At 71.2% G+C, this 53,438-nt stretch carries 62 protein-coding genes, 4 tRNA genes and 1 pseudogene (2 of these 67 only partly in view); 31 read left to right on the forward strand and 36 right to left on the reverse strand.

The features are described from left to right. Positions 1-210, reverse strand: partial view of an excalibur calcium-binding domain-containing protein gene (locus KVF89_RS11260; RefSeq protein ID WP_257425656.1) — the 5' portion only. 66 nt of this gene lie to the left of the window's left edge; the window shows 210 of its 276 coding nt (coding positions 1-210); it begins with the start codon at positions 208-210; its stop codon lies beyond the left edge, outside the window. 97 nt (positions 211-307) lie between these two features. Here KVF89_RS11260 and KVF89_RS11265 point away from each other — a divergent pair, with 97 nt between their 5' ends. Then, on the forward strand, positions 308-934 hold the full coding sequence (locus KVF89_RS11265) for a class I SAM-dependent methyltransferase (protein WP_257425657.1): 627 nt from the start codon (positions 308-310) through the stop codon (positions 932-934). A 61-nt stretch (positions 935-995) separates the two neighbouring features. Here KVF89_RS11265 and KVF89_RS11270 read toward each other — a convergent pair. Continuing rightward, a tRNA-Val gene (locus KVF89_RS11270) sits at positions 996-1,067 on the reverse strand. A gap of 100 nt (positions 1,068-1,167) precedes the next feature. After that, positions 1,168-3,012 (reverse strand): flavin-containing monooxygenase, encoded by a 1,845-nt coding sequence (locus KVF89_RS11275; RefSeq protein WP_257425658.1) that lies wholly within the window; start codon positions 3,010-3,012, stop codon positions 1,168-1,170. A 93-nt stretch (positions 3,013-3,105) separates the two neighbouring features. Between KVF89_RS11275 and KVF89_RS11280 the strand changes: the two genes are divergently transcribed. Next, complete coding sequence (locus tag KVF89_RS11280; protein WP_257425659.1) at positions 3,106-4,284, forward strand: GAF domain-containing protein; 1,179 nt, start codon at positions 3,106-3,108, stop codon at positions 4,282-4,284. Continuing rightward, positions 4,281-4,766 carry an anthrone oxygenase family protein gene (locus tag KVF89_RS11285; RefSeq protein WP_257425660.1) on the forward strand — a complete coding sequence of 162 codons (486 nt, stop codon included), beginning with the start codon at positions 4,281-4,283 and terminating at the stop codon, positions 4,764-4,766. Before KVF89_RS11280 ends, KVF89_RS11285 begins: the two co-directional genes overlap by 4 nt. On the opposite strand, the gene KVF89_RS11290 is transcribed toward KVF89_RS11285, so the two are convergent. After that, on the reverse strand, positions 4,767-5,594 hold the full coding sequence (locus tag KVF89_RS11290; protein WP_257425661.1) for an aminotransferase class IV: 828 nt from the start codon (positions 5,592-5,594) through the stop codon (positions 4,767-4,769). Between the two features lie 124 nt (positions 5,595-5,718). Between KVF89_RS11290 and KVF89_RS11295 the strand changes: the two genes are divergently transcribed. The 10 genes from KVF89_RS11295 to KVF89_RS11340 all read left to right on the forward strand — a co-directional run bounded on the left by KVF89_RS11295 (position 5,719) and on the right by KVF89_RS11340 (position 9,817). Next, a tRNA-Gly gene (locus KVF89_RS11295) sits at positions 5,719-5,791 on the forward strand. 50 nt (positions 5,792-5,841) lie between these two features. Beyond that, positions 5,842-5,915: transfer RNA gene (locus KVF89_RS11300), tRNA-Cys, on the forward strand. A 14-nt stretch (positions 5,916-5,929) separates the two neighbouring features. Continuing rightward, positions 5,930-6,001: transfer RNA gene (locus KVF89_RS11305), tRNA-Val, on the forward strand. Positions 6,002-6,126: 125 nt separating this feature from the next. Beyond that, positions 6,127-6,426: a hypothetical protein gene (locus tag KVF89_RS11310; protein ID WP_257425662.1), complete on the forward strand. Its 300-nt coding sequence runs from the start codon at positions 6,127-6,129 to the stop codon at positions 6,424-6,426. Beyond that, positions 6,423-7,049 (forward strand): DUF6907 domain-containing protein, encoded by a 627-nt coding sequence (locus KVF89_RS11315; protein ID WP_257425663.1) that lies wholly within the window; start codon positions 6,423-6,425, stop codon positions 7,047-7,049. The genes KVF89_RS11310 and KVF89_RS11315 overlap by 4 nt, the downstream gene beginning before the upstream one ends. A gap of 75 nt (positions 7,050-7,124) precedes the next feature. Then, positions 7,125-7,319 carry a hypothetical protein gene (locus KVF89_RS11320; RefSeq protein ID WP_257425664.1) on the forward strand — a complete coding sequence of 65 codons (195 nt, stop codon included), beginning with the start codon at positions 7,125-7,127 and terminating at the stop codon, positions 7,317-7,319. Positions 7,320-7,937: 618 nt separating this feature from the next. After that, entirely contained in the window at positions 7,938-8,375 is a 438-nt protein-coding gene (locus tag KVF89_RS11325; RefSeq protein ID WP_257425665.1) for a hypothetical protein, read from the forward strand. Further along, positions 8,335-8,751 (forward strand): hypothetical protein, encoded by a 417-nt coding sequence (locus tag KVF89_RS11330; protein WP_257425666.1) that lies wholly within the window; start codon positions 8,335-8,337, stop codon positions 8,749-8,751. Before KVF89_RS11325 ends, KVF89_RS11330 begins: the two co-directional genes overlap by 41 nt. A gap of 104 nt (positions 8,752-8,855) precedes the next feature. Further along, positions 8,856-9,467 (forward strand): DUF433 domain-containing protein, encoded by a 612-nt coding sequence (locus tag KVF89_RS11335; RefSeq protein WP_257425667.1) that lies wholly within the window; start codon positions 8,856-8,858, stop codon positions 9,465-9,467. After that, complete coding sequence (locus tag KVF89_RS11340) at positions 9,464-9,817, forward strand: DUF5615 family PIN-like protein (RefSeq protein WP_257425668.1); 354 nt, start codon at positions 9,464-9,466, stop codon at positions 9,815-9,817. The genes KVF89_RS11335 and KVF89_RS11340 overlap by 4 nt, the downstream gene beginning before the upstream one ends. A 49-nt stretch (positions 9,818-9,866) precedes the next feature. Here KVF89_RS11340 and KVF89_RS11345 read toward each other — a convergent pair whose 3' ends face one another. The 9 genes from KVF89_RS11345 to KVF89_RS11385 all read right to left on the reverse strand — a co-directional run bounded on the left by KVF89_RS11345 (position 9,867) and on the right by KVF89_RS11385 (position 17,715). Next, positions 9,867-10,553: a DUF8453 domain-containing protein gene (locus KVF89_RS11345; protein ID WP_257425669.1), complete on the reverse strand. Its 687-nt coding sequence runs from the start codon at positions 10,551-10,553 to the stop codon at positions 9,867-9,869. Positions 10,554-10,603: 50 nt separating this feature from the next. After that, a complete protein-coding gene (locus KVF89_RS11350; protein ID WP_257425670.1) occupies positions 10,604-11,023 on the reverse strand; it encodes a hypothetical protein in 420 nt (139 codons plus the stop codon). Positions 11,024-12,074: 1,051 nt separating this feature from the next. Further along, positions 12,075-12,491: a YccF domain-containing protein gene (locus tag KVF89_RS11355; protein WP_257425671.1), complete on the reverse strand. Its 417-nt coding sequence runs from the start codon at positions 12,489-12,491 to the stop codon at positions 12,075-12,077. Positions 12,492-13,054: 563 nt separating this feature from the next. Beyond that, entirely contained in the window at positions 13,055-13,264 is a 210-nt protein-coding gene (locus KVF89_RS11360) for a hypothetical protein (RefSeq protein ID WP_257425672.1), read from the reverse strand. A 48-nt stretch (positions 13,265-13,312) separates the two neighbouring features. Further along, positions 13,313-13,786 (reverse strand): hypothetical protein, encoded by a 474-nt coding sequence (locus KVF89_RS11365; RefSeq protein WP_257425673.1) that lies wholly within the window; start codon positions 13,784-13,786, stop codon positions 13,313-13,315. A gap of 69 nt (positions 13,787-13,855) precedes the next feature. Next, a complete protein-coding gene (locus tag KVF89_RS11370) occupies positions 13,856-14,029 on the reverse strand; it encodes a hypothetical protein (RefSeq protein ID WP_257425674.1) in 174 nt (57 codons plus the stop codon). A gap of 136 nt (positions 14,030-14,165) precedes the next feature. Next, a complete protein-coding gene (locus KVF89_RS11375; protein WP_257425675.1) occupies positions 14,166-15,284 on the reverse strand; it encodes a potassium channel family protein in 1,119 nt (372 codons plus the stop codon). 10 nt (positions 15,285-15,294) lie between these two features. Then, the gene (locus KVF89_RS11380) at positions 15,295-16,245 is read right to left on the reverse strand and encodes a YihY/virulence factor BrkB family protein (protein WP_257425676.1); all 951 of its coding nucleotides are present in this window, start codon (positions 16,243-16,245) and stop codon (positions 15,295-15,297) included. A 90-nt stretch (positions 16,246-16,335) separates the two neighbouring features. After that, positions 16,336-17,715, reverse strand: coding sequence for a cation:dicarboxylate symporter family transporter (locus KVF89_RS11385; protein ID WP_257425677.1), 1,380 nt, complete (start codon positions 17,713-17,715; stop codon positions 16,336-16,338). Between the two features lie 139 nt (positions 17,716-17,854). On the opposite strand from KVF89_RS11385, the gene KVF89_RS11390 reads away from it, so the two are divergent. Both KVF89_RS11390 and KVF89_RS11395 read left to right on the forward strand, forming a co-directional pair. Next, on the forward strand, positions 17,855-19,453 hold the full coding sequence (locus tag KVF89_RS11390) for a sensor histidine kinase (protein WP_257425678.1): 1,599 nt from the start codon (positions 17,855-17,857) through the stop codon (positions 19,451-19,453). Continuing rightward, positions 19,450-20,142: a response regulator gene (locus KVF89_RS11395; RefSeq protein ID WP_257425679.1), complete on the forward strand. Its 693-nt coding sequence runs from the start codon at positions 19,450-19,452 to the stop codon at positions 20,140-20,142. Before KVF89_RS11390 ends, KVF89_RS11395 begins: the two co-directional genes overlap by 4 nt. 76 nt (positions 20,143-20,218) lie before the next feature. Here the strand turns inward: KVF89_RS11395 and KVF89_RS11400 are convergent, their stop codons facing one another. Continuing rightward, on the reverse strand, positions 20,219-21,670 hold the full coding sequence (locus KVF89_RS11400; RefSeq protein WP_257425680.1) for a glycine hydroxymethyltransferase: 1,452 nt from the start codon (positions 21,668-21,670) through the stop codon (positions 20,219-20,221). 384 nt (positions 21,671-22,054) lie between these two features. Between KVF89_RS11400 and KVF89_RS11405 the strand changes: the two genes are divergently transcribed. Genes KVF89_RS11405 through KVF89_RS11420 form a run of 4 tightly spaced genes read left to right on the forward strand, consistent with a single transcriptional unit; the run spans position 22,055 to position 25,500 of the window. Next, positions 22,055-23,773 carry a nitrite/sulfite reductase gene (locus KVF89_RS11405; RefSeq protein WP_257425681.1) on the forward strand — a complete coding sequence of 573 codons (1,719 nt, stop codon included), beginning with the start codon at positions 22,055-22,057 and terminating at the stop codon, positions 23,771-23,773. Beyond that, a complete protein-coding gene (locus tag KVF89_RS11410) occupies positions 23,773-23,967 on the forward strand; it encodes a hypothetical protein (RefSeq protein ID WP_257425682.1) in 195 nt (64 codons plus the stop codon). The genes KVF89_RS11405 and KVF89_RS11410 overlap by 1 nt, the downstream gene beginning before the upstream one ends. Beyond that, positions 23,964-24,710 (forward strand): phosphoadenylyl-sulfate reductase, encoded by a 747-nt coding sequence (locus KVF89_RS11415; protein WP_257425683.1) that lies wholly within the window; start codon positions 23,964-23,966, stop codon positions 24,708-24,710. Before KVF89_RS11410 ends, KVF89_RS11415 begins: the two co-directional genes overlap by 4 nt. 46 nt (positions 24,711-24,756) lie before the next feature. Beyond that, entirely contained in the window at positions 24,757-25,500 is a 744-nt protein-coding gene (locus KVF89_RS11420; RefSeq protein WP_257425684.1) for a sirohydrochlorin chelatase, read from the forward strand. 86 nt (positions 25,501-25,586) lie between these two features. On the opposite strand, the gene KVF89_RS11425 is transcribed toward KVF89_RS11420, so the two are convergent. The 4 genes from KVF89_RS11425 to KVF89_RS11440 form a co-directional block, all read right to left on the reverse strand. Continuing rightward, the gene (locus KVF89_RS11425) at positions 25,587-26,003 is read right to left on the reverse strand and encodes a DUF3037 domain-containing protein (RefSeq protein WP_257425685.1); all 417 of its coding nucleotides are present in this window, start codon (positions 26,001-26,003) and stop codon (positions 25,587-25,589) included. After that, the gene (locus KVF89_RS11430; RefSeq protein ID WP_257425686.1) at positions 26,000-26,782 is read right to left on the reverse strand and encodes a HipA family kinase; all 783 of its coding nucleotides are present in this window, start codon (positions 26,780-26,782) and stop codon (positions 26,000-26,002) included. Before KVF89_RS11430 ends, KVF89_RS11425 begins: the two co-directional genes overlap by 4 nt. A gap of 13 nt (positions 26,783-26,795) precedes the next feature. Next, positions 26,796-27,653: a PPK2 family polyphosphate kinase gene (locus tag KVF89_RS11435; RefSeq protein WP_257425687.1), complete on the reverse strand. Its 858-nt coding sequence runs from the start codon at positions 27,651-27,653 to the stop codon at positions 26,796-26,798. Positions 27,654-27,818: 165 nt separating this feature from the next. After that, on the reverse strand, positions 27,819-28,028 hold the full coding sequence (locus KVF89_RS11440) for a heavy-metal-associated domain-containing protein (protein ID WP_257425688.1): 210 nt from the start codon (positions 28,026-28,028) through the stop codon (positions 27,819-27,821). Positions 28,029-28,119: 91 nt separating this feature from the next. Here KVF89_RS11440 and KVF89_RS11445 point away from each other — a divergent pair, with 91 nt between their 5' ends. Continuing rightward, positions 28,120-28,359 carry a CDGSH iron-sulfur domain-containing protein gene (locus KVF89_RS11445; RefSeq protein ID WP_257425689.1) on the forward strand — a complete coding sequence of 80 codons (240 nt, stop codon included), beginning with the start codon at positions 28,120-28,122 and terminating at the stop codon, positions 28,357-28,359. Positions 28,360-28,421: 62 nt separating this feature from the next. Here the strand turns inward: KVF89_RS11445 and KVF89_RS11450 are convergent, their stop codons facing one another. From KVF89_RS11450 to hutH, 12 genes are all read right to left on the reverse strand, one after another. After that, the gene (locus tag KVF89_RS11450) at positions 28,422-28,913 is read right to left on the reverse strand and encodes a phosphoribosyltransferase (protein WP_257425690.1); all 492 of its coding nucleotides are present in this window, start codon (positions 28,911-28,913) and stop codon (positions 28,422-28,424) included. Continuing rightward, a complete protein-coding gene (locus KVF89_RS11455; protein WP_257425691.1) occupies positions 28,903-29,427 on the reverse strand; it encodes a regulatory protein RecX in 525 nt (174 codons plus the stop codon). Before KVF89_RS11455 ends, KVF89_RS11450 begins: the two co-directional genes overlap by 11 nt. A 2-nt stretch (positions 29,428-29,429) precedes the next feature. Next, positions 29,430-30,482, reverse strand: a complete 1,053-nt coding sequence (gene recA / locus KVF89_RS11460; RefSeq protein WP_257425692.1) for a recombinase RecA — start codon at positions 30,480-30,482, stop codon at positions 29,430-29,432. A 193-nt stretch (positions 30,483-30,675) separates the two neighbouring features. Further along, a complete protein-coding gene (locus KVF89_RS11465; protein ID WP_257425693.1) occupies positions 30,676-31,977 on the reverse strand; it encodes an MFS transporter in 1,302 nt (433 codons plus the stop codon). Further along, on the reverse strand, positions 31,974-32,168 hold the full coding sequence (locus KVF89_RS11470) for a DUF3046 domain-containing protein (RefSeq protein ID WP_257425694.1): 195 nt from the start codon (positions 32,166-32,168) through the stop codon (positions 31,974-31,976). The genes KVF89_RS11465 and KVF89_RS11470 overlap by 4 nt, the downstream gene beginning before the upstream one ends. Further along, a complete protein-coding gene (locus tag KVF89_RS11475) occupies positions 32,165-32,710 on the reverse strand; it encodes a DinB family protein (RefSeq protein ID WP_257425695.1) in 546 nt (181 codons plus the stop codon). Before KVF89_RS11475 ends, KVF89_RS11470 begins: the two co-directional genes overlap by 4 nt. A gap of 75 nt (positions 32,711-32,785) precedes the next feature. After that, on the reverse strand, positions 32,786-33,748 hold the full coding sequence (locus tag KVF89_RS11480; protein WP_257425696.1) for a DUF389 domain-containing protein: 963 nt from the start codon (positions 33,746-33,748) through the stop codon (positions 32,786-32,788). Between the two features lie 69 nt (positions 33,749-33,817). Beyond that, a complete protein-coding gene (gene hutI, locus KVF89_RS11485; RefSeq protein WP_257425697.1) occupies positions 33,818-34,975 on the reverse strand; it encodes an imidazolonepropionase in 1,158 nt (385 codons plus the stop codon). After that, positions 34,972-36,312, reverse strand: coding sequence for a formimidoylglutamate deiminase (locus KVF89_RS11490; protein WP_257425698.1), 1,341 nt, complete (start codon positions 36,310-36,312; stop codon positions 34,972-34,974). Before KVF89_RS11490 ends, hutI begins: the two co-directional genes overlap by 4 nt. Further along, positions 36,309-37,535, reverse strand: coding sequence for an allantoate amidohydrolase (locus tag KVF89_RS11495; protein WP_308212713.1), 1,227 nt, complete (start codon positions 37,533-37,535; stop codon positions 36,309-36,311). Before KVF89_RS11495 ends, KVF89_RS11490 begins: the two co-directional genes overlap by 4 nt. Before the next feature lie 6 nt (positions 37,536-37,541). Continuing rightward, positions 37,542-39,227: a urocanate hydratase gene (gene hutU, locus KVF89_RS11500; RefSeq protein ID WP_257425699.1), complete on the reverse strand. Its 1,686-nt coding sequence runs from the start codon at positions 39,225-39,227 to the stop codon at positions 37,542-37,544. Beyond that, complete coding sequence (gene hutH, locus KVF89_RS11505; protein ID WP_257425700.1) at positions 39,224-40,768, reverse strand: histidine ammonia-lyase; 1,545 nt, start codon at positions 40,766-40,768, stop codon at positions 39,224-39,226. Before hutH ends, hutU begins: the two co-directional genes overlap by 4 nt. Before the next feature lie 80 nt (positions 40,769-40,848). Between hutH and KVF89_RS11510 the strand changes: the two genes are divergently transcribed. Together KVF89_RS11510 and KVF89_RS11515 are read left to right on the forward strand one after the other, a co-directional pair. Next, the gene (locus KVF89_RS11510) at positions 40,849-41,607 is read left to right on the forward strand and encodes an IclR family transcriptional regulator (RefSeq protein ID WP_257425701.1); all 759 of its coding nucleotides are present in this window, start codon (positions 40,849-40,851) and stop codon (positions 41,605-41,607) included. Positions 41,608-41,743: 136 nt separating this feature from the next. Then, positions 41,744-42,550 (forward strand): hypothetical protein, encoded by an 807-nt coding sequence (locus tag KVF89_RS11515; protein WP_257425702.1) that lies wholly within the window; start codon positions 41,744-41,746, stop codon positions 42,548-42,550. Between the two features lie 20 nt (positions 42,551-42,570). Here the strand turns inward: KVF89_RS11515 and KVF89_RS11520 are convergent, their stop codons facing one another. Continuing rightward, positions 42,571-42,951 (reverse strand): VOC family protein, encoded by a 381-nt coding sequence (locus tag KVF89_RS11520; protein ID WP_257425703.1) that lies wholly within the window; start codon positions 42,949-42,951, stop codon positions 42,571-42,573. Further along, entirely contained in the window at positions 42,948-44,426 is a 1,479-nt protein-coding gene (locus tag KVF89_RS11525) for an N-6 DNA methylase (protein WP_257425704.1), read from the reverse strand. Before KVF89_RS11525 ends, KVF89_RS11520 begins: the two co-directional genes overlap by 4 nt. Positions 44,427-44,485: 59 nt before the next feature. On the opposite strand from KVF89_RS11525, the pseudogene KVF89_RS11530 reads away from it, so the two are divergent. The 3 genes and pseudogenes from KVF89_RS11530 to KVF89_RS11540 form a co-directional block, all read left to right on the forward strand. Continuing rightward, positions 44,486-45,814: pseudogene (locus tag KVF89_RS11530) on the forward strand (nicotinate phosphoribosyltransferase); the annotation flags it as partial. Further along, on the forward strand, positions 45,812-46,402 hold the full coding sequence (locus tag KVF89_RS30585; protein WP_257425948.1) for an isochorismatase family protein: 591 nt from the start codon (positions 45,812-45,814) through the stop codon (positions 46,400-46,402). The pseudogene KVF89_RS11530 and the gene KVF89_RS30585, both read left to right, overlap by 3 nt. Further along, positions 46,399-47,115 (forward strand): NUDIX hydrolase, encoded by a 717-nt coding sequence (locus KVF89_RS11540; protein WP_257425705.1) that lies wholly within the window; start codon positions 46,399-46,401, stop codon positions 47,113-47,115. Before KVF89_RS30585 ends, KVF89_RS11540 begins: the two co-directional genes overlap by 4 nt. A gap of 26 nt (positions 47,116-47,141) precedes the next feature. On the opposite strand, the gene KVF89_RS11545 is transcribed toward KVF89_RS11540, so the two are convergent. Together KVF89_RS11545 and KVF89_RS11550 are read right to left on the reverse strand one after the other, a co-directional pair. Further along, positions 47,142-47,435, reverse strand: coding sequence for a hypothetical protein (locus tag KVF89_RS11545; protein WP_257425706.1), 294 nt, complete (start codon positions 47,433-47,435; stop codon positions 47,142-47,144). A gap of 2 nt (positions 47,436-47,437) precedes the next feature. Then, positions 47,438-47,707: a BrnT family toxin gene (locus KVF89_RS11550; protein ID WP_257425707.1), complete on the reverse strand. Its 270-nt coding sequence runs from the start codon at positions 47,705-47,707 to the stop codon at positions 47,438-47,440. A 184-nt stretch (positions 47,708-47,891) separates the two neighbouring features. Between KVF89_RS11550 and KVF89_RS11555 the strand changes: the two genes are divergently transcribed. From KVF89_RS11555 to KVF89_RS11575, 5 genes are read left to right on the forward strand one after another with little or no spacing between them, the layout of a single operon-like run. Next, entirely contained in the window at positions 47,892-48,281 is a 390-nt protein-coding gene (locus KVF89_RS11555; RefSeq protein ID WP_257425708.1) for an ArsR/SmtB family transcription factor, read from the forward strand. Next, complete coding sequence (locus KVF89_RS11560; RefSeq protein WP_257425709.1) at positions 48,278-48,790, forward strand: SRPBCC family protein; 513 nt, start codon at positions 48,278-48,280, stop codon at positions 48,788-48,790. Before KVF89_RS11555 ends, KVF89_RS11560 begins: the two co-directional genes overlap by 4 nt. Further along, entirely contained in the window at positions 48,787-49,359 is a 573-nt protein-coding gene (locus KVF89_RS11565) for a TIGR03086 family metal-binding protein (protein WP_257425710.1), read from the forward strand. Before KVF89_RS11560 ends, KVF89_RS11565 begins: the two co-directional genes overlap by 4 nt. Before the next feature lie 41 nt (positions 49,360-49,400). Continuing rightward, the gene (locus KVF89_RS11570) at positions 49,401-49,748 is read left to right on the forward strand and encodes a TfoX/Sxy family protein (protein ID WP_257425711.1); all 348 of its coding nucleotides are present in this window, start codon (positions 49,401-49,403) and stop codon (positions 49,746-49,748) included. A gap of 10 nt (positions 49,749-49,758) precedes the next feature. Beyond that, positions 49,759-51,027, forward strand: coding sequence for an MFS transporter (locus tag KVF89_RS11575; protein WP_257425712.1), 1,269 nt, complete (start codon positions 49,759-49,761; stop codon positions 51,025-51,027). A 223-nt stretch (positions 51,028-51,250) separates the two neighbouring features. Here KVF89_RS11575 and KVF89_RS11580 read toward each other — a convergent pair whose 3' ends face one another. Beyond that, the gene (locus KVF89_RS11580) at positions 51,251-51,829 is read right to left on the reverse strand and encodes a DUF8467 domain-containing protein (RefSeq protein WP_257425713.1); all 579 of its coding nucleotides are present in this window, start codon (positions 51,827-51,829) and stop codon (positions 51,251-51,253) included. Further along, positions 51,826-52,491 (reverse strand): hypothetical protein, encoded by a 666-nt coding sequence (locus KVF89_RS11585; protein WP_257425714.1) that lies wholly within the window; start codon positions 52,489-52,491, stop codon positions 51,826-51,828. The genes KVF89_RS11580 and KVF89_RS11585 overlap by 4 nt, the downstream gene beginning before the upstream one ends. A gap of 150 nt (positions 52,492-52,641) precedes the next feature. On the opposite strand from KVF89_RS11585, the gene KVF89_RS11590 reads away from it, so the two are divergent. Further along, a protein-coding gene (locus KVF89_RS11590; RefSeq protein ID WP_257425715.1) for a hypothetical protein crosses the window boundary here: on the forward strand, positions 52,642-53,438 show its 5' portion. It continues 55 nt past the right edge of the window; only the first 797 of its 852 coding nucleotides appear in the window; its start codon is at positions 52,642-52,644; the stop codon falls past the right edge of the window.

The raw sequence follows: 53,438 nt of genomic DNA on the forward strand, positions 1-53,438 counted from the left end.
GGCGTTGCGCGTGAAGTTGGTGACCTTGGTTCCCGACGTCTTGTCGACCGCGCCCGGCTTGCCGACGCCGTGCGGGTAGGCCTTGTTGAGCGCCGTGCAGTTCCGGTAGGTCTTCGGCGCGGCCGCGTCGGCCGGCGAGGCGAGGGCGAGCGAGGCCGGCGCGAGCAGGGCGGCGGTGGCGAGGACGGCGGCGAGACGACGGCTCTTCATGACGACGGAGCGTAGGGCCGCCGGCCGGTCACGTCCGGCGAATGCGGCAGATCAGGACGTGCTCCGGCGCGGTGGGCGGGCGCCGTACCCTCGACCCATGCGGTTCTGGGACGACCGGGTCGTGCCGGTCCTCGTCGACAAGATGCTGTCCACCGGCCCCGTGCACAAGGAGCGCAGGGCCGTGTGCTCGGGCCTGACCGGCCGGGTGCTCGAGGTCGGCTTCGGCTCGGGGCTCAACATCACCCACTACCCGGCGGGCGTCACCGAGATCGCCGCGGTCGAGCCCTCCGACCGGGGGTGGGAGCTGTCGAGCCGACGGCGGGCGGGCGCGGCGGTCCCCGTGACCCGGATCGGGCTGGACGGCCAGGACATCGCCGCGCCGGACCACGGCTTCGACCAGGCGCTGATCACCTTCTCGCTGTGCACGATCCCCGACCCGGCGCGCGCCCTGCGAGAGGTACGACGACTGGTGCGGCCGGGCGGGACCCTCGCCTTCCTCGAGCACGGCCTCTCCCCCGACACCCGGGTCGCCCGCTGGCAGCGCCGGCTCGACCCGATCGAGAGGCGGGTGGCCGGCGGCTGCCACCTGTCCCGGGACGTCCCGGGCCTGCTCCGCGACGCCGGCTTCGAGGTCGACACGCTGGAGACGGGCTACCTGCCCGGACCGGCGGCCATGCGGCCCTGGGGCTACCTCTACCGCGGCACCGCGTCGACACCGGCCTGAGTCACCCAGGACGTGAGACAGCCCCGGCCCGCTCTGCGCGGGCCGGGGCTGTCGCTCCCGGTGGGCGATACTGGGTTCGAACCAGTGACCTCTTCGGTGTGAACGAAGCGCGCTACCACTGCGCCAATCGCCCGGGGCGGACCCGAAGGGACCGCGGTCGGAGACTCTAACGCATTCGTCGACCGCTGCTCACATCGGGACCTCTCCCCACCTCCGGACGGACGCCGGGCGCATCAGCCGAGGTGGTGCACCTCCTGCAGCCGGTGCACGGGTGTGTCGATACCGGCGTGCCGGGCCTTGAGCTGCAGCGCGAGGTAGAGCGAGTAGTGCCGCGACTGGTGCAGGTTGCCGCCGTGGAACCAGAGGTTCTCCTGCTGGGTGGGCTTCCACATGTTGCGCTGCTCGCCCTCCCACGGGCCGGGGTCCTTGGTGGTGTCGGAGCCGAGGCCCCAGACCTTGCCGACCCGGTCCGCGACCTCCTGGCTGATCAGGTCCGCCGCCCAGCCGTTCATCGAGCCGTAGCCGGTCGCGTAGACGACCAGGTCGGCGGGCAGCTCCGTGCCGTCGGCGAGGACGACGGACGTCTCGGTGAGGCGGTCGACCTCGCCCTTGGCGAGCCTCACGTCACCGCTCGCCACGAGCTCGGCGGCACCGACGTCGATGTAGTAGCCCGAGCCGCGGCGCAGGTACTTCATGAACAGGCCCGACCCGTCGTCGCCCCAGTCGAGGTCGAAGCCGGCGGCCGTCATCCGGTCGTAGAAGTCCTGGTCGCGCTCGCGCATCCGGTCGTAGAGCGGGATCTGGAACTCGTGCATGATCTTGTACGGCAGCGACGCGAAGACGAGGTCCGCCTTCTCGGTGGTCATGCCGGCCTCGAGCGCACGCTCCGAGTAGAGGTCGCCGAGCCCGATGTCCATCAGGGTGTCGCTCTTGACGATGTGCGTCGACGAGCGCTGCACCATCGTCACATCGGCGCCGGTCTCCCAGAGCGCTCCGCAGATGTCGAAGGCCGAGTTGTTGCTGCCGATGACCACGACCCGCTTGCCGGCGTACGCGTCGGGCCCGGGGTGCTGCGAGGAGTGGTGCTGCTCGCCCTGGAAGACGTCGGCACCCGGGATGGCGGGGATGTTGGGCTTGCCGGACATCCCGGTCGCCATCACCAGGTGGGTCGGCTTGAGCACGAGCGGCTTGCCCTCGCGCTCGAGCTGGACGGTCCACGCGCCCGCCTCCTCGTCGTACGACGCGCCGGTGGCGACCGTGTTCGACCAGTAGGGCACCTCCATCACCCGGGTGTAGAACTCCAGCCAGTCGCCCACCTTGTCCTTGGGCGCGAAGACCGGCCAGTTGTCGGGGAACTTGAGGTACGGCAGGTGGTCGTACCAGACCGGGTCGTGCAGGCACAGCGACTTGTAGCGCTTGCGCCACTGGTCGCCGGGACGCGGGTGCTTGTCGATGACGAGGGCCGGTACGCCGAGCTGACGCAACCGCGCACCGAGCGCGATGCCGCCCTGGCCGCCACCGACGACGAGGACGTAGGGCTGGGCGTCGACGCCGAGCGCGGCGTCCTCGGCCTGCCGCTTCTCCAGCCAGGTCACCCGCTCCCTGGTCGCGCCGTGCTCGGCACCCATCGGGCGTCGTACGCCCTTCGGCTCCTCGTGACCCTTGAGCTCGAACAGCGTGGTCAGGAAGGTCCACGCCTTCGGGCCGTCCCCGTCGCCGGGGTCGACGATCCGGACCAGCCCGCGGCCGCGGCCGACGGCGGTCTCGAACTCGAACCAGGCGGTGGTGACGCCGTCCGCGGTCGCGGCGGGCTCGGTGAGCCGGAAGCCGTGGGGGTCGACCCGGTCGAGGGTCGCCGTCAGCAGGTCGGCGACGCCGTCGGGATTCTCGACGGTGGTGAGGTTCCAGGAGAAGGCGATCAGGTCGCGCCAGAAGCTGGTCGCGGCGAACAGGCCGGCGGCGCGGTGGACGTCGCGGGCGGTCAGGGCGTCCTCGAAGGCGGCGAACCAGGCGGTCGCCGGGTCGGGGGCTTCGGTGGTGGCGGCCGCGGTGACGGGCCGGTCGTCGAGCTGGGTCATGCCGAGAAGGAGACCGCCGGACGGGGCACGCCGGGAACCGTTGCACGTTGTTGCATGTGGCCCCGATCACATCGCACCGCCTACGGTGGTGACATGGCCACGCACGACCTCGCGATGCGGGCCCGCGACCTGGTCCGGATCCACGACGCGGTGCTCTCCGGATCCGCGCCGCCCGAGCGGCCGCGGGCCGTCGTGGCACGGTCGTGGAGCCGGGTGATCGGCCTCGGGGTCGACCCGGACGGCCCCAACGGACGCGACCCGCTGACCCCGGCCGACGTCGACGAGCGACGGCGCGCCTCGCGCCTGGCGCTGGTGATCGACGAGATCCGCGAGCTGCTGCTCTCGGCCGCCGACGCGTCGAACTACCTCGTCGTCGTCACGGACGCCGACGGGATCGTGCTGTGGCGCAGCGGCTCCCCCCGCGTCAAGCGGCAGGCCGACGGGCTCGGCTTCGCCGAAGGTGCCCTGTGGACCGAGGGCGCGGTCGGCACGAACGCCATCGGCACCGCGCTCGCGGAGGCAGCGCCCGTGCAGCTGTTCTCGGCGGAGCACTTCGAGAACGCACAGGTCCCCTGGTACTGCACGGCCTCGCCGATCCACGACCCGATCGACGGCTCGCTGCTCGGGATCGTCGACGTCAGCGGCCCCGCGCTCACCCTGCACCCGGCGATCGAGGCGCTGGTGACCGCGTCGGTCCGGCTCGCCGAGGCGCGGCTGTGGCGCCATCACGAGGAGCGCCTGGAGCAGCTGCGGCGTACGGCGGAGCCGCTGCTGTCCGGCGCCAACGGGCCACTGCTCGTGGTCGACGACCACGGCTGGGTGGCGGCCCACCAGGGGGTCGCCGTGCGCGACCGCGTGGAGGCTCCGCAGGCCGACCGGGCGCTCGCCGTACCCGGACTCGGGCTGTGTCTGCCCGAGCGCCTGCGCGGCGGCTGGCTGATCAGGCCGTCGTCGTCCTCCCAGGCGCTGGTCGCGGTGCTCGACGTGCGGACGTCGCCGGCGACCCTCGAGGTGCGTGGCGGCGACTCGCCGTGGCGGGTGGCGCTGACGCCGCGGCACGCCGGCCTGCTGACGGCGATCGCGGCTGCCGGACCGGGCGGCGTGTCGGCCGGGCAGCTCAGCGCGGCCCTGTACGGCGACGGCGGGCGCCAGGTGACGGTGCGGGCCGAGATCTCCCGGATGCGGCGGGTGCTCGGCGCCCTGCTGGCGACGAACCCGTACCGGCTCGGCGACGGCGTGTCGTTGAGCGTGGTCGACGCCGGAACCCGATGACCCGCGACCTCCTACTCGTCCTCGCGACGATCAGCACGGGCCTGTCCGCGGGCGTGTTCCTGCTCTACGCCCACACGGTCATGCCGGGGCTGCGTCGCACCGACGACCGCACCTTCGTGGGCGCCTTCCAAGCCCTGGACCGGGCGATCATCAACCCGGTGTTCCTGCTCGGGAGCTTCTTCGGCGCGCCGTCGCTGCTCACCCTCAGCGCGGCGCTGAGCCTCTCCGGGCCGGAGCAGGACGCACTCCCCTGGCTGCTCGCCGCCCTCGTCCTGCACCTCGTGGTCGTGGCGATCACCGTGGCCGTGCACCTGCCGCTCAACGACCGGCTCAAGGCGGCCGGCGAGCCCGACGACATCGACGTCGCTGCGGCACGTGCCGACTTCTCGGAGGGACGGTGGGTGCGCGCCAACCACGTGCGGGTGGTGCTGGACCTCGGCGCGTTCGCCGCCTCGTGCGTCGCGCTGGTGGCCGGCCGCTGATCAGCGGTCCAGGCCGAGGAGCTCCGCCTCCCGCTCACGCCAGGCGGCCGCGGCCGCGCGCGTGACCGGTCCGGGTGCCGGCAGCTCACGGTCGTCCCAGCGGTGCACGCCCTGCACGTCGCGGGTCGTCGACACCAGGAAGATCTCGTCGGCCGCGGCCGCCACCTCCATCGGCTCGTCCACCTCGGTCGCTCCGAACCAGTCGAGGACCAGGGCCCGCGTGACACCGGCCAGGCAGCCACTGGCCAGGGTCGGGGTCCGCACCTCGCCGTCGACCACGTAGAAGACGTTGGTCCCGGTGCCCTCGCACAGGTTCCCCGCGAGATTTCCGAAGACCGACTCGGTCGCCCCCTTCTCGCGCGCCGCCGCCAGCGCGACCACGTTCTCCGCGTACGACGTGGTCTTCAGCCCCGCCAACGGGCTCCGCTCGTTGCGCGGCCACGGCACCGTGATCACGGCCGTCGTCTCCGCCGCGGGGGCCATCGGCGCGGCGACGACGATGACGGTCAGCGGGTCGTCACCGCGCCCACTGCCCAGCGGCGCGTTACCCCCCGTGACGGTGATCCGCAGCCGGCCGAGCGCCATCGGATCCCCGTCGAGGACGGCAGCAACGCCCCGTCGTACGTCATCGACGACCAGGCCCTCCAGCCCCAGCCCCCGCGCCGACCTCTCCAGCCGGTCGAGGTGGCGCTGCAACGCGAAGGGCTGCCCGCCGACGACCTTGACCGCCTCGAACACCGCGTCCCCCACCGTCAGTCCGTGGTCGGTCACCGGCACCGCCGGAGCCGTCGGTTCGGGTAGGAGCTGGCCGTTGATCCACACGCGCATGGGGCCAGCCTAGGAGGCCCCGACATGCCGAAGGTGGACCCCCGTTTTGGCGCCGTTCACCGGATCGGCTAATGTTCTCAACCGCACCACCGAGCGGGTCGGAAGGCCAGCAAAATGGTGCGATGCGGACGTAGCTCAGTTGGTAGAGCGCAACCTTGCCAAGGTTGAGGTCGCGAGTTCGAGCCTCGTCGTCCGCTCGGAGTGGTCAGACCCACTGCCTGACCAGGCCAGTGTGTAGGGCCATCGCGGTGGGTTGGCCGAGAGGCGAGGCAACGGACTGCAAATCCGTGTACACGGGTTCAAATCCCGTACCCACCTCCACCACAACTCCACAGGGGCGATTGGCGCAGCGGTAGCGCGCTTCCTTGACACGGAAGAGGTCACTGGTTCAAACCCAGTATCGCCCACAGAGACGAAAACCGCCTCTGACCTGCTGATATGCAGATCAGAGGCGGTTTCGCTTTTTGCCCGCGTGTCCACCACGTGTCCAATCGCATCCGCCTCTCTCCCACCAGCGAGAGGCACCGCAGTGATGCACACCTACTCCCCCGACGAGACCTACGTCAGCCTCGTCCGCACCTCTGACCTGGCCGGCTGGTCCCTCCCCCGCCTGCTGACCGATCTCGGCGAACTTGCCATCCGCCGTCGCGACGCCATCGCGGTCAATGCGCCCGAGCCCACCGAGATCGAGCAGGCCATCGCCACCGTGGCGAACGAGATCGAGCAGCGCGCCGTCCCCGGCACTCGTGACCAGTCCGCAGTCGCGACGATGGCACGAGTTCGCTCGGAACTGCAGATGATCCTCGACGACCTCTTGGGTGGCGCCCGATGACCACCGTCACCGCCACCCCACCCCTCGTCTGCCCACCGTGGTGTACGACGCCGGGCGAAGAGCACGCCAGGGAGCTGGCTGACCCGCTGGACGGGGCCACGTTCCACCGCAGCGAGGTGATCGACGCCTGGGAGCTGCGGACTCAGCATCCGCTGCGGGTCAACGTCGACATCTGCGATGACCTGCATCAGGGCCGTCGTGAGGGTCCCGTGATCAACATCGACGGGTGCATGGGGCGCGGCAGCCAGGACTACGCCGAGCTCGACCCGCCGGACGCTCGGAGGCTTGCCGCTGCGTTGGTCGAGGCCGCGGATCTGGTCGAGCAGACGCCTCTTGCGCAGACGGGCTCTGGGGAGACGCTGGTCCACTTCTGGGTCTGCACGCCGGAGGGTCGTCCGGTCCTGTCGCGGCTGCTGTGCGATGCGGCTGCCCAGCGTCCGGCTGACGGGTCGCGGATGGCGTCCGCCTGGGTGGGCGTCACGTGCCCTCAGTGCCTCGCCGCGGGTCCGACGGCGGCCGAGGCAATCGAGGAGCTGCCTGACGTGGCTCTGGTCGCTCTGGGGGCGTGGCAGAGCGCGGAGGGCGACAAGACCGTTGTGTCGGATCCCGAGCGCAACGTCTGAAACGCAAGCGGCCCCGTCTGGTGCGCCAACACCAGTGGGGCCTAGGAACCACGTCCACAAGGAGGACGCAGAACCATGACCACATCATCCACCATCGAGAACCTGCCGACGTTCGGCCTGTTGAGGATCGAGGTGTTCGAGCCGGGTGTGCTGACCGGCTGCCTCGGTCAGAACGACATCGATACCCTCGACGACCTGACGGCCGAGGAGTTGCGGAAGCTGGCTGCCGACGCCCTCGCTGCTGCGGAGTGGCTGGAGGCGAACCAGTGAGCGCGCCGTGGCCCTCGCACCCGGACATCGAGCCGCAGCGTGGCGTGATCCCCACCGTGCAGTGCGACAGGCGGCTCGGCTGCCCGGATAGGCCCCACCGCCCCCATGAGTGTCAGACGATCAACTACCACGGGAAGGCGATCCGCGTCCGCTGCGAAGGTATCGAGCCCGATCCTGGCGACTACCCGTGCCCTCCCTGGTGCACCGTCGAGCGGCACCGGATCGGTGAGCGCGGGGGTTTGCAGCTGGTCCACGTCGCACGTTCCGGACACCTTGAGATCACGCTCTCCGAGGACCCCTATCGCCCTAGGGACTCGACGCGCCCGCTCCGCATGACACTGGTCGCCGGTCTCATTGTGGATGTAGCGGGGCCTGACGACCTGGACGCCCTGGCTCGGAATGCCGACCGGCTCGCCAAGCACCTGCGCGCCTCACTCGCGGAGGTGGAGCGCTGATGACCCGCTACCGCATCCCCGCCCGCGAGCCACCAAGCTGCCCGCCCTCGATGGGCGGGCACACCTTCCGGTCCTCAGCCGGAGGGTGCTGGAAGACCTGCTTGCCCGTCTTCGAGAGCACTCAGCCTCGAAGTTCACCAACCTTCACTTCGAGGACAACTCCATGCCCGACCACTCCCCCGACGCCGAGATCGTCGAGGTCACTCCGCAGCTCGCCGAGACCTGGCTGAGCCGCAACACGAACAACCGCAACGTCCGCCGCAGCGTCATCGACGCCTACGCCCGCGACATCGAGGCCGGCCGCTGGCGCCTCAACGGCGAGACGATCAAGTTCGGACCCAGCGGCGTCCTGCTCGACGGCCAGCACCGCCTCAGCGCTGTCGTGCAGGCCGACGTCGCGGTGCCGATGGTCGTGGTGCGCAACCTCGGCGATCACGTGATGGCGACCGTTGACACCGGCGCCAAGCGCTCCTATGCCGACGCGCTCAAGTTGGCGGGCGAGGAGAACACGACCACGCTGGCGGCGGTAGTCCGGCGCGCGGTCATGTGGGGAGCGGGGCATGCGGACCAACACGGGCGCGATCAAGCCGACGGCGCTTGAGATGGACGACTTCCTCGACCGAACCCCGGAGATCCGAGCCTCGGCCGACCTGGCCTCCCGACTCGCCTCACGCGAACGCCTACCGGCGTCGGTGATCGGGCTGTGCCACTTCCTCTTCTCCAAGATCGACCCCGACGCCGCCACCACGTTCTTCCTGCGCGTCGCCGACGGCGATGGGATCCCCGCAACCGACCCGATCGCGGTCCTGCGCAACCGTGTCATCAAGCTCCGCGTCTCCGGCGGCCGGATCAACGAGACCGAAGGACTCGCGCTGACCATCCGCGCCTGGAACGCCCACCGGGCCGGCGAGAACCGGACCAAGCTCCAGATGCCCAAGGGCGGGCTGACCAACGAGAACTTCCCGGAGCCGAAATAGGGACCACCGGACCTTCGAGATCTACCGGCTTCTGTCGGCCGGTGGCCATACTCTGGCTACGGCCGCCCCACGTCCCCCAGGGGTGGACATGTCTGGAGGTGACCATGCTCGACGAGGAGCGTCTAATGCTGCGCCGCGACGTCGTCGCGCGCCTGGCTGGCGTCAGTGAGCGAAAGCTCGACTACTGGGCGCGAACGGGGCTAGTCTCACCGACTGTCGATCGTTCGCTATCCGGTGGCCGGCGTACTCGACTCTACGACTTCACTGACGCGATGACGGTCATGGTCTTGGCGAACCTTCGCAGCCAGGTCAGCTTGCAGCACGTGCGGCAGATTGTCGCCCATGTTCGGACGCAGCTGTTCGAGGTTACTCAAGTTGCCTACGCCATCGTCGGCGGTCGCATCTTCTTTCAGACTCCTGACGGCGCCTGGAGTGGCGTGGATGACCCCGGGCAGATCGTGATTCACGAGGTCTTGGATCTTCGTCCCCTCAGGGCGCGCCTGCTCACTCCGGCGCGCGAAGAGTCTGATCACGGCCAGGTGGAGCGCAAGCGTGGCGTGCGCGGCTCCAAGCCAGTGATTCGCGGTACGCGAGTCCCGGTATCGACGATTCGGTCGTACTTGGACTCCGGGGCCAGTACGCAAGAGGTGCTTGCGGCCTATCCGAGTTTGACCGAGGCCGACGTTGACGGAGTGCGGGCTCTGGCAAGCGCGTGAGGTTCGTGCTCGATGAGGACGTCTCGGCAGCCGTGGCGAAGGTGCTCAAGGCTGGCGGGCATGATGCCTGGACCGTGTCAGAAGCTGGCCTGAGCGGCATCGCCGACGACGACGTGACAATCTATGCGTCCGAGAAGGTGGCTGGCGTCCTTTCTCACGACGTGGAGTTCGGCGCCAAACGCCGGAAGAACCCGATCGGTTGGCACATCCAACTCGGCTGCAAAGAGGTCGACGCAGCAGTGCTCATCGAAGAGCACCTCGACGCGATGGTCGCTGCCCTAGGCGCCTTTCCTGACCTCTACGTGTACCTCAGCAAGTCAGGGATAAACACGCATCACGTCTGGTCATAAGGACCGCGCACGGAAGCGTCACGCCGACCTACGCGTATGCCTCCACAGTTCAAGGACGCCGGCCTGACCACCACGATCGAACTCGATGCAGCCACTGCGAGCTGGGCTGATCATCTGCGAAGGTGAACTCGGGTTTCTCGCCAGAGATCTTGCGGAGCACCTCTGTCTGGCGCTCTTGCTCGGCGATCATCTTGTCGCTTGCTTTGGCGATGGCGACCGCGACGTTGTGGAGGGTGCCTTGACGACCAGCGACGGCCTCTCGGAAACTGCCGAAGTCGATCACATACTCGGATCGTGGGATGGGGCCGCTGGGGCCGACGCCGTCGATGGTGATGGTGTGCGTCAGCGATCCGTCACGATTGACCAGTGACGCTCCGCTCCCGAGCGACCAACGGTACGTGCGCCCGGGAGCAATCGACGACAACCCCGACCGCAGCTTCTGTTGCATCACGTCTACATGGCGTGCCTCCCGCTCAACCATCTTGGGAATCGGCGGCTCTACGATCACGACCACGTTTCGCGCCACCGTCTGGCCCGAGTTGCCCACGGCGAACTCGAGGTTCCATCCGTTCGACTGTTGAACTCGCACGTCAGCCCAGACATAGGGGGCCACGGCCGCTTCAGCGATCTCACGTTGCAGCCGAGTCTGCCGCTTCATCTCGCCGACCTGGAAGGCAATGAAGATCGCTGACGCGATCGTCGCCGTCGCGGCGATCGCAGAGATCGTGATGCCCATGGAGGAAAGGTAGCCGGGGCAGCAGGCTAGGCCAGCGCGACTCACGCAAACTACTGGCGGACTGTTGGCTGCTCGTCATCCGGGTACTTGAACACTTGGGTCGATCCCGCTGCCACCAACAACGCTATGAACACACTGACAGCCGTCATGATCGTGTAAGACCACCACGTGTCTAGTTCGATCATCCACCAGCACACCCCGCCGGCGACGATGGCGAGGAAGATGATCGTGGCGACGGAGGCGATGTCGACAGACCGACCCAGCCGCCGATGATCACGCGACGTTAGGTATGCGACTTGTTCTGCGATGAGAGCCTGCAACAGTGTTTTGCTTTCCCCGCTTGCCGTCACCTCCAGTGACTGGAGCCTCTCGACCTGTCGCCAGGTCGGCTTGCCTGAGTAGACGCTTGCGAACTTCACCGCTGCTCCAAATGCCGGTGCCACCAATGGCGCGATCTGTGCCCACTCCATGAGGACGGACTATAGATGCCGCAGCGGCCATCCGATGCCTAAAGCAAAGGGCCGACGGAATTCATGCTTGGAATGCACGGTTGCATGAGCCCGAGTTTGGGTGCATGTTCAGCTTCCTCGCGGGTGAGCATGCAGCAGTCGCGGAAGGTCTTGTCGTAGCGGTCGCAAGGACAGTCCTCGTCCGCGGCGGCGGCGTCTCGACGCGGACGGCCTGCGCGTTCGTTCTAGCCATCGGATGAGTGTGACCAAGCGAAGAGAGCCAAGAGCATAAGGGTGACCACGGCCGCCGTCGCCCACTGAACCTTCTTGTCGTTCGGTAGGACAACGCAGGCGAAAAAGGCGAGCGTGATCAGGATGGTGACAGCGCCGAGGATGGTTCGTCCCCGCGGGTGAGTTGGTAGGTCCCGAGCACCAACCACACGGTGCCGAGGCCGAGGTCCCAGCCGTGGGAGCGAGCTCTCTCAGCGGTCAGCACGATGCGATCGCACGCGGGGGTCGTCGACCTTGATCAGGTCGACGGCGATCACCCTTCGTCACGCGTTCTGGCGTGCGATGCTGGGTGAGAGCATGTCGGGTCCAAGGCGGGCGCTGGGCGCTGAGACGTCCGTGCGGACACGGTCTTTCGTGGCGTCAGGCATGGCGCCGCGTTCGGCCCACGTACAGGCCCGACATGCTCCTCCGCTGCATCCTCAGCCCCTCGGCGCGTTCAGTTGCGACTTCGCCGCACCCTTCTGTAGGTGCCGCATCCGCGCCTGATCAGCGGTTCCACCAGGTGGGGCGACCCGGAGTGGGGTCCAGGTCGCCCCGTGTCGGTGGCTGCTCCCCAAGTCAGTTCCCGACCCAAGCGGGTCGGCCGATACTCCCCAAGCACCTCAGGGGAGGTCTCGGCCGGACAAGACCCGCTTGCGGCCCATCGAGCCGATACTGCCCCGAGGAAGGGCCTCGGCTCCGTGATGAGCTGGCGTCAGTCTCGCCCGGTCCTCACTGCAGCTCGGCAAGAGCATGGACGATCTCCCCCGTCATCTCACCCCTCATCCGGCAGCGTCGGGACCTAGAAGCGCGGTCCGACCTGGCCGGAGTGGTACGCGCGGACCTGGCCGGTGGGCACGATCTCCCGCCCCAGCGGGAGCAGGCTGACCGGGATCATCTTGAAGCTGGCCAGGCCGAGAGGGAGGCCGATGACGGTGATGCAAAGCAGCACCCCGGTGACGACATGGCCGATCGCCAGCCAGACCCCCGACAGCACCAGCCAGACCACGTTCCCGATACCGCTGGGGATGCCCGCGCCCTCGCGTCGCACGACCGTCCGCCCGAAGGGCCACAGCGCAAAGAACCCGATCCGGAACGACGCGAGGCCGAACGGGATGCCGATGATCGTGATGCACCACAGGCCGCCCGCGACCAGATAGCCCAGGAACAGCCAGAAGCCGGACAGAACCAGCCAGATGACGTTCAGCAACACCTTCATGGCGCGAGCGTAGGGCTCCGGCGACCAGGTGGCCCTCACCGGCGCAGCAGCGGGTCGTCGCCCGCTCCGTCGCAGACGCGCTCTTCCACGACGGAGCAGGCGCCCGGCGTCGCCGGGTCCGACAGGCGCTCAGCGGTCTCCCGGAGAGCACCCGCCCGCGGTCAGGCAAAGTGGGGACGCCTCACCACGGCCGGCGCGCGACAGGGAACGGCCACGCGCCGGGGAACGAGGGACGCAGGGGACCTCGCGCCGCGGTGCTCGTCGCACGGAGTCCATGCGCGGGGTCCCTTCGTCGTCGCAACCGGTCGATCCCGAGTGCTCGCCAGGCCTGGGCCCACGATACGTCCGGCCCGGCCCGGCGGCAGCGGACTTGGGAAGGCTCCACCCGCTCGTCCCCCGGGCACAAGAACGCCCTGTCCGGCGTGCCGGACAGGGCGTCCCGTGCCCGGCGAGTGTGGGGTTCGCCGGGCACGCTGTGGTTGGGGAACCGGGACCGAGAGTAACGGCCACCGCAGCGGCGTGTGACGAAAACCCGAGATGACGTCGGACGATTTTCTCCGGGCTCAGCCGACGCCGGATCCGGGCTTCGGTCCGGCCGTCGCGGGACGCAGCGCCGTGGCCACGAGCCACTCCGTCACGACCCGACCCTCGCGATCGACGTACGCCACCAGGCCCTCCCAGCCACGCTCGGTCGAGCGCCAGTCCAGCACCAGACCGGGCAGCTCGACCGGCACGAACGCCAGCCTGACCCACACATGTCGCACCCCCGCCATACCGCGATCGTATCGAACATGTGTTCGATGCTGTCGCGGAGCGGATGCTCAGCCGCGGGTGTCGTCGATCCGCGGCTCGACCAGGGGATCAGTGGGGTCGACGGCGTCGACGGCGTCGACGTCCTCCTCGACCGCCCTCGGGTACGACGCCGGGCCGGTCCGCTGCTCGCTCCCCCGTCGGCGCCGGCTGGCGACGGCACCGGCGGCGCCGACGAGCCCGAGGGTCGCCAGCACCAGCAGCGCCTTGCGGCGGCGGCGCGGCTGGGGCAGATGGTCGGACACCGCATCGGGCAGCCGGTCGACGACGGAGCTCGGGATGGTGCCGGGGATGTCGGAGAGGCGCCGCGACAGCGTCTCCGCGGCGTGCGTGCCCTTCTCGACCGCGACGGCCCGGCCCTCACGAACCAGGGGCGGTGTCCGCTCGGCGATCGTGTGGACGGCGGACTCGACGTCGGGGACGACAGCGTCGACGAGCTCCCGCAGGTCGTCCCTCAACTTCTCGGCCGTGCTCTTGCGGTGCATGGTGCCTCCTCCTCGGATACGGACTACGCACGCGCAGTACCCGTTCCCTCGCGGGCAACCCCGGCACGCTCAGCTGGCGACCGCACACCCGAGGTCGGCCGAGCACTCGTTGCACCGCACCCGGCGCTCGTGCTGCTCGGGAGGCTCCTCCAGTGAGCGGCGGTACCAGCGGGTCTGCTCCGTCAGGCGGGAGCACCGCGGGCACCAGTCGTGGCGGACCCACGGTCCGAAGTCCTTCCCCATGGCACCCAGAGTGCCGGTTCCACGCGCCCGTGTCGCGGGACGCGAGCGGGTTCGGCCCCTTCGGCGAGCAGTTCTGCCCGGTCGTCGCCGGACGGCCTAGTCCCAGATGACCAGTGGTCCTACGGAGGGTCCCGGGTCACTCCTCGTCGGCGGCGAAGTCCTCGTTGTGGGTCCCGGGCCGCGGCGCCCAGGGCAGCTCCTTCGCCGGGCGTACGACGACCAGCCGGTCGCCGCGGGCGAGCAGGGTCACGACCGGGTCGAAGTAGCGGTACACCTTCTCGTCGCGGACCACGGCGATCACCTGGTCGGGCAGCGACTGGGGCGGCATGCCGACCTCGTTGACGAGCAGCTCCCGCTCGGCGACCTCGAGCCCTTCCCCGTAGGTCAGCAGGTCCTCCATCACCGAGCCCAGCGTGGGCGAGAGCGTGGACAGACCGAGGAGCCGGCCGACGGCGTCGGAGGAGGTGATGACCGAGTCGGCGCCGGACTGGCGCATGAGCGGGGCGTTCTCCTGCTCGCTCACCGCCGCGACGATCCAGGCGTCCGGGTTGAGCTGGCGCACGGTGAGGGCGGCGAGGACGTTGGAGTCGTCGCGGCCGGTCGTGATGATCACCTGGTCGGCCTCGGCCACGCCGGCGCGCTGCAGGACTCCGCGACGGGTGGCGTCGCCCGTGACGACGGCGAGCTGGTCGGCGTGGGCGTCGGCCAGCGCGACCGGGCTGGGGTCGACGACGACCACGTGCTCGCGATCGAGGCCGTTGTTGACGAGGGTCTCGACGGCGCTGCGGCCCTTGGTCCCGTAGCCGATGACCACGACGTGGTGTCCCATGTTCTTCCTCCAACGGGTGATCCGGAACATCTCACGGCCGCGCTGCGCCAGCACCTCGAGGGTGGTGCCGATCAACAGCACGAGGAAGCCGATGCGGGCCGGGGTGATGACGAAGGCATTGACCAGCCGCGCACCGTCACTGACGGGCGTCACGTCGCCGTAGCCGGTCGTGCTCAGCGTGACGGTCGTGTAGTAGATCGCGTCGACCAGCGTGATCTCGCCGTTGGGGCTGGCCGCGGTGGGGGCGTCGCCGCCGTCGCGGTAGCCGTGCCGGTCGAGGTAGACCAGCAGGACCGTCCCGGCCAGGATCCCCAGCGCGAGGAGCAGGCGGCGGCCCAGCTGCCACCACGGCGACCGGATCCGCTCGGGCAGCGCGATGTGCCCCGTGAGGGGCGTCTCCGCCGGTCCACTGCTCCGCAAGCCCACGGCCCGGAACCTACTCCACCGGGTCCGGGTTGCGGCGCAGCAGGCGGTCCAGCAGCTCCCGGCGCGCCCGCTGGGTCGCCTCCTGCGGGAACACCTCGTCGAAGGCGGCGTTGACGCCGGCGCCGATGAGGACGGCGAGCGCGGCGATGTAGAGCCAGATCAAGATGGCGATCGGGGCGGCGAGCGGGCCGTAGATCGAGTGGGAGTCCTCGGCGGTCACGGTCAGCACCCAGCGCAGCAGGTAGGACCCGAGGATCCAGCTGGCGAGCGAGAACACCGCACCGGGCAGGTTGAAGCTCCAGTCGGTCCGCACCGGCACCGACACGTGGTAGAGCGTCGCCAGGAAGCACACGCACATGACGATGATCAGCGGCCAGTAGAACCCCATCAGGAACTCGGCCCGGTTCGGCAGCCAGGAGCGGACCAGCTTGGGCCCCGCCACCACCAGCGGCAGTGTGATCGCCCCGGTGATCACGGCGAGGATGTAGAGCACGAAGGACAGCGCGCGGGTGCGCACGATCCCGCGGTGCCCGCCGAGCCCGTGCATGATCGTGATGGTGTCGACGAAGACGTTGAGCGCCCGCGATCCCGACCACAGGGCGAGCACGAAGCCCAGCGAGATCACGTCGAACCGGCCACCCCTGAGCACGTCGTCCACCGTCGGCTTGATGACGTTGTCGACGGCCGTGTCGGTGAGGAAGCGCGAGAACAGGTCGACCACCGCTCGGCGTACCTCCTCCACCTGAGCGGCGGTGAAGTGCTCGGTGACGTAGCCGACGCCGCCGGCGAGGGCGAAGATCAGCGGCGGCACGGAGACGACCGCGAAGAAGGCGGCCTCCGCAGCCAGGCCCGTGACCCGGTACTTCAGGCACGAGCTCACCGTGGTCACGACCAGGCGCCACACGAGGTGGGCGAGGCGGTGGAGCCACGGCACGCGCTGAGTGCCCGAGTCCTCCGCCATGGGACTCACGCTATCCGCCCGGTGCCACGGCCCCGGGGACCCGGACGGCGTGACGATCAGGTGATCTGCGCCGCTCGGGTCCCCGCCCCGTCAGACCGGCTGCGGCTCCCGCGCGGGCCGGTCGACGGCAGTCTCGGGCGCCGGTACGGCGGCCGGGCCGTGGTCATCGACCATGGTGGTCTCGTCGAACGGGTCGTCGCCGGCGAGGACCCGGTCCAGCTGGGCGCGGTCGAGGCTCCCGGTCCAGTGCCCGACCAGGACGGTGCCGACGGCGTTGCCCGCGAAGTTGGTCAGCGCCCGGGCCTCCGACATGAACCGGTCGATGCCGACGATCAGGCCGACCCCGTCGACCAGCTCGGGGCGGTGCGACTGGAGACCGCCGGCGAGCACGGCCATGCCGGAGCCCGTGACGCCGGCGGCGCCCTTGGCGGCGATCATCATGAACAGCAACAGCGAGATCTGCTCGCCCACCGCGAGCGGGCTGCCGACCGCCTCGGCGATGAAGATCGACGCCATCGTCAAGTAGATCGCGGTGCCGTCGAGGTTGAAGGAGTACCCCGTCGGGACGACCACGCCCACGGTCGTCTTGTCGACGCCGGCGTGCTCGAGCTTGGCGATCGCCCGCGGCAGCGCCGACTCCGAGGACGAGGTGGCGAGGATGAGCAGGAACTCCCGGCCGAGGTAGCGCAGCAGGGCGAAGATGTTGATGCCCGTGGTGACCTTGAGCAGCAGCCCGAGGACGACCACGACGAACAGCACGCAGGTGACGTAGAAGCCGATCATCAGCACGGCGAGGCTCTTCAGCGCATCGACGCCGCCCTGGCCGGTGACCGCCGCCATCGCGCCGAAGGCACCGACCGGAGCGGCCCACATGATCATCGCGAGCAGCCGGAAGACCAGCCGCTGGAGGTGGCCGACCGCCGTGATGATCGGCGCGCTGGTCGCCCCCATCCGCTGCAGCGCGAACCCGACGAGCAGGGCGACGAGCAGGGTCTGCAGCACGCTGCCGCTGGTGAGGGCGCTGAACACCGAGGTCGGGATGATGCCGAGCAGGAACGCCGTCGTGTCGGCATGGCCCTCGGCCGCCTTCTCCTGGGCGGTGGCCGCGGCCTCGGCGGTGAGGTGCAGGCCGTCGCCGGGGTGCAGCAGGTTGCCGACGACCATGCCGATGGTCAGCGCCACCGTCGACATCACCAGGAAGTAGCCGAGTGCGAGACCGCCGACCCGGCCGACCTTGGCCGCGCTGGCGACCGACCCGACGCCGAGCACGATCGTGCAGAAGATGACCGGCTGGATCATCATCTTGATCAGGTTGACGAAGCCCTCGCCGAGCGGCTTGAGCTCGACCGCGAAGGCGGGGAACAGCAGGCCGGTCGCGATGCCGAGGAGCACCGCGCCGATCACCGCGAGATAGAGGTAGTGCGTCCGCGAGCCGCGCTGGGCGGCGCTCTCCGTACTGGTCGTGCCCATGGTTCCTCCGTGGTTGTCGGGCGGTCGAGCTGAGGTACTCCGCCACTGTGCGACCGGACGTGACGACGGTCACCGTTGTGTTCGTTGTGTTCGTGGCTCAGGTCACATCCGGAGCGCCGCAGTGGGCGACAATGACGAGATGCCGCGCCTCCGCCTGCTCCGCGACCGCCCGGTCGCCCGCCAGGTGCTGGTCCTGCAGGTCGGCACCGTGCTGCTGCTGGTCGTGGTCGGCATCCTGATGGCGTCGTACGACGCCCGCCGCGACTCGCGCAGCCGGGCGACCCAGCGCGCGGTGGCCGTGGCCCAGACCGTGGCCGACTCCCCCACCGTCCGCGAGGCGCTGCGCGGCGCGGACCCGACCGCGGCGCTGCAGCCGTGGACCGAGGAGGTCCGCCGCGACACGGACACGGACTTCGTCGTCGTGATGGGCCTGGACCGCACCCGCTACACACACACCGATCCGGACCGGATCGGCGGAAGGTTCGTCGGCGACCTCGGCAGCGCCCCCGAGGGTGCCGTGTTCACCCAGGAGTACACCGGCACCCTGGGCCCGTCGGTGCGCTCGGTCGTCCCCGTCGAGGACGGCGGCCGGGTGGTCGCCCTCGTCTCCGTGGGGATCACCATCAGCGACATCGACCGCGGCCTGCGCCGCGACGTCACCGTCGTGGTGCTGTGCGGCCTGCTCGTGCTGTTCCTCGGCCTGGCCGGCGCCTGGCTCCTCGGCCGGCGCCTGCACCGGGTCACCCACGGGATGGGCGAGCAGGAGCTGGCCCGGATGTACGAGTACTACTCGGCGGTGCTCCACTCGGTCCGCGAGGGACTGCTGCTCCTCGACGGCGAGGGCCGGGTGCAGCTGGTCAACGACGAGGCGCGGCGGCTGCTCGCCCTGCCGGCCGACGTCGTGGGACGTCCGGTCGAGGAGCTCGACCTGGCCCCGGGCCTGGTCGCCGCCGCGCGAGGACGCACCGCCGAGTCCGACGATCTCTACCTCGCGGGCGAGCGGATCCTCGTGGTCTCCTCCGCCCCCGCCCGCTGGGACGGGCGCGAGGTCGGATCCGTCGTCACCCTGCGCGACCACACCGAGCTCCGCTCGGTGACCGGCGAGCTCGAGGTGGTCCGCCGGCTCACCGAGTCGCTGCGCTCGCAGAACCACGAGTCCGCCAACCGGCTGCACACCGTGGTCTCCCTCATCGAGATGGGCCGGGCCGAGGAGGCGGTCGAGTTCGCGACCTCCGAGCTGCACGTCGCCCAGCTGCTCACCGACCGGGTCGTGGGCGCGGTCGACGACCCGATCGTGGCCGCCCTGCTGCTCGGCAAGTCCGCCGAGGCGGCCGAGCGCGGTATCGACCTCGCCATCGGCGGGACCGTGCCCGAGGACGTCGGCATCCCGGCCCGTGACCTCGTGACGGTCGTCGGGAACCTCGTCGACAACGCCTTCGACGCCGTCTCCGAAGCCGATTCCCGACGGGTGGCGATCGCCTTCGAGGGCGGTGCCACCACGCTCCGGGTCCGGGTGGGCGACAGCGGGCCCGGCCTGGACGAGGAAGCGGCCGCGCGGGTGCTGGACCGCGGCTGGACCACCAAGGCGGCACCCGGCACCGGCCGCGGCCTCGGTCTGGCCCTGGTCGTGCAGACCGCCCGCCGCCACGGCGGCACGGTCGACGTCGGCCGTTCCTCCCTCGGCGGCGCGGAGTTCACCGTGACGCTGCACCCGGCATCCGAGGGAGCCGGGGTGTGAGCGTCCGGGTGCTGGTGGTCGAGGACGAGGAGCTGGCGGCCGAGGCGCATGCGGCGTACGTCGACCGGGTGCCCGGCTTCACGCTGGCCGGGGTCGCCCGCTCGGCCCGCGAGGCCGTCCGGGCGCTGGAGTCCTCCCGCGACGCGGGCACGCCCGTCGACCTCGTCCTCCTCGACCTGAACCTCCCCGACGGGCACGGCCTCGGCCTGCTCGCCGGCCTGCGCGGCGCCGGCCACCAGTGCGACGTCATCGCGGTGACCGCCGCGCGCGACACCCAGGTGGTGCGCCGGGCGGTCGGCCAGGGCGTCGTGCTCTACCTGCTCAAGCCGTTCACCTTCGCGACCTTCCGCGCCAAGCTCGAGCAGTACGCCGCCTACCGGGCCGAGCTCGAGGCCGCCCCCGCCGAGGTGGTGCAGGACGAGGTCGACCGGCTGCTCGGGTCACTGCGCCCGAGCACGAGCGCGCCGCTGCCCAAGGGGATGAGCGCGGAGACGCTGCGCGGGGTCACCGCCGCGCTCCGCGAGGCGCACGGCGAGCTCTCGGCGAGCGAGGTCGCCGCGGCCGTGGGCAGCTCGCGCGTCACCGCGCGGCGCTACCTCGAGCACCTCGCCGACCAGGGGCTCGCCGCCCGCGGCCTGAGGTACGGCGCGAGCGGCGGGCGCCCCGAGGTCAGCTACTCATGGCGTTGAGCCTCGGCGCAACTACCAGATTCGCGCCCGCGAGCGCCGCGAGAGAACAGAATCGGTAGTTGCGTGGCAGCCAGACTCAGCTGAGATCGAGACCGGGGTACAGCGGGTGCTTGTCGAGCAGCTCCGCCGACGCCGCGCGGACCTTGTCGGCCACCCCGTCCGCCAGCACGTAGGAGGCCTTCGACGGCGCACCGGCCGACGTCGTACCGGGCTGGGTGTTCCGGAGGACCTCGACGATGAGCTCGGCCACCACGTCGAACTCGGCGGCACCGAAGCCCCGGCTGGTCAGGGCGGGCGTGCCGACCCGGATGCCGGAGGTGTACCAGGCGCCGTTGGGGTCGGCCGGCACCGAGTTGCGGTTGGTGACGACGCCCGCCTCCAGCAGCGCGGACTCGGCCTGGCGGCCGGTGAGCCCGAAGGAGCTGACGTCGAGCAGCACGATGTGGTTGTCGGTGCCGTCGGTGACCAGCCGGGTGTCGCGCTTCATCAGACCGTCGGCCAGAGCGTGCGCGTTGTCGGCGATCGCCTGGGCGTAGCTGCGGAACTCGGGGGTCCGGGCCTCGGCGAAGGCGACGGCCTTGGCGGCCATCACGTGCGGCAGCGGGCCGCCGAGCACCATCGGGCAGCCGCGGTCGACGCTCGGCGCGTACTCCTCGGTGGCCAGGATGAAGCCACCACGCGGGCCCCGCAGCGACTTGTGGGAGGTGCTGGTGACGACGTGGGCGAACGGGATCGGGTCCTCGTCGCCGGTGAACACCTTGCCGGCGACCAGGCCGGCGAAGTGGGCCATGTCGACCATGAGGGTGGCGCCGACCTCGTCGGCGATCTCGCGCATCTTGGCGAAGTTCAGCCGGCGCGGGTACGCCGAGTAGCCGGCGACCAGGATGAGCGGCTTGAACTCCTTGGCCTTCGCCCGCAGCGCGTCGTAGTCGACCAGCCCGGTCTCCGGGTCGGTGCCGTACTGCTGCTGGTGGAACATCTTGCCGCTGATGTTGGGGCGGAAGCCGTGGGTCAGGTGCCCGCCGGCGTCGAGGCTCATGCCGAGCAGGCGCTGGTTGCCGAACTCGTGGCGCAGCTTCTCCCAGTCAGCCTCGGAGAGGTCGTTCATGCTCTTGACGCCCGCGTTCGCGAGCCACGGGCTCTCGACGCGGTGCGCGAGGATCGCCCAGTACGCCGTCAGGTTGGCGTCGATGCCGGAGTGCGGCTGGACGTAGGCGTACTCCGAGCCGAACAGCTCGCGGGCGTGCTCGGCGGCGAGCGCCTCGACGGTGTCGACGTTCTGGCAGCCGGCGTAGAAGCGGTGGCCGACCGTGCCCTCGGCGTACTTGTCGCTGAACCAGCTGCCCATGGTCAGCAGCACGGCCGGCGACGCGTAGTTCTCGCTGGCGATCAGCTTGAGCGACGCTCGCTGGTCGGCGAGCTCCTGGCGCGTCGCCTCCGCGACGCGCGGCTCGACGGAGGCGATGACCTCCAGGGCCTGCTGGTAGGCGCTGCTGACGAGGTCGCCGTTGAAGGGGTGGTCGCTCATGGCGCCCAGCGTAGTGCCGCGCGCGCGGCGCGCTCGGGCGGGCGGCGTGTGCCGAACCTACTGGCGGGTTGGCAGGCGCGGCCTGGTGTGACGTGCATCGCAGGCCACGCCTGAACCCACCTTGCCGTCGAGCATTCTGTCCACATTTCGAGAACGCCATCCACATATTGAGATTCAGATTTGTGGAACAGGCGTCCGAGGGATGAGACTCATTGACATGGTCTCTGCTGCCACTCATGCGCACCTCGTGGTTCGTCGCCACGTGGACTTCGGGCGCACGCGCAGCATGATGTGTTGGCCCCGCTGACGTCGCCGCCGCATCCACCCGAGCCGCGCGCCTGATCCTCCCTCGGCGCGCCCATCAGCGAAGGACCTCCTCTCCGCATGCCTGATCTGCGCTTCAAGCCCGAACCGGCCAAGTACACCGAGATCCCGCGGCCCCGCCGCGCGGAGGGCCAGTGGGCCCTCGGCTACACCGAGCCGCTCAACAAGAACGAGCAGTCGAAGAAGGACGACGACCCGCTCAACGTGCGGGACCGGATCCTCTACACCTACTCCAAGCGCGGCTTCGACTCCATCGACCCGGCCGACCTGCGCGGCCGGTTCCGTTGGATGGGCCTCTACACCCAGCGCAAGCCCGGCATCGACGGCGGCAAGACCGGCTCCCTCGAAGAGGAGGAGCTGGACGACCGCTACTTCATGATGCGGGTCCGCTCCGACGGCAAGCTGCTCTCCCCCGCCGCGGTGCGCGCGCTCGGCCAGATCGGCGTCGACTTCGCCCGCGACACGGCCGACGTCACCGACCGGCAGAACATCCAGTACCACTGGATCGACATCGAGAGCGTCCCGGAGATCTGGGAGCGGCTCGAAGCCGTCGGCCTGCACTCCATGGAGGCCTGTGGTGACTCGCCGCGACCGTTCCTCGGCTCGCCGGTCGCCGGCGTCGCCAAGGACGAGATCATCGACGGCACCCCGGCGCTGGAGGAGATCGAGCGCCGCTTCATCGGCAACAAGGACTTCTCGAACTTCCCCCGGAAGTTCAAGACCGCCGTCACCGGACACCCGAGCCAGGACGTCTCGCCCGAGACCAACGACGTGTCCTTCGTCGGCACCGTCCACCCCGAGCACGGCCCCGGCTTCGACGTGTGGGTCGGCGGTGGCCTGTCCACCAACCCGATGCTCGCCCAGAAGCTCGGCGTGTGGATCCCGCTCGACGAGGTCCCCGACGTGTGGTCCGGTGTCGCCGGCATCTTCCGCGACTACGGCTACCGCCGACTGCGCTCGCGGGCCCGCCTGAAGTTCCTCGTGGCCGACTGGGGCGTCGAGAAGTTCCGCGAGGTGCTGGAGAACGAGTACCTCGGCAAGAAGCTCGCCACCCTCGCCTCGCCCGAGTCACCCGTCGGTCACCGCGACCACGTCGGCGTCCACGAGCAGAAGGACGGCCGCTTCTACGTCGGCGTCGCGCCGACCGCGGGCCGGGTGTCCGGCACGCTGCTGGTGCAGCTGGCCGACCTCCTCGAGGAGTACGGCGTCACCGGGGCCCGCCTCACGCCGTACCAGAAGATCGTGCTGATCGGCGTCGACGGCGCGGTCCTCGACGAGCTGCTGGACCGGCTCGACACGATCGGGCTCAGCGGCCGTCCGTCGGCATGGCGGCGCAACACCATGGCATGCACCGGCATCGAGTTCTGCAAGCTGGCCATCGTCGACACCAAGAACCGCGCCAGCGACCTGGTCGACGAGCTCGAGCGTCGCTTCCCCGATCTCGACACGCCCATCACGATCAACGTCAACGGCTGCCCCAACGCCTGCGCCCGGACCCAGGTCGCCGACTTCGGCCTCAAGGGCCAGCTGGTCGTCGACGAGAACGGCGACCAGGTCGAGGGCTTCCAGGTCCACCTCGGTGGCGCGATCGGCCTGCGGGCCAACTTCGGCCGCAAGCTGCGTGCCCACAAGGTGACCAGCAAGGGTCTCGACGACTACGTGTCCACCGTGGTCGCCAACTACCTCGCCGACCGCACCAAGGACGAGGCGTTCGATGCCTGGGTGCACCGTGCCGACGAGCAGCTGCTGCGCGGCGAGAAGGCGCTGGAGTCCGTCTGATGTCCGAGGAGTCGGTGTCGTCCCGGGCAGTGCCCTACCACTGCCCCTACTGCGGCGAGACCGACCTGTGGCCGCACGAGCCGACCGGCTGGGAATGCCGGGGGTGCCGCCGGGCCTTCAAGGTCGAGCTGCTCGGCCTCACGCCCGACACCCGCACCCACCCCACCGCCAACCGAGAAGGAGGTGCCTCATGACCACCGCCACGACGCGTGCCGCCCGCGAGTTCCGCGGGTCCCACACCACCGGCCGGTCCCCCGAGGAGCTCCGCGAGCTCGTCTCCCACTGGGGCGCCGAGCTCGAGCTCGCCCCCGCCGAGGTCATCATCGAGTGGGCCGCCGCGACCTTCGGCGAGCGCTTCTGCATCACCTCCTCGATGGGTGACGCCGTCCTGGCGCACCTCGCCGAGAAGGTCGTGCCCGGCGTCGACGTCGTCTTCCTCGACACCGGCTACCACTTCATCGAGACCATCGGCACCCGCGACGCCGTCGCGGCCACCATGGACGTCAACCTCATCTCGATCACCCCGGTCCAGTCCGTGGCCGAGCAGGACGCCGAGTACGGCCCCGAGCTCTACCGGCGCGACCCGGACCTGTGCTGCGCGCTGCGCAAGGTCAAGCCGCTGGCCGACTCGCTCGCGAGGTACGACGCCTGGGCGACCGGACTGCGGCGCGCCGAGACGCACAACCGGGTGATCGCGCCGGTGATCGGCTGGGACGCCAAGAAGCAGAAGGTGAAGGTGTCCCCCATCGCCCGGTGGAGCGACGAGCAGATCGAGCGCTATATCGCCGAGAACGGCGTGCTCGTCAACCCGCTCGTCTACGACGGCTACCCGTCCATCGGCTGCGCGCCGTGCACCCGACGGGTCGCCCCCGGCGACGACCCGCGCAGCGGCCGCTGGGCCGGCACCAACAAGACCGAATGCGGGATCCACTCATGAGGTGGCCCAGTAGCGTCCGCATCCCGGAGGAGAGGGGGAACCGACGATGACCGCCCCGGCACTCATCGCCTTGGCCCACGGCAGCCGCGACCCACGCTCGGCCGCCACCATTTCCGCGCTCGTCAACGCGACGAAGGCGTTGCGTCCCGACCTGCGCATCGAGAAGGCGTTCCTCGACCTCGCCAAGCCGAGCTTCCACACGGTGGTCGACCGGCTGGTCAAGGCCGGGTACGACGAGATCGTCGTCGTGCCGCTGCTGCTGGCCGAGGCGTTCCACGCCCGGGTCGACGTGCCCGAGGCGATCGCCGAGGCCACGACCCGGCACCCCGGCCTGCAGATCCGGGCGACCGCCGTCCTCGGCCTGGAGGCACGCTTCCTCGAGGTCCTCGACGAGCGCCTGCGCGAGGCACTCCGGGACGCCCGGGTGCGCGAGCTCGACGCGCTCGTGCTCGCGGCCGCCGGCACGTCGGACCCGCTCGCCAACCAGGCCGTCGCCCGGCTCGCCCGGCTCTGGGGCGCGCACCACCGGCTTCCCGTCACGGCGGCGTACGCCACCAGTGCTCCGCCGGCCACCGGCGAGGCCGTCCGCGCCTTCCGGGCCGAGGGCCGCCGCCACATCGCGGTCGCCTCGCTCTTCCTGGCCCCCGGCAACCTCGTCGACCGGGCCACCGAGCTCGCCCTGGAGGCCGGCGCCGTCGCCGTCTCCGAGCCGCTCGGCGCCCACCCCGAGATCGCCCGCACGATCCTCGCCCGGTACGCCGTCGGCGCGGTCGAGCTCGTTCCCGTCTGAGGGAGTTTCGCCGGTCGACCGGCGAAACTCGCGCTGGACCGACGAAGGTTCGTCGGTCCAGCGCGAGGTTCGTCGGTCAGGTCCGCTCAGAGCACCAGCGCCTCGAGCAGGTGCTCCAGGGTCCGGGCCGGGTCGGCGGTCACGCCGCCGTGGACCGGACCGGGTTGGAGCACGGTGCTCTTGGGCGCCTTGAGGAACCCGAAGCGGGTGCTCGCGTCGTCCTTCTGTGCCCGGGAGCCGTACGCCGTTGCGCGCTCGCCGACGCCGAACGCGGTGTGCGCCTCACCGCTGCAGACCTTCGCGATGGCCGCGAGCGCGGCCTCGACCGCGCGGAGGTCGACCTTGGCGTCGAGTGCGCGGATCCTGGCCGGGTCGACCGCAGAGCGGACGTCGAGGAAGTCCTCGGCCGGGCAGTGGAGCACCACGCCGACGTTGACGAACTCCTCACGCTCGACGCGCGGGACGCAGCGCAGCGTGACGTACTGGTACGGGTGGTGGGTCACGCCCCGGCCTCCATGCCGACCGCGCCCACCGGCAGCCACGCCCGGCCGCCGTCGCGGCGCGCGGCGAGGAAGGCGACGTACCGCTCCCGCAGCGCGTCCGGTGTCTCGGCGCCCGGCACCGGCTCCAGCCAGGCGTCGGGCACGTCGGCGAGCACCTGGACGAGCGTCTCGTCGGTCAGCCGCGCGGCGAGGTCGGCGTCCTGTGCGACCGCCGGGGCGGCGAATCCGCGCAGGATGTGCTCGGAAGCGTCGTAGGGCTGCGCCGCGAACCGGGCGGGGTCGCCCGGACCGCCGGACCAGGAGTGGTGGAAGTACAGCGACGCACCGTGGTCGATCGCCTGCAGCGTGCCGCGCCACACCAGCAGGTTGGGGTTGCGCCAGCTGCGGTCGACGTTGGCCGTGAAGGCGTCCAGCCACAGGACCCGGCCCGCGAGGTCGGCGTCCGGGGTGCTGGTCGGGTCGTACCCGAAGGAGCCCGGGAGGAAGTCGATGCCGAGGTTGAGGCCGGTGCTGGCGTTGATCAGGTCCTGCACCTCCTCGTCGGCCTCGTAGCGCGCGATCTCGGGGTCGAGGTCGAGCACGACCTGGTCCGGAGTGGGTACGTCGAGCAGGCGGGCCAGGCCGGCGACGACGACCTCCGCGACCAGCACCCGCGCGCCCTGGCCGGCACCGCGGAACTTGCAGACGTAGGTGCCGAGGTCGTCTGCCTCCACGATCCCGGGCAGGCTCCCGCCCTCGCGCAGCGGCGTGACGTAGCGGGTGACCTTGACCTGCTCCATGCTCACACCACGCTCAGCGGACCGACGCGTCGAGCAGGCGCTGCCGCTCGTGGGCCACGTCGAAGTCGGCCTTCGGCCAGCCCAGGTCGTAGGAACGCAGCGTGTCATGGAGCAGCGTGCCGATCGCGAGGTTGCGGTACCACTTCTTGTCGGCCGGGACGACGTGCCACGGCGCGACCTCGGTGTGGGTGCGCTCGATCGCGACCTCGTAGGCCTCCTGGTACGCCGGCCACAGCTCGCGCTCGTCGACGTCCCCCGGGTTGTACTTCCAGTGCTTGGTCTCGTCGTCCAACCGGGCGAGCAGACGCTCCTGCTGCTCGGCCGCCGAGATGTGCAGCATGCACTTGATGATCGTCGTCCCCTCTGCGACCAGCTCCGCCTCCCAGGCGTTGATGGCGTCGTAGCGCCGCTCGATCTCCTCCGGGGGCGCGAGCGAGCGGACCCGTGCTATCAGCACGTCCTCGTAGTGGGACCGGTCGAAGACCCCGATCAGGCCGACCGGTGGCAGGGCCCGGGTGATCCGCCAGAGGAAGTCGTGGGAGAGCTCCTCCGGAGTCGGTGCCTTGAAGGACGTGATCCGCACGCCCTGCGGGTCGACCAGGCCGACCGTCGAGCGCAGGGTGCCGCCCTTGCCCGACGTGTCCATGCCCTGCAGGACGAGCAGGACGCTCCGGCGACCGCCGGACTTGCCGTCGGCGAAGAGCCGCTCCTGCAGGTCCGCGAGCTGGGGACCCAGTGCGAGCAGTGCGCTCTCGCCGTCCTTCTTGCTCCCGTCGAAGCCGGGAGCGGCGTCGGTCTCGATGGTGCTCAGGTCGACCGGACCCGACGCGACACGCAGCGGCTTGGTGAGATCCGAGAGAGGAAAGCTCATGGCTGGACCGTAGCGGCCGGTGGGGGGCGCGGGGCCGCGCCCGCCGGCCCCCGCCCCCCCCCCGCGGGGCTTGGCTCAGCCGCGCGAGCTACAGACTGCGGGGGGGCCGTGCCGGCGGGGGGTGGGGCGCGCGGCCGCGGGGGCGCCCCCGCCCCCCGCCCACGATCAGTCCTCGATCGTGTAGCCGACCTCGGCGATCGCCGACCGGATCGCGGCATCGTCCGCTGCGCCGGTCACCTCGAGGGCTCCCGTGCTCACGTCGACATCCACGTCCGTCACTCCGTCGACAGCGCTCACCGCGCCGGTGACCTTGGTGACACATCCGTTGCAGGTCATCCCCGCCACAGTGTAGGTGGCCGTCACGACGTTGCTCATCCTCTGTTCCTCTCATCGACCGATTGGACGCCTATAGGGTACCCCCCTATGGTATCAACGACCAACAGAGATGCCTATCCCAGGAGAGTCCATGGCCGATCAGAGCAGCCGTCCGGTGACAGTCAAAGCCGTCCAGGACGGTCCACTCCAGATCAAGGGGGGCTTCCGGCTCCTCGACCCGAGCGGGGAGGAGTACGACCTGGACGGTCAGCGGGTGGTGCTGCTGTGCCGCTGCGGCCGCTCCGGAGATCAACCGTTCTGCGACTCCAGCCACCGCGCCACGGACTTCCGCAGCACCGACCGTCCGGCGTGCGTGACCGGCGCCGACTGAGCATCCGCGGCGCGCGGGCACGGCGTTCCGGCGTGAAAGCTCGGCTCAGCCGGCGCTCGCGCTCACCCGCCGACCAGCGGCGGGCTCGAGGACCAGGGGAAGTCGATCCACCCCTCGGTGTGGCGCCAGACGTACTCCGGGTGGATCACCGTCCACGGCTTCTCGTAGATGACCGCGGTGCGCGCCTCGGCCACGTGGTCGGCGAAGAAGTCACGCACCACCTCGAGGGTCTTGCCGGTGTCGGCGACGTCGTCCGCGATGAGCACCTTCATGCCGGTCAGGTCGATGGCGGCCGGTGTCGGCGGCAGCATCATGGGCACGTCGAGACGCTCGTTGATGCCGGTGTAGAACTCGACGTTGACCGCGGACAGGTTCTTCACGTTCAGGGCGTAGCCCAGGCCCATCGCCAGTCCGAGGCCGCCACGCGCGATCGCGAGCACGATGTCGGGCTCGAAGCCGTCATCGACCACCTGCTGGGCGAGATCGCGCACCGCGGTGCCGAAGAGGTCGTAGGTCAAGATCTCGCGCTCGGGAACCACGGCGTCAGTCGTCACTCGCCCATTCTGCACCGAGCTCGGCACGCACCACGGCGTAGGCGACCCCCGAGGAGTAGCCCTTGCGGGCGAGCATCCCGACCAGCCTCCGGACGGCGACCTGCTCCTCGAGGCCACGCATCGAGCGTAGCTTCTTGCGGACCAGGACGCGCGCCGTCTCCTCCTCGTCGCCCGGGTCGACCTCGGCGAGCACGGTCTTGGCCGTCTCGTCGGCGACGCCCTTGCGACGCAGCTCGACCGCGAGAGCCGTCCGGGCCAGGCCACGGCTGCGCTGGCGCCCTTCGACCCAGGCCCGGGCGAACGCCTCGTCGTCGACCAGGCCGACCTCCTCGAACCGGTCGAGGAGCCGGCCGGCCACGTCCTCGGGGACATTGCGCCGAGCCAGCCGATCCTCCAGCTCACGACGACTGCGCGCCTTGATGCTCAGCTGGTCGAGGAGGATCTTGCGCGCGACCGACTCGGGGTCGGCCTCCTCCGTCCAGCCGTCATCCTCGGGCGGCTCGTCATTGCGCACGCTCAGAACGAGTCGACGCCGATGGGCTCGTCGGAGAGATCGGCGAACTCGCCGTCGACGGTCGGGGTGACGCCGAGCTTCTCGAGGATCTTCTTCTCCAGCTCGTTGGCCAGGTCGGGATTGTCCTTGAGGAAGCCGCGGGAGTTCTCCTTGCCCTGGCCGAGCTGGTCGCCCTCGTAGGTGTACCAGGCGCCGGCCTTGCGGACCAGGCCCGCCTCGACGCCGACGTCGATCAGGCTGCCCTCGCGGGAGATGCCCTTGCCGTACATGATGTCGAACTCGGCCTGCTTGAACGGCGGGGCGACCTTGTTCTTGACGACCTTGACCCGGGTCCGGTTGCCGACCATGTCGGTGCCGTCCTTGAGGGTCTCGATGCGACGCACGTCGAGGCGCACGGAGGAGTAGAACTTCAGCGCGCGACCACCGGTGGTGGTCTCGGGCGAGCCGAACATGACGCCGATCTTCTCGCGCAGCTGGTTGATGAAGATGGCGGTCGTCTTGGACTGGTTGAGGGCACCGGTCATCTTGCGCAGCGCCTGGCTCATCAGGCGGGCCTGGAGGCCGACGTGGCTGTCGCCCATCTCGCCCTCGATCTCCGCGCGGGGCACGAGCGCGGCGACCGAGTCGATGACGATCAGGTCGAGCGCACCGGATCGGATCAGCATGTCGGCGATCTCGAGCGCCTGCTCACCGGAGTCGGGCTGGGAGACCAGGAGGGCGTCGGTATCGACGCCGAGGGCCTTGGCGTACTCCGGGTCGAGCGCGTGCTCGGCGTCGATGAAGGCCACGATGCCCCCCGCGGCCTGCGCGCTGGCGACCGAGTGGAGCGCGACGGTGGTCTTGCCGCTCGACTCCGGGCCGTAGATCTCCACCACGCGACCACGCGGGAGGCCGCCGATGCCGAGCGCCACGTCCAGCGCGATCGACCCGGTCGGGATCACGTCCAGGGGGGCACGCGAGTCGTCACCGAGCCGCATCACCGAACCCTTGCCGTACTGCTTCTCGATGTTGAGCAGGGCGGTGTCGAGCGCCTTCTGCCGATCGTCTCCAGCCATGGTCCTCAGTCCTTCGTGTCGTGGTGGGCCAGGTACGTCGGCGACGCTAGGGCGAGGTCCCGACACAACCTGATCAGTCGTGCCGTGGGTGTGGACAACCAGCCCTCACGTCGTACCTGTGGACAGTCGAGGGCCCCTGGGGGGCACCTGCTGCCGTGCGACCAACCTAGCCGAACAGGTGTTCGAAGTCGCGTCAGGCCGCCCGGCGTGTCGGCTCCGCATCGCCCCGCGACGCGGAGATGGCGCGGGCCGCGCAGCCGAGGACGCCGACGACGAGCAGCAGGCTGGCCAGGGCCAGGGCGGGATAGCCCGCCGCCCCGACCACGACGCCGGCGATCGCGCCGGCCGCCGCGGCGGTCAGGCCCATCACGAGGTCGGAGACGCCCTGCACGTCGGTCCGCACCGCCAACGGGGCGTGCTCGGCGACCAGGGTCGAGGCCGAGACCATCGCCAGCGACCAGCCCAGACCGAGCAGGAACAGGCCGGCGGTGACCTGCCACGACATCCCGCTCGGCGCCGACCCGCACAGGAGCAGGGCCGCGAGCAGCACCACTGCGCCGGCGGCCAGGACGGGCGGGCGGCCGAACCGGTCGGCGAGCATCCCGACGACCGGCGAGAACGCGAACATGCCGAGCACGTGCACGCTGATCACGATCCCGATCACCTCGAGGCCGGAGCCGCCGTGCTCCATGTGCAGCGGCGTCATCGTCATCACGCCGACCATCGTGGCGTGGGTGAGGGCCAGGCCCGCGATCGCGTAGCCGAGGACCGGGCGGTCCCGGACCACGGCGGCGGTACGGCTCCACGAGGAGCCGGTGCGTGCTCCGGCCGGCGCGGCGCTCCCCCCGGACGCGGCGCGCTGCGCGGTCAGCAGCGGATCGGGACGCAGCAGCACCGCGACGAGCACCGCCGCGGCGAGCATGCCGATCGCACCGATGGCGAACGGGCCGGTCAGCTCCGGGATCCCGACGGTGTCGGCGACGGCACCCGCCGGGCCGGTCAGGTTCGGTCCCGCGACGGCGCCGATCGTCGTCGCCCACACCACCAGGGACAGCGAGCGGGCGCGGTTCGCGTCGGTGGCGAGGTCGGTCGCGGCGTACCGCGCGGCGTTGTTGGCCGACGTCGTCGCGCCGAGCAGCATCGCGCCCACGAGCAGGAGCGGCATCGAGCCGACCACGCCCGCGAGCACGGCGGTCAGACCGCCGGCCGAGCCCACGACGTATCCCGTCATCAGTCCGCTCCGGCGACCGTGCCGCGCCATCAACGGCGCGAGCAGGAACGAGATCACGGCGGCACCGAGCACCTGCGCGGTCTGGGCGAGGCCGGACATCGCCTCGGAGCCGGACAGGTCGCGAGCGAGCAGGGAGGCGGTGGCGATGCCGATGGTGATGCCGACCGCGCCGACCGCCTGGGTGAGGACGAGCACCCGGACCGTGCGCCGCTGGATCCCGGCGAGGATCAGGTCGGCCTCGACGCCGTCCGCCAGGCCGGTCACCGCTCGCTCGCCGGCAGCTCGAGGACCTCCCAGACCGCGCGCCAGACCTCCTTCGGCGTGACGCCCGCATCCAGGGCCTGAGCCGCCGTGCGGTGGCCGAGCGTGCCGATCACGAACGTGTCGGCCCACACGCGGGCGTAGCCGTCACCGAGGTGGCGGTCCATGCGTGCCCAGAACTCGGTGTGTCTCACTCCCCCATGATCCACCGCACGTCCCACCGGTGGTGCACGAGGTCGTGCAGGTGGTAGCGCCCGAGCGTGTCGACGGTGAAGACACTGCCGTTGCTGCGCCGGCCCGGGCGGTCCCAGGCGTCGTCGGGGACCCGGTCGTAGGCGTCCGCGGCGGCCGCGGCGGCCGCCAGCAGGTCCGGTACGACGTCCGCGACCCGCTGCTCGTCGTACCGCTCCGTCACGGCGGCCTCGTCCTGGTCCCAGTTCTCGAACCGGGGATCCTCCTCGGCGAGCATCTGCTCGACGCGGCCCACGAAGACCCGGTTCACGTCGCGCACGTGGCAGCCGTACTCGAGGGGCGACCAGACGGTGGGGGCGGGACGCGCGGCGGCCCGTGGATCGGCCAGTGCAGCGGCCCAGAAGTCGGCGTTGTCGCGGATGCCGGTGCCGAGGCTCGCGCGCTCGACGCCCGTGGCGTCGAACCGGCACTCCGAGCAGGGGCGCCGCAGCACCCAGGTCCAGTCCTTGGTGTCGGGCGCGATGACGACGCTCTCGTTGGTCACGGGGTCATCCTCGGGGGCCGGGCACCGCGCCACGAGCGGGGATCCGGTCAATCGCCGTCGAGGACCTGCCAGGTGTCAGTCCCGGCGCCGCAGCCGCGCGACCAGTCGCGCCCGGCGCTCGGACATCCGGCTCCACACCGCCTGCTGGAAGGCGAGGGTCAGCCAGCCGGCGACGGCCATGCCGGAGATGTTGAGCAGCAGCTGCAGGACGCTGCCCCGGATCTCGTCGGGAACGCCGAACGCGAGGCCCAGCGCGACATTGCCGGCCGCGGGAATGGTGGTGACGGAGATGAAGACGCCCGACAGGCCACCGACCTTCGCCGAGGTGAGGGAGAGCGCGCCGGCGGCGGCCGCGACGACCGCCACGATGAAGGACCACTTGTCCGGGGCGTAGATGAACCCGGTCGCCGGTCGGGGCGCCGTCACCATGTCGAGCGTGATCCAGCCCAGCCACCGGCCGACGAGCGCACCCACCGTCGCCACCGCGATGGCGACACCGAAGCCGATCACGAGCGACCGCGCGGCGAAGCGGAGGAGGGACGGCCGGCGGCGGACCAGTGCCAGGCCCAGAGCGGCGATCGGGACGAACTCCGGGCCGAGCACCATCGCTCCGATCACCAGGATCTGGGAGTCGAGGAGGATCGCGATGCTCGCGATGAGCGTCGCCAGGCTCATGAAGGTCAGGAACGTCCAGTTGAGCTCGGACTCCTCGTATGCGCGCTGGGTGACGTCGGCCCAGACGACGGAGTCGGCGGAGGAGCCCGGAGTGCGGCGCTCGGCGTCGAGCCCCGCCTGCGACAGCCAGGTCGACACGGGCACGACATGGATCGACCCCTCCGTCGGGACGCCGATCTTCCGCAGTGCGTCGACGACGTCGTTCACCGCCTCCCGCGGCAGGTCCGCCTCGACGAGGTCCCCCTCGGGCACGAGGGCGGCCCCGCGGACGCAGGTCAGGCTGGTGACCGCCGGGTCGCCGCGCAGCGCGTCGAGGACGGCCGCGGTCAGGTTCCTCGGGGAGGTGATCCGGAGATGCTGCACGGTCGAACCCTGCCACCCCGAGCCGCCCGAACCCGGCACCTCGACCGGACGGACCTGGCGCCCGTCGGGTCAGGCGCTCCAGGTGCGCGCGACGAGAGGGACACCGGGCCGGTAGGCGAGGTGCACGTGCGTGGGCGCGTCGAGGAGGGTCAGGTCCGCCCGCGCACCCGGGACGACGACACCGACGTCGGTGCGCCCGAGCGCGGCCGCGCCACCGGCGGTCGCGGCCCACACGGCCTCGCCGGGCGTCATCCCCATCTCGCGCACGGCGAGCGCGATGCAGAACGGCAGCGAGCTGGTGTAGCAGGAGCCCGGGTTGCAGTCGCTCGCGATCGCGACGGTGACACCGGCGTCGATCAGCCGCCGCCCCGACGGGTACGGGTGCCTGGTGGAGAACTCGACGCCCGGCAGCAGGGTCGCCACCGTCCCGGCGTCGCGCAGCGCGTGCACGTCGTCGTCGCTGAGATAGGTGCAGTGGTCGACGGCCGTCAGGCCGAGCTCGGCGGCCAGCCTGACGCCCGGGCCCTCGCCCAGCTGGTTGGCGTGCAGCCGCCCCTTCAGGCCGACGGCGGCGCCGGCCGCGAGGATGGTGCGGGCCTGGTCCGCGTCGAAGGCGCCGCGCTCGCAGAACACGTCGATCCACCGCGCGTGGGGTGCGGCGGCGTCGAGCATCGGTCCGGTCACGAGGTCGACGTACGCCGCGGGATCGTCGGCGTACTCGGGAGCGACGACGTGGGCGCCCAGGAAGGTCGTCTCGTCCGTGAACTCCCGCGCGACCCGCAGCGAGCGCGCCTCGTCGTCCACCGAGAGGCCGTAGCCGGACTTGATCTCCAGCGTGGTCGTGCCCTGGCGGCGCATCTCGGCCACGTGACGGGCGACACCGGCGGCGAGCTGGTCGTCACTGGCCGCCCGGGTGGCGGCGACGGTGGTGCGGATCCCGCCGGCGGCGTACGACTCGCCCGCCATCCGGGCCTGGAACTCCAGCGCCCGGTCACCGGCGAACACCAGGTGGCTGTGGCTGTCGACGAAGCCCGGCAGGACGGCCCGGCCCCGCGCCTCGAAGACCTCGTCGGCGGCGGGCGCCTCGGCCGCGGCGCCGACCCAGGCGATCACCCCGTCCTCGACGACCACCGCGGCGTCGGTGCGGACGCCGAGCCGGTCGCCCGACCGTGCTGCCGCGGGATCGTTGGTGACGAGCTCGCCGATGTCGGTGATGAGCAGGCTCATGCGTTCCCCTTCCCTTGCCACAGCCTTCCGATGACCGCGTCGAGGGCCCGCCCGACCGCGCCGTGGTCGCCCTCGAAGACGACCTTGCCGTCGGTCAGCACATGGGTGACGTCGGCGCCGCTCGCGGCGAAGACGGCCGTGTGCTCGTCCCTCCCGGTGCCGGCGGTGCGGGGCGAGGTGAGGTCGATGGTGACCAGGTCGGCGCGCCGGCCGACCGCGATCTCGCCCGCGTCGGCGAAGCCGAGGCTGCGATGGCCGTCGGCGGTGGCGGCGGTGAGCAGTTCGGCCGCGCTCCAGTGGCCGCGCGCCTGCGTGGCGAGGCGCTCGTCCAGCTCGACGGCGCGCATCTCCTCGAAGGCGTCGATGACCGCATGGCTGTCGGAGCCGAGTGTCAGCGCCGAGCCGGCCGCCTGCAGCCGCCGGGCCGGACCGATGCCGTCACCGAGGTCGCGCTCGGTGGTGGGGCAGAACGACGCGAACGCGCGCGCCTCCCCCAGCAGCCGGATGTCCTCGTCGGTGAGGTGGGTGGCGTGGACGGCGCTCGTCATCGGGCCGAGCAGGCCGTGCTCGGCGAGCAGCCGCGTCGGCGTGACACCGTGCGCGGCGACGCAGTCGGCGTTCTCCTTGACCTGCTCGGACAGGTGCACGTGGACCGGCACCCCGGCCTCGACGTACCGCGCCAGCACCTTGAGCGCGTCGGCAGGCACCGCGCGCACCGAGTGGGCGGCGACCCCGATGACGCTGCTCGTGCCCTCGGCGCCCGCCGATCCACAGAGCGCGGACAGTGCCGCCACCCGCTCCTGCCAGGCCTCGGCCGACCGGTCGTCGAAGCGCCGCTGGACGCCCTCGGTCGCGGCACCGAAGCCGCTGGACAGGTAGAGCGTGTCGAGCAGCGTGATCCGGATGCCGGCGTCACGGGCCGCGGCGAGGAGGGCGTTGCCCATCGCGTTCGGGTCGTCGTACGGCGTCCCGTCGGGCCGGTGGTGCAGGTAGTGGAACTCCCCCACCGAGGTGTAGCCCGCCGCCACCATCTCGGCGTAGGTCGCCTTCGCGAGCTCGTAGTAGGTGTCCGGGTCGAGCCGACCGGCCACGGCGTACATCTGCTCGCGCCAGGTCCAGAACGAGCCGCGACCGGTCTGGGTCCGGCCGCGCAGTGCCCGGTGGAACGCGTGGCTGTGAGTGTTGGCGAAGCCGGGCAGGGTCAGGCCCCGCAGCGGGACTCCGGTGTCGGTCGCGTCCGGCACGACCGAGGTGATCCGGCCGTGCTCGACCTCGACCCGGACCGTGTCCCGAACCCGGCCCTCGACCCACGCGCGCTCGAGCAGGTACGCGGTCACGGCACGACCTGGTCGGCGACCAGCCCGGTGAGCGCGTCGGCGAGGGCCTCGACACCGGCCAGGCAGTCGGCGGTCTCCGCGGTCTCGTACGGCGAGTGCGAGACGCCTGAGGGGTTGCGGACGAAGAGCATCGCGGTGGGGATGCCGGCGTCCTGCAGGATGCCGGCGTCATGACCGGCCTGCGTGGGCAGCACGGGCACGCCTCCGAGCCGCGCGGCGAGCTCGTCGCGCAGGGCGGGGTCGAAGGCGACCTCGCCGCTGACCGACTCCGGCGTGACCGTGACGGTGGTGCCGTCGCGCTCCGCGCGGTCGGTGGCCTGCTTCTCCACGGCGGCGACGACAGCGGCGAGCGTGGCGTCGGACTCGGCCCGCGCATCGAGCCACGCGGTCACGTGCGAGGGGACGGCGTTGGTGCCGTTGGGCCGGACGTCGATGCGGCCGAAGGTCGCCCGCTGGCCGGAGAGCCTGGCCTGCTTGTTGGCCGCGAGCGCGGTCATCGCGTAGGTCAGCATCGGGTCGGCGCGGTCCTCCATGCGGGTGGTGCCCGCATGGTCGGCGCGGCCGGCGATGTCGTAGCGATAGCGACCGTGCGGCCAGATCGCGCTGTGCACACCGACCGGCGCGTCGAGGTCGATCAGGCCACGGCCCTGCTCGACGTGGAGCTCGACGTAGGTCGCGACCCCGTCGAGCATCGTCGAGCCCGCGCCGTCGGCCGGGCCCTCGATCACGTCGCCGAGCCGGACCCCGTCGCGGTCGGTGAGCTCCCGCGCGAGGTCCCAGGTGGTCGCGCCCACAGCCAGCCGCGAGCCGAGGCAGGCCCGGCCGAAGCGCGAGCCCTCCTCCTCGACGAAGGCGGCGACGCCGAGCCGGCGGGCGGGCTCGACGCCGCGGGACCGCATCAGGTCGAGCGCGGCGAAGGAGGAGACGACACCGAGCGGTCCGTCGTACGCACCGCCGTCGAGGACGGAGTCGAGGTGGGATCCGGTGAGCACCTTGCCGGCCTCGGCCGGCGGCCCCCACCAGGCGACCAGGTTGCCGAACGGGTCCTCCTCGACCTCCAGCCCGCGGGCACCGGCCGCCTCGCGGAACCACGTCCGCAGCTCGAGCTCGGCCGCCTGCCAGGGTTGGCGGAAGTAGCCGCCGGAGGACGCCGAGCGCCCGACCGGCGCGAGGTCGCGCCACATCTGCTCGAAGTCGGCAACCTCGCCGGTCGAGAAGGTCACCGCGGATCAGCCTTCCTGCATGGGGATCCGGACACCGCGCTCGGCGGCGACCTCGGCCGCGCTCGCGTAGCCCGCGTCGACGTGGCGGATGACACCCATGCCCGGGTCGTTGGTCAGCACGCGCTCGATCTTCGCAGCAGCGAGGTCGGTGCCGTCGGCGACACAGACCTGGCCGGAGTGGATGGAGCGGCCCATGCCGACTCCGCCGCCGTGGTGCAGGGACACCCAGGTCGCGCCCGAGGCGGTCGCGGTGAGGGCGTTGAGCAGCGGCCAGTCGGCGATCGCGTCGGAGCCGTCGAGCATGGACTCGGTCTCGCGGTACGGCGACGCGACCGAGCCGCAGTCGAGGTGGTCGCGGCCGATCACGATCGGCGCCTTGAGCTCGCCGCTCCTGACCATCTCGTTGAACTTCAGCCCGGCCAGGTGACGCTCGCCGTACCCGAGCCAGCAGATGCGGGCGGGCAGACCCTGGTAGTGGACGCGCTCCTGCGCCATGGCGATCCACTTGTGCAGCCGCTCGTACTCTGTCTTCTCACTGGGAGGGAAGAGCTCGAGGATCGCCTTGTCGGTGGCGGCGATGTCGGCCGGGTCGCCGGACAGCGCGGCCCAGCGGAAGGGGCCCTTGCCCTCACAGAACAGTGGGCGGATGTAGGCCGGGACGAAGCCCGGGAACTCGAACGCGCGGTCGTAGCCGCCCTTGCGCGCCTCGTCGCGGATCGAGTTGCCGTAGTCGAACACCTCGGCCCCGGCGTCCTGGAACTCCACCATCGCCCGCACGTGCGCGGCCATCGATGCCTGGGCGTCCTTGGTGAAGCCCTCCGGGTCGCGCTCGGCGGCCTGGCGCCAGTCCTCGAAGGCGACGCCCACGGGCAGGTACGACAGCGGGTCGTGCGCCGACGTCTGGTCGGTGACGACGTCGATCGGGGCCTTCATCTCCAGCAGCCTCGGGAAGACCTCGGCGGCGTTGCCGAGCAGGCCGATGGACAGGCCGCGCCTCTCGTCGCGCGCCGCGACCGCGAGCTCCAGCGCGTGCTCCAGCGTCTCGGCCTGGACGTCGAGGTAGCGGTGCTCGATGCGGCGGGTGATCCGGCTCTGGTCGACGTCGACGCAGATCGCGACGCCGTCGTTCATGGTGACGGCCAGCGGCTGGGCGCCACCCATGCCGCCCAGGCCGGCGGTCAGGGTGATCGTGCCGGCGAGGGTGCCGCCGAAGCGCTTGTCGGCGACCGCGGCGAAGGTCTCGAAGGTGCCCTGGAGGATGCCCTGCGTGCCGATGTAGATCCACGAGCCGGCCGTCATCTGGCCATACATCGTGAGGCCGAGCTCCTCCAGGCGGCGGAACTCCTCCCAGTTGGCCCAGTCGCCGACCAGGTTGGAGTTGGCGATGAGGACGCGGGGAGCCCACTCGTGGGTGCGGAAGACGCCGACGGGCTTGCCGCTCTGGACGAGCATCGTCTCGTCGGACTCGAGGTCGCGCAGGGTGCGCACGAGGGCGTCGTACGCCTCCCAGCTGCGCGCCGCCTTGCCGGTGCCGCCGTAGACGACGAGGTCCTCGGGACGCTCGGCGTTCTCGGGGTCGAGGTTGTTCATCAGCATCCGCAGCGGGGCCTCGGTCTGCCACGACTTCGCGCTCAGCTCGGTGCCGGTCGCGGCATGGATGGGGAGGCGCGGGTTGTCCTGCTGGGTGGTCATGCGAGTTCTCCGATCACGTTCGCGACGGCCGCCGTGACGGAGCGGTCGGCGACGAGCTGGTAGGCGGTTTCGATCTCGGGGGCGAGGAAGCGGTCGGTGCCGGGCCCGCCGACGCCTGCGTCGCGGAGCAGGTGCACGACGGCGCCGGCGGCGGGGCTCGGGGTCAGCGGGGCGCGGAGGTCGAGCGCCCGGGACGCGGTCATAAGCTCGATGGCGAGGACCCGGGTGAGCCCGTCGACCGAGCGACGCAGCTTGCGGGCGGCCGACCAGCCCATCGAGACGTGGTCCTCCTGCATCGCGCTCGACGGGATCGAGTCGACGCTGGCCGGGTTGGCCAGGCGCTTGAGCTCGGAGACGATCGCGGCCTGGGTGTACTGCGCGATCATCAGGCCCGAGTCGACGCCCGGGTCGTCGGCGAGGAACGGCGGGAGGCCGTGGTTGCGGGCCTTGTCGAGGAAGCGGTCGGTACGACGCTCCGCGATCGAGGCCAGGTCGGCGGCGACGATCGCGAGGAAGTCGAGCACGTAGGCGACCGGCGCACCGTGGAAGTTGCCGTTGGACTCGACGCGACCCTGGTCCGCGAGGACGACCGGGTTGTCGACCGCCGAGGCCAGCTCGCGCGACGCGACGGAGGCGGCGTGGGCGACCGTGTCGCGGACGCCGCCGTGGACCTGCGGCGAGCAGCGCAGGGAGTACGCGTCCTGGACGCGGTTGCAGTCGGGACCGCGGTGCGACGCGACGACTCCGGAGTCACGCAGCAGCGCGGTGAGGTTGGCCGCGGAGGCCGCCTGGCCGGGGTGTGGGCGGATGGCCTGCAGCTCGGGAGCGAAGACCCGGTCGGTGCCGAGCTGGCCCTCGACCGACATGGCGGCCGAGATGTCGGCTACCTTGAGCAGCTCCGTGAGGTCGTGGATGGCGAGGACCAGCATGCCGAGCATGCCGTCGGTGCCATTGATGAGCGCCAGGCCCTCCTTCTCCTGCAGCTCGACCGGCGTCAGGCCGGCGGCGGCGAGAGCGGTGGCGGCGTCGGTCAGCTCACCGTCGGCGGTGCGGACCGGGCCCTCGCCCATCAGTGCCAGGGCACAGTGCGCAAGGGGCGCGAGGTCGCCGGAGCAGCCGAGCGAGCCGTACTCGTGCACCACCGGTGTGATGCCGTGCGTGAGCAGACCGGCAAGCAGCTCGGCCGTCTCGCGGCGCACCCCGGTGCGGCCGGTGGCAAGCGTCGAGAGGCGTAGCAGCATGAGACCGCGGACGACCTCGCGCTCGACCTCGGGACCGCTGCCCGCGGCGTGCGAGCGGACCAGCGAGCGCTGGAGCTGGGCGCGCAGCTCCGGGGCGATGTGGCGGGTGGCGAGGGCTCCGAACCCGGTCGAGACGCCGTAGTGCGGCGTCGGTGAGGCGGCCAGGTCATCGATGACCGCCCGCGCCTTGTCGATGGCCGCGAGGGCCTCGTCGCTGAGCACCACGCCGGCGCCGCCACGGGCCACCGCGACCACGTCGTCGAACGAGACCGCGCCCGTACCGATCGTCACTCTCTCCATGCCTCGATTCCACCCCCTGGCGCTGGCGCGCGCCAGAGGGAACCGACATGATGGGTCTCGGATCCGAGACAGGAGGAGCGATGGCACAGGTACCCGCCGCGACCCGTGCGCTGCGTGTGCTGCGCTTCCTCGCCGGCCAGCCGGAGCCGGTTGCCGTCGAGCGGATCGCCCGTGAGCTGGGGATCCCGCGGTCCACCACCTATCACCTGCTCCAGGCCATGGCCGACGAGGGCTTCGTGGTGCACCTGGCCGACGAGCGCCGCTACGGTTTGGGCGTGGCGGCCTTCGAGGTCGGGTCCGGCTACGCCCGGCAGGCGCCGCTGCAGCGACTGGCGCGGCGCCCACTGGCGACGCTGGTCGACCGGACCGGCCACAGCGCGCACCTCGCCGTACCCCACGGACGTGACGTGCTCTACGTCGTCGAGGAGCGCGCGCCCGGTCGACCACCACTGGTGACCGACGTCGGGGTCCGGCTGCCCTCCCACCTGACCGCCAGCGGCCGAGCGATCCTGGCCCACCTCCCGCCCAGCCAGGTGCGCGCGCTCTATCCCGACCGCGCCGCCTTCGTGGACCGCACGGGAGTCGGGCCGGGCTCCCCCACCGCGCTGCGCTCCGTCCTCGCGGAGACCCGGCAGCGCGGCTACGCGATCGAGCGGAGCGAGGTGACCGCGGGCATGGCCAGCGTCGCCGCGGCCGTGCTCGACCACAACGAGCTGCCGGTCGCCGGCGTGGCGATCACCTACCCGGCCGACGAGCTCAGCGATCCCCAGCGCGAGCGACTGGCCGGCGCCGTCGTCGCGACAGCCGGGGCGCTGGGCCGGCGGCTGCGCGGGCGCTGACCGCGTCCCCGACGACCTCAGAAGCCCACAGAAGACATCAGAAGTTATCAAGGGTTTCATCTGCACCGTCCCCGGGCATCGATCCCTGCACCGCGGGCTTCCCCCGAACGAGCCCCGACACACACCTGGAGCACCCATGCGACTTCTGACCTCGGGGCCCTCCGCCCTGCTGCTGGCCGCCTCCCTGACCCTGGCGACCCCGGCCCTCGCCGCGACCTCGGAGCGCGCGGCCGGCGCGTCGGCCGCGGAGCCCGCGATCAGCATCGCGGCCAAGAGCACGCAGGTCGAGCGCGGCAAGAAGGTCGTCGTGACCGGTGCCGTCACGAACAAGAGGGTCACCCGGGTGACGCTCCAGCAGAAGCGCGTCGGCACCAAGTGGAAGGCCCAGGCCACCGCGAAGGTCAAGGCCAACGGCACCTACAAGCTCAAGGACAAGACCACCACCGCGGTCACCCGCAAGTACCGCGTGGTCAGCGCCGCCGGTCCGAAGCAGAAGTCCGCCAAGGTGACCGTCGGTGTCTACGCGTGGCGCGACCTGACCAAGGTGCAGCCCCGCGTCATGAACGGATGGAGCGTCGAGAAGACCGTCAACGTCAATGGGGTCGCCTACGGTCCGGCCTACCGCGGATGGGTCCACCCCACCCTCCCGTCACTCGTCGACTACAACCTCAACCGCGAGTGCATCTCGCTGCGCGCCCGGTTCGGCATCAGCGACGCCTCGGACCTCGCGGCCCGCGCGACGATCTCCGTTCTCGGCGACGACGTCCCGGTCTACTCGAAGTCCTTCGGCCTGACCCAGTCGGAGTACGTCACCCTGCCGCTCGGCTCGCCGTTCCGGGTGGGCCTGACCTACACCGTGGAGAACCCCGGCGGCCTTCCGACACCGCCCAACACCGTCCCGGTCGTCGCCCAGCCTGAAGCGTTCTGCACCTCGGCCAAGTAGCGCCTGCCGGACGACCGGGTTCAGTCGTCCGCGGCGAGGTCGGCCTCGGGGTTGCCCCCGAAGCCGACCTCGTTGCCGTCGGCGTCGCGGTAGATCACCTTCCGCACGCCGCCGCCGTAGGTCTCCTCCTCGGCCGGCTCGATCCCTCGAGCCGCGATGCCGGCCACCCGCGCGTCGAGGTCGTCGACGAACACGGTCTGCGCGGCGAAGCCGGCCCGCTCGGGGCGCTGCTCGACCACCAGCCAGCGATGCGGCGCCAGCTCCCAGACGGCCTCGGTCTCATGGGCGAGGAAGGACGGCGGCCCGCCCAGCAGCGCCTCGTACCACGGCCGCGCCTGCGCGTAGTCGCGCACGCAGACCCCTGCGAACAGCTCGACCCCGTCGGCCAGGAAATCGCTCATGCCGGTGTGGACCGGGCCGGCGCGCCGGACTCATCGCGACGACGACGGACCCGCCCCCACCACCAGTCGTACGACGCCGGGTCGGCGCCGTAGGCCGCCGTCATCACGCGGCCGGCGGCGGCGAGCAGGGCGGGCCGCTCCCCGTCCGTCGCGTGCTGGGCGGCGCGTGCCCGTCCGGCCCCCTCGGCCCAGGCCGCCTCGTCGGTGGGCAGTGGCAGGGCGGCGAGCTGGCGGGCGCTGACCTTGACCGAGCCGGCGGTGAGACCGGTGCCGAGGTAGCGGGACGCGGCATGGGCGACCACCGGCGGCGCCAGCAGGACCGCGAGCAGCCGCCACAGATCGCCCGGGTCGTGGGGCACGACGCTGACGACGGGCACCGACGGCAGCCACGCGCCGGCCTCGTCGGCGACCGCCTCGATCACCCGGCCCTGGCCGGCGACCAGCAGCTTGGGCACCAGCCGCGCGTCGGCCCACCGGGCCAGTCCGCCATCGGCCCTCAGCGCGGCGAGGTCGACCGACGGGGCGTCGTACCGCTGGCGGGCGAAGCGGGTCGCCACCCGCCCCCAGCGCAGCTCGGCAGGGTCGATCAGGCCGGTGGTCACGAGCGGGACGCCCCCGGGAAGTCCCTCGTGCACGAACGGCGCGAGGCCGTAGAACTGGTCGCGGAAGTCGGCCGTGCAGGTGGCGAGATCGCCGACCGTCCCGGTCCCGGCGGCCAGCGCGACGGCCGGGATCCCGAAGGCCGGCGCCGCGAGCGCCCCCCATCGCTCCGGGTCGGTGGCCGGAGTCGCGCCGACCCGCACGACGGGGACGCAGGTGAGCACGGGCGTCCCGTCGAACACCGGCCGGTCGCCACACCAGAAGTCGGTCACCGCCCCACGCTCGGCGACGGCCGCGCGGACCGGGCCGGCGTCGCGGGCGGCGAGGACCGAGATCGGCTGGACGAGCGCGACCGTGCCGCCGGGGACGACGAGATCGAGGGCGCGGTGCAGGAACACGGCACTGGTGTCGGTGTAGGCCCCCAGGCCACGGCGCTGCTCCTCGCTCCGCCCGGCCGAGTGCCGCCGGAGCTGACCGAGGAAGGGCGGGTTGCCGACCACGGCGTCGAACCTCCGCCCCTCCCACGCGCTGAGCCCGTCGGCGACGACCACCTGCCGTTCGATCTCGGCGATCGGCACCGTCGGGTCCGCCACGCTCAGCCGCTCGCGGGCGATCCGCACCGCGTCCGGGTCGAGGTCGGAGCCGTGCACGGCGCGCACGCCGAGCCGGCGGGCGGCCGCGACGAGGAAATGACCCGTCCCGCAGGCGGGATCGAGCACCGACCCGGTGGCCGGCAACGCCCGGTCCAGCACCCACGCGACGAGCTCGGGTGGCGTGTAGAACGCACCCTGCGCGCGGCGGCGGTCGCGGTCGTGCTCGGCGAGGTGGCGCTCGTAGGCGTCGGCGGCCTCGTCCGCCTCGGTCCTGCGCGCCATGCTGGGACCCTAGAGGACACCTGTTATAGTCAAGGTGACTACAACATCGAGGAGCTGCGATGGACCGTCCCGTCCAGACCACCGGACTGCTCACCGACCGCTACGAGCTCACCATGCTCGACTCCTTCGTGCGCGACGGCAGCGCCGGCCGCCCGGCCGTCTTCGAGGCGTTCGCCCGTCGCCTGCCCGACGGCCGGCGCTACGGGATGCTCGCCGGGCTCGGGCGGCTGCTCGAGGCGATCGAGCGCTTCTCCTACGACGCCGACGAGCTCGCCTGGCTGCAGGAGCAGGGCGTCATCGGCACCGAGACCGCCCGCTGGCTCACGGACTTCCGGTTCGCCGGCGACGTCGACGGCTACCGCGAGGGTGACCTCTACTTCCCCGGCAGCCCGATCCTCACCGTCACCGGGACCCTCGGCGAGTGCCTCGTCCTGGAGACCCTGGTGCTCAGCGTCCTCAACCACGACACCGCGATCGCCAGCGCCGCGGCCCGGATGGTCGACGCCGCCCGGACCACGACGGGACCGGGGCGGCCGATCATCGAGATGGGCGGTCGTCGCACGCACGAGGAGGCGGCGGTCGCGACCGCGCGGGCGGCGTACCTCGCCGGCTTCGCGACGACGAGCAACCTCGCCGCCGGGCGGAGGTACGGCGTCCCGACCGCCGGCACCGCGGCACACGCGTTCACGCTGGCCCACGACACCGAGGCGGACGCGTTCCGCAGCCAGGTCGAGGCGCTGGGCGTCGGCACGACCCTCCTCGTCGACACCTACGACATCGCGCAGGGCATCCGCACCGCCGTCGAGGTCGCGGGCACGGGACTCGGGGCGGTGCGGATCGACTCCGGCGACCTGGCCGAGGAGTCCCACAAGGCGCGGGTGCTGCTCGACAGCCTGGGTGCCACGGGCACCCGGATCGTGGTGACCAGCGACCTCGACGAGTTCGTCATCACCGCGCTCGCCGACGCCCCCATCGACGGGTACGGCGTCGGCACCCGGGTCGCCACCGGCTCGGGCCACCCCACCGCGAGCATGGTCTACAAGCTGGTCGCGATCGCCGACGCGCCGGGCGAGCCACTGCGCCCGGTCGCCAAGAAGTCCAAGGACAAGGGCTCGGTCGGCGGCCGCAAGCACGCCTTCCGGGAGTACGACGCCGCCGGCACGCTGCGCGCCGAATGGCTCACCGGACAGGACGCTCCCCCGCCGGCGCCGGGCGCACGGCCCGTGCAGGTCGCGCTGGTCCGCGCCGGCGAGGTGGTGCACCGGCCGACGCTCACCGAGGTCCGCGACTTCGCGGCCGCGACCCTGGCCACCCTGCCGGCCGACGCACGCACGGTCGCCGCCGGGCCGGCGTACCTGACCACCACGCTTCGAGAGGAGACAGCGATGGCATCGCAGAGCACGAGGGCGTTGATCGTGGTCGACGTCCAGAACGACTTCGTCGAGGGCGGCTCGCTCGGCGTGACCGGCGGACGCGAGGTGGCCGGCCGGATCAGCGCGCACCTCGCCGCCCACGCGGGCGACTACGCCGTGGTCGCCGCGTCCCGCGACTGGCACCACGCCGGGGAGACCAACGGCGGCCACTTCCACGCGCCCGGCGAGGAGCCGGACTTCGTGACGACCTGGCCGGTGCACTGCGTGCAGGGCGAGGCCGGCTCGGACTACGCGCCCGAACTGGTGACGTCCGCCGTGACGCACCACGTCGTGAAGGGCATGGGCGAGCCGGCGTACTCCGCCTTCGAGGGCGTCACCGACGCCGGCGAGAGGCTCGCCGACCTGCTGCGCGAGGCCGGGGTCGGCGAGGTCGACGTCACCGGCATCGCGACCGACCACTGCGTGCGCGCGACGGCGCTCGACGCCGTGCGCGCGGGCTTCCGGGTCCGCCTCCTCGACGGCCTGCACGCCGGGGTCGCCCCGGACTCGTCGAAGGCGGCACTCGAGGAGCTGGTCGCGGCCGGCGTCGAGGTGACCCGATGACCTCCACGTCGGAGCACCCGCCGTTCGCGGTCGCCGTCGACCTGGCCGTGTTCACGATCCGCGACGGTGCGCTCGCCGTGCTCCTCGTCGAGCGCGGCGAGGAGCCCTTCCGGGGGAGCTGGGCGCTGCCCGGCGGGTTCCTCGAGGCCGAAGAGGACGCCGAGCAGGCGGCCTGGCGTGAGCTGCGCGAGGAGACCGGCATGGAGCGGTTCCCGGGCCACCTCGAGCAGCTGCGGACCTACTCCGCGCCCGACCGCGACCCGCGGATGCGGGTGGTCTCGGTGGCCCACGTGGCGCTGGCCCCGGACCTGCCCGAGCCGCAGGCGGGCACCGACGCGGCCGACGCCCGCTGGTGGGTGGTCGACGACCTGCTCGAGGCGGCCGACGGCACCGACACCCCCACGCTCGCCTTCGACCACGGCCAGATCCTGCTCGACGCCCGGGAGCGGGTCCGCGCCAAGCTGGAGTACACGACGCTCGCCACCGAGTTCGTCGCCGAGCCGTTCACGCTCCCCGAGCTGCGCCGCGTGTACGCCGCCGTGTGGGGCGCTCCCCCGGACCTCGGCAACTTCCGCCGCAAGGTGCTCGGCACCGACGGGTTCGTGGTGCCGACCGACGTGCGCGGCGAGGCCACCGAGGCCGGCGGGCGCCGGGCGCTGCTCTACCGGCGGGGACCGGCCACCGTGGTCACGCCGCCGATGGCCCGCGGCTGATCCGGCGGGTCAGCAGCGCGCCGGGCTCAGGACGCCCGGTGGGCGGCGGCGGAGATGAACCTCTCCAACTCGGCCACCGAGACGACCAGGCCTCCCGCCTCGTCCTCGACTCGCGCTTCGACCCATTCCCGCATCAGCGTGGTCGCCGGGACGCCCGCTGCCGCAGCGATGGCGCGTACCTGGTCGAGGGTCCGGCGAGACAGTCGGATCGACGTCGACACCAACGGCTCCTCGACGGTCTCCTCGAGCACGGCATCGGTGAACGCGGCGCTCTGATCGGTGCTGTCGTAGTAGTCCCGCAGCTTCTTCAGGTCGGTCATCGTCATCTCGCCTTCCGCTGGAACAGGCGGCGCTCGCCATGCGTCATGTCGCGCGCCGTCACGCAGTAGTCCGCTCCGTCGAGCGCCTCGGCGAGGACGACCAACAGGTACCGACCGGCGGCGGAGGTTCCGAGCACCAGACGCGTGCCCGCCCTGCCCGGCGCGACCAGACGAGGCCGCCCATAGGCAGCGTCCTCGACCTCACTCGGCTGGACGCCGTGGCGCGCGATGTGCGCCTCGGCCTCCTCGGTCCACCGGATCTCACAACTCATGATCGTACCACGTCGTGGTACAGACGAGTCGACATGCTTTCCCCTCCTTCGCCCCGGCATCGTGCTCCCTCCTTCCGACACATCGAGGCGCATCCGGACTCCCCGCCGACAGAAGAGAGGACCGCCCGCACTTTCTCAACCAGAGGGTTGACAACGGACATCCCGCAGGTGTTTGCTCAACCACATGGTTGAGCACGACGACAGGCTGTCGCGGGTCTTCGGCGCCCTCGCCGATCCCACCCGTCGCGACATGGTGGCCCGCCTGGCGGCGGGCGACGCGACGGTGGGCGAGCTCGCGGCGCCGTACGACGTCTCTCTCCAGGCGGTCTCCAAGCACCTCAAGGTGCTCGAGGAGGCCGGCCTGGTCCGGCGCAGCCGCGACGCCCAGCGGCGGCCGGTCCACCTGGACGCGGAGGTGTTCGACCTGATGACGAAGTGGATCGAGCGCTACCGGCAGCAGGCCGAGGAGCGCTACCGGCGCCTGGACCAGGTCCTCGCCCGGATGCAGGGCCAGGACGCCGACCGCACCGACGACCCCGAGCAGCACGACCGACACGAAGGAGCAGCAGGATGAACACGAGCACCAGCAGCACCGCACCCGAGGCCGTCATCGAGGCGGACCCCGACGTCCCCACCGTCCGGATCGTCCGCGAGTTCGACGCGCCGCGCGAGCTGGTCTACCGCGCCCATGTCGAGCCCGACCTGGTGAAGCAGTGGATGGGCCCCGACTCGATCGGGATGGAGATCGACGTGTGGGACCTGCGCACCGGCGGGGAGTACCGCTACACCGCGGTCCGCGACGGCACGGCGGTCGCCCACTTCTACGGCGCGGTCCACCGCGTCGAGGAGAACGAGAGGATCGTGCAGACCTTCGGCTTCGAGGAGATGCCCGACGCCGTCAGCCTGGAGACGATGGTGTTCCACGAGCTTCCCGGCGGCCGCACCCGCTTGGAGGGGCTCTCGGTCGTCTACGACTTCGAGTCCCGGGCCGGGATGCTCGCCAGCGGCATGGAGATCGGCATCAACGAGGGGTACGCCGCTCTCGACCGCCTGCTCGCCGGGCTGACGGGAGCCGAGGGGTGATCCCCGGCGGTCCGGCGGACGAGCACCGCAGCATCGCGGGCACCTTCGGCGACCGGGTCCGCGGGGTGGCCGCGGACAGCTGGGACGTGCCGACACCGGTCGCGGACTGGCGGGCGCGCGACGTCGTCCGCCACCTCGTGGAGTGGTTCCCCGCCTTCCTCGCCGACGGCTCCGACATCGACCTGCCGCCCGGCCCGGACGTCGGCACCGACCCGGTCGCCGCGTGGCAGCACCACGCCGCCGCGGTGCAGGCCGTCCTCGACGACCCCGCCAACGCCGAGCTGACCTTCGCCCACCCCCGGCTCCCCCCGATGCCCCTCCCCCGGGCGATCTCGGAGTTCTACACCGGCGACGTCTTCATGCACACGTGGGATCTCGCCCGTGCCACCGGCCAGGACGACACCCTGGACACCGAGCGGTGCGAGGCGATGGTCCAGGGCATGGAGCCGCTCGACGAGATGCTGCGGCAGAGCGGGCAGTACGGCGCGAGGGTGCCGGTCGCCGACGACGCGCCCTGGCAGGACCGGCTGATCGGCTTCATCGGCCGCGACCCCGCCTGGACGCCGTAATCCGCTCGATCGCTGTCGGCCCCGAGCCCTAGCCTCGACCTATGGCGTACGACGAAGAGCTGGCCGGGCGGCTCCGCGACCTCCTCGCGGAGGAGCCGGGTGCGGCCGGGCACGAGCTGACCGAGAGGAAGATGTTCGGCGGGCTGGGCTTCATGGTCGGCGGCAACATGGCCGTCGCCGCCAGCGGTCAGGGCGGCCTGATGGTGCGGGTCGACCCCGCCGAGGGTGCCGAGCTGGTGGCCACGACACCGGCATACCCGATGGAGATGCGCGGGCGGACGATGAGCGGCTGGCTGCGGGTCGACCTCGCGGACCTCGCCACCGACGAGGCGCTGCGTGCCTGGGTGCACCGCGGCGCGTCGTACGCCGCCGGTCTGCCCGCCAAGTGACGGCGACGGCGTGAGGTCGTTCTGGGCGGCCCTGCCCACCGAGGGTCGGTGGCTGCTGTCCACCGTCGCGGTCCAGACGCTGGGGCGTGGCCTGACCCTGCCGTTCACGCTGATCTACCTGCACGAGGTCCGCGGCTTCGAGCTCGGCCTGTCGGGGACCCTGATGGCGCTGATCGGGGTCGTCGGCTTCCTGGTCACCGGGCCGGGCGGCGCCCTGGTCGACAGGTACGGTGCCCGCGCGGTGCTGCTGGTCGGCACCGTCGCGATGATCGTCGGCAACCTGATCCTGGCCTTCGCGACCACGCCGGCGGTCGCCGCGGTCGCGCTGGTGCTGATCGGCTTCAACTTCGGGATCTCGTGGCCGGCGTTCAACTCGCTGATCGCGGCGGTCGTCACCGGAGAGCTGCGTCAGCAGTACTTCGGCGTCAACTTCGCCCTCGTCAACCTCGGCATCGGCGTCGGTGGCGTCGTCGGCGGGCTGTTCGCCGATGTCGACCGGCCGGACACGTTCACCGCGATCTTCGTCGGGGACGCGATCACCGGCCTGGTCCCGCTCGCGCTGCTGCTCGGGCCGCTGCGCCACGTCCACGGCCGGGCAATGGCCGTCGAGGACGGCACCACGCCGGCGAGCGTGAGCTACCTGGCGATCCTCAGGCAGCCCGCGGTGCGCTGGCTGACGCTGCTCACCTTCGTCGGCACGTTCATCGGCTACGGCCAGCACGAGGCCGGCTTCCCCGGGTTCGCCCGGCAGGCCGCCGAGGTCTCCACGCGCACGATCGGCCTGGCCTTCGCGGTCAACACGGCAGTCATCGTGGTGCTGCAGTTCTCGGTGCTGAACCGGATCAAGCGCCACCTCCGCACCCGCGTCATGATGGCGATGGCGGCGATCTGGGCCGTGGCCTGGGGTCTCCTGGGCCTGTCCGGTGTCGTGCCCGGCGGCGGGGTCGCGATCGCGGGCGTGCTCGCCTACATGGCCGTCTTCGCGCTCGGCGAGACGCTGCTCCAACCCACGGTGCCGGCGATGGCCAACGACCTCGCGACCGACCACACCCGGGGCCGCTACAACGCGATCACGGCCGCGGCCTTCCAGGGAGGCGCGGTGGCCGGCCCGGTGGTGGCCGGGTTCCTGCTCCAGCACGACCTCGCGCCGGCCTACATCGCCCTCATGGTGGCCGGCTGCGTGGCGATCGCCGTGATGGCGCTGCGGCTGGAGCGGCACGTGCCGGCAGCGGCCAACGGCCGCCCGATCGTGGCGTCCGCCACAACCGGGGACGGATGACGCCGCACGACTTCCGGGAGATCCGCCAGCGATCGTAAAGATCTCAGCCGCGAAGCACACGGTCCACGCATGATCTCGTTGAAGTCGGGCGGTGGGTCATCCGGCACCGGAACGTGAAGCTCCTGCATGTCGACAGGCGTCTCGACTGGCCCGACCTCCACAGGTCACAGACTTTGTCGCAGCTGCGCTTTCCAGAATCCTCGCGCCCCTGCGCGAACACTCATCAGCGATCGACGGTGAACCACGCCGTTGGGCCATTGGTGAGCAACGGGGCCTCTTTCGCACCGAAACCAGATGCTGCGTCCGGCCACGCGACGAAGTCCCTCTCTGCGCGACGCGCGGTGTTCTTCGTCAGCGGGTCGACGGCGAACACACCCGTCCCGCCGGCGCGTGCCAAGTTCATCAGTTCACGGACGTACTCGGCGGTGCGGGTGTCGCCTGTCGGCACGGATGCCCGCAGCTCCCCATTCCGCAAGCCGTCCTCCGCGAGGCGTGACCGCACGAGGCTCGCGAGGCCGGTGCCGACGATCGCGTAGACCCACCCTCGGCCGGACGGGTGACGCACCACATAATCACGATGGAACGTGCCCTCGGAAATGATGCTCGTGTCGACGAGGGTGACGTGAGGGCCTGTGCACTCGCTGAGTGACTCGCGAAACGTCGGGGTGGGTGTCTCGGTTTGTTGAGGTGCGCCGACGAACCTCACCGTGGGCAGCATGATCCGAACCTCGGTGCTGAACTGTTCTTCATCCGCGGGCGTCATGAAGACGCAGAGCCGGTGGAGCTTCGATCGTGTGTTCATGCGGCCAGTGGTGACGCGATCTTTGTCGCCCGGTAGGACTGCCCGTCTTTCATGGCACGCCACCGGCGCCAGTGCTTCGCCGAAAGACGGAACGGCAGGTGATTCTGAACGTGGGCGGCGGCGTCCTTCAGCCGGTCATCGGCGGGGAACGCGAGCCAGAGCGAGAGGGAGGAGGCGGTCGTGCCGAACGTGGCGCGTACCCCGGACGCGCCGAGGAGACGCCCGTAACCGTCCACGGCAAAACGACCGAATGCACCGGCGTCGAGCCCTTCGTACGGCGTGCGTACTACGGGGTCGACCAGAGCCACCTGCGCGTTCCAGACCAGTGAGGCGAGCGGATGCCCGTGGGCGGTTACTGCTCGCGAGTCGGCGCCGCTGAAAGCGTCGAGTGCAGCATCGACGTTCTCCGGGCGAACCCGCCATTGGGTGTGCGTGCGCTGTCGACTCTGCGGTCCCCCGAGGTGCCCTGCCGCGAACGCTTCGAAGCGGTCTGCGATGTCGGGCGGACCCCCGGCCCACAGCCGGAAGGACAACTCCGGTGCGCCGACGGTCAGGACCGCGGCATCGAGGAAAGCCTGGACTGTCTCGTAGGCCGTGCGGGGGTTCCTGGTGCGAAGCGAGTGCGCACCGCCCGCTGAGGCGGGCAACCCGTCGTAGGTCACGACCTCCTGATTCGATGTCACCCCTCCATTATCCCGGCTGCCGGACACACGCGGCGCGTGCGCGGCTGCGGCTGCGGCTGCGGCAGGAACGACGACAGGACGCACAGCTAATCTGGACGGTGGGGTGGACGACAGTCGGCGGAGTCAGGGATGAGTGAGGGCGTCATGAGTAAGCGGACGATGGTGTTGCACAGCGCGCACCAGCACCAGTTCGACGTGCCGGACAGGGATCTCGTGTTCTACGACCAGCCTTACGACACCGAGCAGCTGTCGCGCATCGCCGATGTACACCTGTGGTCTCCACTTGACGGGCCCATCGACCGTCTCCCTGAGATCATCACAGCGATGACGAGGTTGAAAGCCCTCAGCATCGGGCCGGGGAGGGTCCTCCCCACTGTCGTCACTCAACTGCGGCAGGGCGATCTGCCCGACAGTCTGGAAAAGCTCTCCGTGCACATCGGCGAGCGGACCCTGGTGTGGCCAGATGTGGTGGTGCCGAACCTGCAGACCCTCTACGTCGGCGAACCCTTCCGATTCAAGAATGAGCACTTCCCCAAACTCCGGGCGCTCTCCGTCTACCCGCAGAGGTCTCTGAACAATGTGCGGGAGGCGCTCGAACTGTCGCTAGAAGAACTGAACCTGTTGAATGTGCCCACCGACGACGAGATTTTCCGCCTCCTCGAACCGGTCGGGCTTCGCCGGCTCGGGCTGATCGGCGGACGCACATTGAAGGGCTTGACCGGCATCCGCGCTCTCCCCCAGTTGGAGTCGCTGCGGCTGAAGAACCTCACGGCCCTGGGCGACATCTCCGAACTGGCGACCCTGCACCGACTGGAAGTCCTGAACATCCAGTACTGCAAGAAGATCACCGGCATCGCGGCCATCAACGACCTCCCGGCCCTGCGCAGGCTCACCCTCGTGGGCTGCGGGACTGTCGGCCTGCACAC

The organism is Nocardioides carbamazepini (assembly GCF_024614185.1).
Taxonomy (GTDB): Bacteria; Actinomycetota; Actinomycetes; order Propionibacteriales; family Nocardioidaceae; genus Nocardioides; species Nocardioides carbamazepini.

What these genes read in the sequence shown, in the direction of transcription:
- KVF89_RS11550 (WP_257425707.1), bottom strand. Translation starts at nt 47,707, where the DNA reads ATGAGTTGTGAGATCCGGTGGACCGAGGAGGCCGAGGCGCACATCGCG.
- KVF89_RS11350 (WP_257425670.1), bottom strand. Translation starts at nt 11,023, where the DNA reads ATGGAGTGGGCACAGATCGCGCCATTGGTGGCACCGGCATTTGGAGCA.
- KVF89_RS11330 (WP_257425666.1), top strand. Translation starts at nt 8,335, where the DNA reads ATGCGGACCAACACGGGCGCGATCAAGCCGACGGCGCTTGAGATGGAC.
- KVF89_RS11345 (WP_257425669.1), bottom strand. Translation starts at nt 10,553, where the DNA reads ATGGGCATCACGATCTCTGCGATCGCCGCGACGGCGACGATCGCGTCA.
- KVF89_RS11525 (WP_257425704.1), bottom strand. Translation starts at nt 44,426, where the DNA reads ATGGCGCGCAGGACCGAGGCGGACGAGGCCGCCGACGCCTACGAGCGC.
- KVF89_RS11555 (WP_257425708.1), top strand. Translation starts at nt 47,892, where the DNA reads ATGGTTGAGCACGACGACAGGCTGTCGCGGGTCTTCGGCGCCCTCGCC.
- KVF89_RS11540 (WP_257425705.1), top strand. Translation starts at nt 46,399, where the DNA reads ATGACCTCCACGTCGGAGCACCCGCCGTTCGCGGTCGCCGTCGACCTG.
- KVF89_RS11570 (WP_257425711.1), top strand. Translation starts at nt 49,401, where the DNA reads ATGGCGTACGACGAAGAGCTGGCCGGGCGGCTCCGCGACCTCCTCGCG.
- KVF89_RS11400 (WP_257425680.1), bottom strand. Translation starts at nt 21,670, where the DNA reads ATGAGCGACCACCCCTTCAACGGCGACCTCGTCAGCAGCGCCTACCAG.
- KVF89_RS11420 (WP_257425684.1), top strand. Translation starts at nt 24,757, where the DNA reads ATGACCGCCCCGGCACTCATCGCCTTGGCCCACGGCAGCCGCGACCCA.
- KVF89_RS11385 (WP_257425677.1), bottom strand. Translation starts at nt 17,715, where the DNA reads ATGGGCACGACCAGTACGGAGAGCGCCGCCCAGCGCGGCTCGCGGACG.
- KVF89_RS11275 (WP_257425658.1), bottom strand. Translation starts at nt 3,012, where the DNA reads ATGACCCAGCTCGACGACCGGCCCGTCACCGCGGCCGCCACCACCGAA.
- KVF89_RS11365 (WP_257425673.1), bottom strand. Translation starts at nt 13,786, where the DNA reads ATGCACCGCAAGAGCACGGCCGAGAAGTTGAGGGACGACCTGCGGGAG.
- KVF89_RS11405 (WP_257425681.1), top strand. Translation starts at nt 22,055, where the DNA reads ATGCCTGATCTGCGCTTCAAGCCCGAACCGGCCAAGTACACCGAGATC.
- KVF89_RS11360 (WP_257425672.1), bottom strand. Translation starts at nt 13,264, where the DNA reads ATGGCGGGGGTGCGACATGTGTGGGTCAGGCTGGCGTTCGTGCCGGTC.
- KVF89_RS11315 (WP_257425663.1), top strand. Translation starts at nt 6,423, where the DNA reads ATGACCACCGTCACCGCCACCCCACCCCTCGTCTGCCCACCGTGGTGT.
- KVF89_RS11320 (WP_257425664.1), top strand. Translation starts at nt 7,125, where the DNA reads ATGACCACATCATCCACCATCGAGAACCTGCCGACGTTCGGCCTGTTG.
- recA (WP_257425692.1), bottom strand. Translation starts at nt 30,482, where the DNA reads ATGGCTGGAGACGATCGGCAGAAGGCGCTCGACACCGCCCTGCTCAAC.
- KVF89_RS11290 (WP_257425661.1), bottom strand. Translation starts at nt 5,594, where the DNA reads ATGCGCGTGTGGATCAACGGCCAGCTCCTACCCGAACCGACGGCTCCG.
- KVF89_RS11285 (WP_257425660.1), top strand. Translation starts at nt 4,281, where the DNA reads ATGACCCGCGACCTCCTACTCGTCCTCGCGACGATCAGCACGGGCCTG.
- KVF89_RS11310 (WP_257425662.1), top strand. Translation starts at nt 6,127, where the DNA reads ATGCACACCTACTCCCCCGACGAGACCTACGTCAGCCTCGTCCGCACC.
- KVF89_RS11380 (WP_257425676.1), bottom strand. Translation starts at nt 16,245, where the DNA reads ATGGCGGAGGACTCGGGCACTCAGCGCGTGCCGTGGCTCCACCGCCTC.
- KVF89_RS11390 (WP_257425678.1), top strand. Translation starts at nt 17,855, where the DNA reads ATGCCGCGCCTCCGCCTGCTCCGCGACCGCCCGGTCGCCCGCCAGGTG.
- KVF89_RS11560 (WP_257425709.1), top strand. Translation starts at nt 48,278, where the DNA reads ATGAACACGAGCACCAGCAGCACCGCACCCGAGGCCGTCATCGAGGCG.
- hutU (WP_257425699.1), bottom strand. Translation starts at nt 39,227, where the DNA reads ATGACCACCCAGCAGGACAACCCGCGCCTCCCCATCCATGCCGCGACC.
- KVF89_RS11265 (WP_257425657.1), top strand. Translation starts at nt 308, where the DNA reads ATGCGGTTCTGGGACGACCGGGTCGTGCCGGTCCTCGTCGACAAGATG.
- KVF89_RS11520 (WP_257425703.1), bottom strand. Translation starts at nt 42,951, where the DNA reads ATGAGCGATTTCCTGGCCGACGGGGTCGAGCTGTTCGCAGGGGTCTGC.
- KVF89_RS11410 (WP_257425682.1), top strand. Translation starts at nt 23,773, where the DNA reads ATGTCCGAGGAGTCGGTGTCGTCCCGGGCAGTGCCCTACCACTGCCCC.
- KVF89_RS11355 (WP_257425671.1), bottom strand. Translation starts at nt 12,491, where the DNA reads ATGAAGGTGTTGCTGAACGTCATCTGGCTGGTTCTGTCCGGCTTCTGG.
- KVF89_RS11545 (WP_257425706.1), bottom strand. Translation starts at nt 47,435, where the DNA reads ATGACCGACCTGAAGAAGCTGCGGGACTACTACGACAGCACCGATCAG.
- KVF89_RS11430 (WP_257425686.1), bottom strand. Translation starts at nt 26,782, where the DNA reads ATGGAGCAGGTCAAGGTCACCCGCTACGTCACGCCGCTGCGCGAGGGC.
- hutI (WP_257425697.1), bottom strand. Translation starts at nt 34,975, where the DNA reads ATGAGCCTGCTCATCACCGACATCGGCGAGCTCGTCACCAACGATCCC.
- KVF89_RS11415 (WP_257425683.1), top strand. Translation starts at nt 23,964, where the DNA reads ATGACCACCGCCACGACGCGTGCCGCCCGCGAGTTCCGCGGGTCCCAC.
- KVF89_RS11440 (WP_257425688.1), bottom strand. Translation starts at nt 28,028, where the DNA reads ATGAGCAACGTCGTGACGGCCACCTACACTGTGGCGGGGATGACCTGC.
- hutH (WP_257425700.1), bottom strand. Translation starts at nt 40,768, where the DNA reads ATGGAGAGAGTGACGATCGGTACGGGCGCGGTCTCGTTCGACGACGTG.
- KVF89_RS30585 (WP_257425948.1), top strand. Translation starts at nt 45,812, where the DNA reads ATGGCATCGCAGAGCACGAGGGCGTTGATCGTGGTCGACGTCCAGAAC.
- KVF89_RS11335 (WP_257425667.1), top strand. Translation starts at nt 8,856, where the DNA reads ATGCTCGACGAGGAGCGTCTAATGCTGCGCCGCGACGTCGTCGCGCGC.
- KVF89_RS11515 (WP_257425702.1), top strand. Translation starts at nt 41,744, where the DNA reads ATGCGACTTCTGACCTCGGGGCCCTCCGCCCTGCTGCTGGCCGCCTCC.
- KVF89_RS11445 (WP_257425689.1), top strand. Translation starts at nt 28,120, where the DNA reads ATGGCCGATCAGAGCAGCCGTCCGGTGACAGTCAAAGCCGTCCAGGAC.
- KVF89_RS11325 (WP_257425665.1), top strand. Translation starts at nt 7,938, where the DNA reads ATGCCCGACCACTCCCCCGACGCCGAGATCGTCGAGGTCACTCCGCAG.
- KVF89_RS11435 (WP_257425687.1), bottom strand. Translation starts at nt 27,653, where the DNA reads ATGAGCTTTCCTCTCTCGGATCTCACCAAGCCGCTGCGTGTCGCGTCG.
- KVF89_RS11370 (WP_257425674.1), bottom strand. Translation starts at nt 14,029, where the DNA reads ATGGGGAAGGACTTCGGACCGTGGGTCCGCCACGACTGGTGCCCGCGG.
- KVF89_RS11580 (WP_257425713.1), bottom strand. Translation starts at nt 51,829, where the DNA reads ATGAACACACGATCGAAGCTCCACCGGCTCTGCGTCTTCATGACGCCC.
- KVF89_RS11510 (WP_257425701.1), top strand. Translation starts at nt 40,849, where the DNA reads ATGGCACAGGTACCCGCCGCGACCCGTGCGCTGCGTGTGCTGCGCTTC.
- KVF89_RS11280 (WP_257425659.1), top strand. Translation starts at nt 3,106, where the DNA reads ATGGCCACGCACGACCTCGCGATGCGGGCCCGCGACCTGGTCCGGATC.